The sequence below is a fragment of the Parapedobacter sp. SGR-10 genome (assembly GCF_011030405.1).
Taxonomy (GTDB): Bacteria; Bacteroidota; Bacteroidia; order Sphingobacteriales; family Sphingobacteriaceae; genus Sphingobacterium.
In genome coordinates, this window is record NZ_JAAJTJ010000008.1 from 57672 (window position 1) to 115342 (window position 57671).

Annotated in this window: 54 protein-coding genes and 2 tRNA genes (2 of these 56 cut by a window edge); 17 read left to right on the plus strand and 39 right to left on the minus strand. The window is 45.4% G+C overall.

What is annotated here, in order from left to right:
- The 6 genes from G5B00_RS08120 to G5B00_RS08145 form a co-directional block, all read right to left on the minus strand.
- On the minus strand, positions 1–1649 hold the 5' portion of the coding sequence (locus G5B00_RS08120; protein WP_163873252.1) for an acyl-CoA dehydrogenase family protein. 130 nt of this gene lie to the left of the window's left edge; the window shows 1649 of its 1779 coding nt (coding positions 1–1649); its start codon is at positions 1647–1649; the stop codon falls past the left edge of the window.
- A 147-nt stretch (positions 1650–1796) separates the two neighbouring features.
- Positions 1797–2204, minus strand: coding sequence for a four helix bundle protein (locus G5B00_RS08125; RefSeq protein WP_205966359.1), 408 nt, complete (start codon positions 2202–2204; stop codon positions 1797–1799).
- Positions 2205–2295: 91 nt separating this feature from the next.
- A complete protein-coding gene (locus G5B00_RS08130; protein WP_163873254.1) occupies positions 2296–3468 on the minus strand; it encodes an acetyl-CoA C-acyltransferase in 1173 nt (390 codons plus the stop codon).
- Between the two features lie 130 nt (positions 3469–3598).
- Positions 3599–3883 (minus strand): four helix bundle protein, encoded by a 285-nt coding sequence (locus tag G5B00_RS08135; RefSeq protein ID WP_205966360.1) that lies wholly within the window; start codon positions 3881–3883, stop codon positions 3599–3601.
- A 161-nt stretch (positions 3884–4044) separates the two neighbouring features.
- Positions 4045–6471, minus strand: coding sequence for a 3-hydroxyacyl-CoA dehydrogenase/enoyl-CoA hydratase family protein (locus tag G5B00_RS08140; RefSeq protein WP_163873258.1), 2427 nt, complete (start codon positions 6469–6471; stop codon positions 4045–4047).
- A gap of 244 nt (positions 6472–6715) precedes the next feature.
- Positions 6716–7168: a MarR family winged helix-turn-helix transcriptional regulator gene (locus G5B00_RS08145; RefSeq protein ID WP_163873260.1), complete on the minus strand. Its 453-nt coding sequence runs from the start codon at positions 7166–7168 to the stop codon at positions 6716–6718.
- 1042 nt (positions 7169–8210) lie between these two features.
- Here G5B00_RS08145 and G5B00_RS08150 point away from each other — a divergent pair.
- Positions 8211–9092 (plus strand): AraC family transcriptional regulator, encoded by an 882-nt coding sequence (locus tag G5B00_RS08150; RefSeq protein WP_163873263.1) that lies wholly within the window; start codon positions 8211–8213, stop codon positions 9090–9092.
- Positions 9093–9197: 105 nt separating this feature from the next.
- Here the strand turns inward: G5B00_RS08150 and G5B00_RS08155 are convergent, their stop codons facing one another.
- The 7 genes from G5B00_RS08155 to G5B00_RS08185 form a co-directional block, all read right to left on the minus strand.
- Entirely contained in the window at positions 9198–10292 is a 1095-nt protein-coding gene (locus tag G5B00_RS08155; RefSeq protein ID WP_163873267.1) for a D-TA family PLP-dependent enzyme, read from the minus strand.
- A gap of 36 nt (positions 10293–10328) precedes the next feature.
- Positions 10329–11405, minus strand: a complete 1077-nt coding sequence (locus G5B00_RS08160; protein ID WP_163873270.1) for a dipeptidase — start codon at positions 11403–11405, stop codon at positions 10329–10331.
- Positions 11386–12300 carry a 3-hydroxyacyl-CoA dehydrogenase NAD-binding domain-containing protein gene (locus G5B00_RS08165; RefSeq protein ID WP_163873273.1) on the minus strand — a complete coding sequence of 305 codons (915 nt, stop codon included), beginning with the start codon at positions 12298–12300 and terminating at the stop codon, positions 11386–11388. The genes G5B00_RS08160 and G5B00_RS08165 overlap by 20 nt, the downstream gene beginning before the upstream one ends.
- Positions 12301–13641 (minus strand): aspartate aminotransferase family protein, encoded by a 1341-nt coding sequence (locus tag G5B00_RS08170; protein WP_240894426.1) that lies wholly within the window; start codon positions 13639–13641, stop codon positions 12301–12303.
- A complete protein-coding gene (locus G5B00_RS08175; RefSeq protein ID WP_205966361.1) occupies positions 13583–14593 on the minus strand; it encodes a 3-hydroxyacyl-CoA dehydrogenase family protein in 1011 nt (336 codons plus the stop codon). Before G5B00_RS08175 ends, G5B00_RS08170 begins: the two co-directional genes overlap by 59 nt.
- Before the next feature lie 13 nt (positions 14594–14606).
- Positions 14607–15008 (minus strand): RidA family protein, encoded by a 402-nt coding sequence (locus tag G5B00_RS08180; RefSeq protein WP_163873280.1) that lies wholly within the window; start codon positions 15006–15008, stop codon positions 14607–14609.
- A 217-nt stretch (positions 15009–15225) separates the two neighbouring features.
- Entirely contained in the window at positions 15226–15579 is a 354-nt protein-coding gene (locus G5B00_RS08185) for an MmcQ/YjbR family DNA-binding protein (RefSeq protein ID WP_163873283.1), read from the minus strand.
- A gap of 158 nt (positions 15580–15737) precedes the next feature.
- Between G5B00_RS08185 and G5B00_RS08190 the strand changes: the two genes are divergently transcribed.
- Positions 15738–17042 carry an acetylxylan esterase gene (locus G5B00_RS08190; protein ID WP_163873286.1) on the plus strand — a complete coding sequence of 435 codons (1305 nt, stop codon included), beginning with the start codon at positions 15738–15740 and terminating at the stop codon, positions 17040–17042.
- A gap of 160 nt (positions 17043–17202) precedes the next feature.
- On the opposite strand, the gene G5B00_RS08195 is transcribed toward G5B00_RS08190, so the two are convergent.
- Positions 17203–17751, minus strand: a complete 549-nt coding sequence (locus G5B00_RS08195) for a thioredoxin family protein (RefSeq protein WP_163873289.1) — start codon at positions 17749–17751, stop codon at positions 17203–17205.
- A 129-nt stretch (positions 17752–17880) separates the two neighbouring features.
- On the opposite strand from G5B00_RS08195, the gene G5B00_RS08200 reads away from it, so the two are divergent.
- From G5B00_RS08200 to dnaK, 3 genes are all read left to right on the plus strand, one after another.
- Entirely contained in the window at positions 17881–20571 is a 2691-nt protein-coding gene (locus G5B00_RS08200) for an outer membrane beta-barrel protein (protein WP_163873292.1), read from the plus strand.
- Positions 20564–21454: a GLPGLI family protein gene (locus G5B00_RS08205; protein ID WP_163873295.1), complete on the plus strand. Its 891-nt coding sequence runs from the start codon at positions 20564–20566 to the stop codon at positions 21452–21454. Before G5B00_RS08200 ends, G5B00_RS08205 begins: the two co-directional genes overlap by 8 nt.
- Positions 21455–21737: 283 nt before the next feature.
- Positions 21738–23651 carry a molecular chaperone DnaK gene (dnaK, locus tag G5B00_RS08210; RefSeq protein WP_163873298.1) on the plus strand — a complete coding sequence of 638 codons (1914 nt, stop codon included), beginning with the start codon at positions 21738–21740 and terminating at the stop codon, positions 23649–23651.
- A gap of 309 nt (positions 23652–23960) precedes the next feature.
- Here dnaK and G5B00_RS08215 read toward each other — a convergent pair whose 3' ends face one another.
- The 4 genes from G5B00_RS08215 to G5B00_RS08230 form a co-directional block, all read right to left on the minus strand.
- Positions 23961–24407 (minus strand): hypothetical protein, encoded by a 447-nt coding sequence (locus G5B00_RS08215; RefSeq protein WP_163873303.1) that lies wholly within the window; start codon positions 24405–24407, stop codon positions 23961–23963.
- A gap of 62 nt (positions 24408–24469) precedes the next feature.
- Positions 24470–24712: a hypothetical protein gene (locus G5B00_RS08220; protein ID WP_163873306.1), complete on the minus strand. Its 243-nt coding sequence runs from the start codon at positions 24710–24712 to the stop codon at positions 24470–24472.
- A 127-nt stretch (positions 24713–24839) separates the two neighbouring features.
- Entirely contained in the window at positions 24840–25754 is a 915-nt protein-coding gene (locus tag G5B00_RS08225; RefSeq protein ID WP_163873309.1) for a sugar phosphate nucleotidyltransferase, read from the minus strand.
- A gap of 111 nt (positions 25755–25865) precedes the next feature.
- Positions 25866–27425, minus strand: a complete 1560-nt coding sequence (locus tag G5B00_RS08230) for a helicase HerA-like domain-containing protein (protein WP_205966362.1) — start codon at positions 27423–27425, stop codon at positions 25866–25868.
- Between the two features lie 560 nt (positions 27426–27985).
- Between G5B00_RS08230 and G5B00_RS08235 the strand changes: the two genes are divergently transcribed.
- The 4 genes from G5B00_RS08235 (at position 27986) to G5B00_RS08250 (ending at position 31888) form a co-directional block, all read left to right on the plus strand.
- Positions 27986–28330: a hypothetical protein gene (locus G5B00_RS08235; RefSeq protein ID WP_205967153.1), complete on the plus strand. Its 345-nt coding sequence runs from the start codon at positions 27986–27988 to the stop codon at positions 28328–28330.
- A gap of 198 nt (positions 28331–28528) precedes the next feature.
- Positions 28529–30067, plus strand: coding sequence for a SulP family inorganic anion transporter (locus G5B00_RS08240; RefSeq protein ID WP_163873312.1), 1539 nt, complete (start codon positions 28529–28531; stop codon positions 30065–30067).
- Between the two features lie 201 nt (positions 30068–30268).
- Positions 30269–30916 (plus strand): carbonic anhydrase, encoded by a 648-nt coding sequence (locus tag G5B00_RS08245; protein WP_163873315.1) that lies wholly within the window; start codon positions 30269–30271, stop codon positions 30914–30916.
- A 237-nt stretch (positions 30917–31153) separates the two neighbouring features.
- A complete protein-coding gene (locus G5B00_RS08250) occupies positions 31154–31888 on the plus strand; it encodes a lysophospholipid acyltransferase family protein (RefSeq protein ID WP_163873318.1) in 735 nt (244 codons plus the stop codon).
- 259 nt (positions 31889–32147) lie between these two features.
- On the opposite strand, the gene G5B00_RS08255 is transcribed toward G5B00_RS08250, so the two are convergent.
- Both G5B00_RS08255 and G5B00_RS08260 read right to left on the minus strand, forming a co-directional pair.
- Positions 32148–33278: a glycosyltransferase family 2 protein gene (locus tag G5B00_RS08255; RefSeq protein WP_317168839.1), complete on the minus strand. Its 1131-nt coding sequence runs from the start codon at positions 33276–33278 to the stop codon at positions 32148–32150.
- A complete protein-coding gene (locus G5B00_RS08260) occupies positions 33262–34254 on the minus strand; it encodes a lysylphosphatidylglycerol synthase domain-containing protein (RefSeq protein ID WP_317168840.1) in 993 nt (330 codons plus the stop codon). The genes G5B00_RS08255 and G5B00_RS08260 overlap by 17 nt, the downstream gene beginning before the upstream one ends.
- A gap of 77 nt (positions 34255–34331) precedes the next feature.
- Between G5B00_RS08260 and ruvC the strand changes: the two genes are divergently transcribed.
- On the plus strand, positions 34332–34895 hold the full coding sequence (gene ruvC, locus G5B00_RS08265) for a crossover junction endodeoxyribonuclease RuvC (RefSeq protein WP_163873321.1): 564 nt from the start codon (positions 34332–34334) through the stop codon (positions 34893–34895).
- A gap of 214 nt (positions 34896–35109) precedes the next feature.
- Here ruvC and G5B00_RS08270 read toward each other — a convergent pair whose 3' ends face one another.
- A complete protein-coding gene (locus G5B00_RS08270) occupies positions 35110–36153 on the minus strand; it encodes a hypothetical protein (protein WP_163873324.1) in 1044 nt (347 codons plus the stop codon).
- Between the two features lie 201 nt (positions 36154–36354).
- Between G5B00_RS08270 and G5B00_RS08275 the strand changes: the two genes are divergently transcribed.
- From G5B00_RS08275 to G5B00_RS18390, 3 genes are all read left to right on the plus strand, one after another.
- Positions 36355–36432 (plus strand) — tRNA-Val (locus G5B00_RS08275).
- Positions 36433–36441: 9 nt separating this feature from the next.
- Positions 36442–36516, plus strand: a tRNA-Val gene (locus G5B00_RS08280).
- A gap of 33 nt (positions 36517–36549) precedes the next feature.
- Positions 36550–36996: a GIY-YIG nuclease family protein gene (locus tag G5B00_RS18390; RefSeq protein ID WP_410510766.1), complete on the plus strand. Its 447-nt coding sequence runs from the start codon at positions 36550–36552 to the stop codon at positions 36994–36996.
- Between the two features lie 203 nt (positions 36997–37199).
- Here the strand turns inward: G5B00_RS18390 and G5B00_RS08290 are convergent, their stop codons facing one another.
- From G5B00_RS08290 to G5B00_RS08360, 15 genes are all read right to left on the minus strand, one after another.
- Positions 37200–38339 carry a DegT/DnrJ/EryC1/StrS family aminotransferase gene (locus G5B00_RS08290; RefSeq protein WP_163873328.1) on the minus strand — a complete coding sequence of 380 codons (1140 nt, stop codon included), beginning with the start codon at positions 38337–38339 and terminating at the stop codon, positions 37200–37202.
- A 67-nt stretch (positions 38340–38406) separates the two neighbouring features.
- Positions 38407–38991, minus strand: a complete 585-nt coding sequence (locus tag G5B00_RS08295; protein ID WP_163873331.1) for an acetyltransferase — start codon at positions 38989–38991, stop codon at positions 38407–38409.
- Between the two features lies 1 nt (position 38992).
- On the minus strand, positions 38993–39595 hold the full coding sequence (locus G5B00_RS08300) for a sugar transferase (protein WP_163873334.1): 603 nt from the start codon (positions 39593–39595) through the stop codon (positions 38993–38995).
- An 8-nt stretch (positions 39596–39603) separates the two neighbouring features.
- Entirely contained in the window at positions 39604–40914 is a 1311-nt protein-coding gene (locus tag G5B00_RS08305; RefSeq protein WP_163873338.1) for an ATP-binding protein, read from the minus strand.
- Between the two features lie 205 nt (positions 40915–41119).
- A complete protein-coding gene (locus tag G5B00_RS08310; protein WP_205966364.1) occupies positions 41120–42331 on the minus strand; it encodes a glycosyltransferase family 4 protein in 1212 nt (403 codons plus the stop codon).
- Positions 42332–42649: 318 nt separating this feature from the next.
- On the minus strand, positions 42650–45037 hold the full coding sequence (locus G5B00_RS08315; RefSeq protein ID WP_163873340.1) for a GumC family protein: 2388 nt from the start codon (positions 45035–45037) through the stop codon (positions 42650–42652).
- A 1-nt stretch (position 45038) separates the two neighbouring features.
- A complete protein-coding gene (locus G5B00_RS08320) occupies positions 45039–45803 on the minus strand; it encodes a polysaccharide biosynthesis/export family protein (protein WP_163873342.1) in 765 nt (254 codons plus the stop codon).
- A gap of 346 nt (positions 45804–46149) precedes the next feature.
- Positions 46150–46587, minus strand: a complete 438-nt coding sequence (locus tag G5B00_RS08325; protein ID WP_163873345.1) for a hypothetical protein — start codon at positions 46585–46587, stop codon at positions 46150–46152.
- Between the two features lie 94 nt (positions 46588–46681).
- Entirely contained in the window at positions 46682–47302 is a 621-nt protein-coding gene (locus G5B00_RS08330) for a CHAP domain-containing protein (RefSeq protein ID WP_205966365.1), read from the minus strand.
- Positions 47221–47661 carry a hypothetical protein gene (locus tag G5B00_RS08335; protein ID WP_163873348.1) on the minus strand — a complete coding sequence of 147 codons (441 nt, stop codon included), beginning with the start codon at positions 47659–47661 and terminating at the stop codon, positions 47221–47223. Before G5B00_RS08335 ends, G5B00_RS08330 begins: the two co-directional genes overlap by 82 nt.
- Before the next feature lie 100 nt (positions 47662–47761).
- Positions 47762–48403 carry a DUF6266 family protein gene (locus tag G5B00_RS08340; RefSeq protein WP_163873350.1) on the minus strand — a complete coding sequence of 214 codons (642 nt, stop codon included), beginning with the start codon at positions 48401–48403 and terminating at the stop codon, positions 47762–47764.
- An 87-nt stretch (positions 48404–48490) separates the two neighbouring features.
- Complete coding sequence (locus G5B00_RS08345) at positions 48491–48832, minus strand: hypothetical protein (RefSeq protein WP_163873353.1); 342 nt, start codon at positions 48830–48832, stop codon at positions 48491–48493.
- On the minus strand, positions 48829–49134 hold the full coding sequence (locus tag G5B00_RS08350) for a helix-turn-helix domain-containing protein (protein WP_163873356.1): 306 nt from the start codon (positions 49132–49134) through the stop codon (positions 48829–48831). The genes G5B00_RS08345 and G5B00_RS08350 overlap by 4 nt, the downstream gene beginning before the upstream one ends.
- Before the next feature lie 90 nt (positions 49135–49224).
- The gene (locus G5B00_RS08355; protein WP_163873358.1) at positions 49225–50181 is read right to left on the minus strand and encodes a hypothetical protein; all 957 of its coding nucleotides are present in this window, start codon (positions 50179–50181) and stop codon (positions 49225–49227) included.
- 231 nt (positions 50182–50412) lie between these two features.
- On the minus strand, positions 50413–50577 hold the full coding sequence (locus tag G5B00_RS08360; protein ID WP_163873360.1) for a hypothetical protein: 165 nt from the start codon (positions 50575–50577) through the stop codon (positions 50413–50415).
- Positions 50578–51350: 773 nt separating this feature from the next.
- Between G5B00_RS08360 and G5B00_RS08365 the strand changes: the two genes are divergently transcribed.
- The 4 genes from G5B00_RS08365 to G5B00_RS08380 all read left to right on the plus strand — a co-directional run bounded on the left by G5B00_RS08365 (position 51351) and on the right by G5B00_RS08380 (position 53401).
- Entirely contained in the window at positions 51351–51743 is a 393-nt protein-coding gene (locus tag G5B00_RS08365; RefSeq protein ID WP_163873363.1) for a hypothetical protein, read from the plus strand.
- Between the two features lie 42 nt (positions 51744–51785).
- A complete protein-coding gene (locus G5B00_RS08370) occupies positions 51786–52430 on the plus strand; it encodes a Crp/Fnr family transcriptional regulator (RefSeq protein ID WP_163873366.1) in 645 nt (214 codons plus the stop codon).
- A 102-nt stretch (positions 52431–52532) separates the two neighbouring features.
- On the plus strand, positions 52533–53063 hold the full coding sequence (locus G5B00_RS08375; RefSeq protein WP_163873369.1) for a MauE/DoxX family redox-associated membrane protein: 531 nt from the start codon (positions 52533–52535) through the stop codon (positions 53061–53063).
- 44 nt (positions 53064–53107) lie between these two features.
- Positions 53108–53401, plus strand: coding sequence for a hypothetical protein (locus G5B00_RS08380; protein WP_163873373.1), 294 nt, complete (start codon positions 53108–53110; stop codon positions 53399–53401).
- A gap of 46 nt (positions 53402–53447) precedes the next feature.
- Here G5B00_RS08380 and G5B00_RS08385 read toward each other — a convergent pair whose 3' ends face one another.
- The 3 genes in view from G5B00_RS08385 to G5B00_RS08395 are tightly spaced (at most 11 nt apart) and all read right to left on the minus strand, a layout consistent with a single transcriptional unit that may run on beyond the window.
- Positions 53448–54767 (minus strand): TlpA family protein disulfide reductase, encoded by a 1320-nt coding sequence (locus G5B00_RS08385; protein ID WP_163873376.1) that lies wholly within the window; start codon positions 54765–54767, stop codon positions 53448–53450.
- Entirely contained in the window at positions 54751–56121 is a 1371-nt protein-coding gene (locus G5B00_RS08390) for a RagB/SusD family nutrient uptake outer membrane protein (RefSeq protein WP_163873380.1), read from the minus strand. The genes G5B00_RS08385 and G5B00_RS08390 overlap by 17 nt, the downstream gene beginning before the upstream one ends.
- An 11-nt stretch (positions 56122–56132) precedes the next feature.
- A protein-coding gene (locus G5B00_RS08395; RefSeq protein WP_163873384.1) for a SusC/RagA family TonB-linked outer membrane protein crosses the window boundary here: on the minus strand, positions 56133–57671 show its final stretch. The gene runs 1581 nt beyond the window's last position; only the last 1539 of its 3120 coding nucleotides appear in the window; its start codon lies off the right edge, out of view; its stop codon occupies positions 56133–56135.

Below are 57671 nucleotides of genomic sequence, written 5' to 3' on the forward strand. Positions count from 1 at the left end.
GCGAAAGAGTACAAAGCCTCTTTACCAGCTACAGCCACTTTGTCAATAGCCGAATACAGATACACCTTCGCCATATCCATAGCATATGCTGCTTGTGCCTCACCCCGCGTATAGTACAGTTTTTCGGCACGCAGCAAGACTGATTCAGCAACATACACATAACCGATAATGTCAGCGATATTCATCAATATCTCCTGCTCTTTTGACAGTGACATCATCAGTTTCTGCACCGCCGCACCTGCAATCATCAGTCCCGTTTTCTTGAGGTTGGCCAGGATTTTCTTTTCTGCCGCAAAAGGTGCGTCATCCCCTCCCCCAAAATCCGGAATAGCCATCAACTCTCCTGCCACAGCCTGAGCAGGCCCCATAAGATCCAACTCCCCTTTCATTGCTCTCTTCAACAACATATCAATCATCAAAAGACGATTGACCTCATTGGTACCTTCAAAAATACGGTTGATACGTGAATCCCGATAGGCCCGCTCCATCGGAGCCTCGGCCGAATACCCCATACCACCGTATATCTGCACCCCCTCGTCCACTACATAATCGAGCATCTCCGAACACCAGACTTTGATGATCGCACACTCTATCGCAAACTGCTCCACGGATTTCAGCTTAGCCTGAGCCTCGTCCACACCTCCGGTCATCAAAGTATCAAAAGCATCGTCAATATTTTGTCCGGCACGGTACGTAGCCGATTCGACCGCAAACAGACGAGTGGCCATCTCGGCCAATTTGTAACGGATAGCTCCAAATTTGGAAATCTGCAAGTTGAACTGTACCCGTTCATTCGCATAGTTTACCGCCTGCGAAATGACCGCTCGGGCCGAGCCAATGGTCGCTGCACCGAGCTTGATACGTCCGATATTCAGGATATTGACCGCTATCTTAAAACCATTCTCCCTGTCGGAAAGCATATTTTCGACAGGAACAGGACAATCGTTAAAGAATATCTGGCGCGTTGACGATCCTTTGATACCAAGCTTATGCTCTTCGGGATTCATTGTAATACCTCCAAAATCCCTTTCCACGATAAAGGCTGTCAAATTCTTATCATCATCTATCCGGGCAAAAACAATAAAAATATCGGCAAAACCACCATTAGTAATCCACATTTTCTGCCCATTGATCAGATAGTGTGTACCCTCTGCATTCAATTTTGCTGAAGTACGTCCCGAATTGGCATCCGATCCTGCATTAGGCTCCGTCAGACAGTAGGATGCCTTCCACTCCCCCGTAGCCAGTTTGGGAATATATTTTGCTTTCTGTTCGGCATTGCCATAATACAAGATGGGCAACGTACCGATCCCTGTATGCGCAGACAGTGCTACCGCAAAAGAATAGCCACTACCGACAGCATCGGCAACCAGCATAGACGTATTGAAATTCTTGCCAAAACCTCCGTATTCCTCTGGAATGGAAACACCCAACATCCCCAATTCCCCCGCCTTGTCCAACAAAGCAGGCATCAAGCCTTCTTCCTGCGCATCTATCCGTTCTAGGATATTTAATACTTCCGCCTCCAAAAAGTCCAGACAGGTTTGGCGTATCATCTGCGCCTCTTCGTCAAATTCCTCCGGAATAAAAATGTCTGTATACGGTGTTTCCTTAATGACAAACTCTCCACCTTTGATTGCTTCTTTCATGTTTTTTTAGATTAAGGATAAAAAGATTAAGGAATAAAGACTTCCTATACAGTTCCTTTTTATGATTAAAGATGAAAGAACAAGGAGTAAGGATTTTCTATATGGTTTCTCTTTATCTTTGTTCTTTTGTCCTTATTCCAAGAATCTTCATCCCAATGTTCCCATAAATTTTGTTATACGTTTTTGTTGAATAATGATTTTCTCAACAATATCTGCATATTCTGCCTCTGTAATGTACCCAAAGTCTTGCGACAATATAATCTGGGTTTCCATCTCAAAACAAGACCCTAAAGCGATTTCTAAAAAATGATAAAAAGCTTTGGTAGAGGAACGGGATGTCCCTTCAGCAATATTGGAAGGAACAGAAATCGAACATCTACGCAATTGACTTATCATACCAAAGCGTTCACTTTCTGGGAATTTTTTCAAAAGTAAATGAATCTCCTTGGCTAATAATCTTGCTTCTAACCAAATCTGTAACTTTCTAAAATTATGCATTCCTTTATTTAGTCTTTGTCCCTTATTCCAATAGTCCTTGTTCTTTACTCCTTTCATCCTTGTTCCAATAGCCCTTGTTCCTTACTCCTTTCATCCTTATTCCAATAGTCCTTGCTCTTTACTCCTTTCATCCTTGCTCCGAAATGCTTTACAGCATTTCAAACACTCCTGCCGCTCCCTGCCCGGTACCGACACACATGGTGACCATACCATATCGCTGTCCCCTACGTTTCAGCTCGTTCAAGATCTGCACGGTCAACTTGGCTCCTGTACATCCCAACGGATGCCCTAATGCTATGGCACCGCCATTGACATTGACCTTTTCCTCATCTAATCCTAACTCCCGTATCACAGCCAAAGACTGCGAAGCAAAAGCCTCATTCAACTCAAACAAATCAATGTCTTCCTTTTTCAAACCGGCCATGTCCAATGCCTTGGGAATAGCGGCCACCGGACCGATACCCATAATACGTGGTGGTACACCCGCTACTGCATAAGAAACCAAACGGGCAATGGGTTTCAACCCTAGTTCTTTCATTTTCCTTTCAGACATGACCAACACAAAAGCGGCACCATCGGAGGTTTGTGATGAATTGCCCGCCGTCACACAACCGTCCGCAGCAAATACCGGTCTCAGTTTGGCCAATGCTTCCAACGTGGTATCCGCACGTGGCCCTTCATCGGTATCCACCACATATTTACGGCTAGCGATCTTACCATCCTTTAGGTAATTTTCAGTAACCGTAATGGGGACGACACCATCTTTGAGATGACCATTCTGTATAGCAGCTATTGCTTTTTGATGGGATTTCAGTGCAAAAGCGTCTTGATCAGCGCGCGAAACCTTAAAGTCCTGTGCTACCGCTTCGGCCGTCAAGCCCATGCCCCAATACCAGTCCGGATGCTCTTTGGCAACGGTCGGATTGGGAACGATCTTCCAGCCTCCAAATGGCATGCCCGACATGACTTCAGCACCGCCCGCAATAATGACATCAGCCATACCCGTTTTGATCTTGGCCGTTGCTGTGGCAATGGTCTCCAAACCCGAAGCACAGTATCGGTTTACTGTCACTCCCGGCACTTTGTCCGTATCCAGGCCCATCAATGCGATAAACCGGGCCATATTCATACCCTGTTCCGCTTCGGGCATGGCATTCCCGACAATCACATCGTCAATATCTTCCTTATCCAAATTGGGGACGGAGGCTACCAAATGTTTGATGACACTTGCCGCCAAATCATCCGCACGCATAAAACGAAACCCTCCCCTCGGAGCTTTCCCCACCGCTGTACGGTATCCTGCTATGATGTATGCTTCCATGTTGCTTAGTAGTTAGTAATTAGATATTAGTATTTAGACATTAGACAAAAGATGTTAGCATTTCGATTTCAGTGTTTGTTGGAAAACATAATTCATTTTCAACAGTTCATTCAACATTGCTGCTATCTTATCAAAGTCTTCCTCTAATAAATATCCTAAATTTTTTGCTATAATTTAATTGTGTTTCGACTTCATATGTAGAGGCATGGGCTATCGAAAGAAAGTGAATAAACTCCTTATCCGAATTTCTTCCAGCACCCTCAGCGATATTGGACGGAATAGAGACAGCTGCTCGATTTATCTGACTAATCAAATTGAATCGCTCTTTGTCGGGAAATGTTTCAGTAACTTTATAAAGTTCAGAAACGGCCTCTATAGCCTTTTGCCACAACTTTAATTCTCTATAATTATGCATATCTTAATAAATTTTTAGATATTAGTATTAGACCTCAACTTATTCAGAAAAGCATAACGCTTTAAATATTTGAAATAGTACAGGATCTAAATACTAACTACTAAATCCTATACATCTAATTCCTCAATCTAAATACTAATTACTAAATACTTTTAATCTAATTAGTTCCGCAGCGCCTTCCCTTTCGTCAGCATATGCTGTATCCGCTCCAACGTTTTCCGTTCGGCACACAATTCCAAAAAAGCCTTCCGCTCCAGATCCAACAAGTAATGCTCGGATACCTCAGTAGGAGCAGAAAGGTTGCCACCGCACATTACCCAACCCAACTTTTCCGAAATCTTCTTGTCGTGGTCAGAGATATAATTTCCGGCACGCATAGACGATGCCCCCACATATACGATACCCAATCCCTGATTGCCCAACACCTTGATATCGTTTCGGGGAGCAGGCTGCACATAACCGGCATTAGCCAATTCGATAGCCTTTGCTTTAGCATCGGCCAGCAGTCTTGATCTGTTCATCGTAATGCCATATTTTCCGGCCTGCAAATACCCCAGTTCAAAAGCCTCTACCGCCGAAGTAGACACTTTGGCCTGACCGATGGTCAAAAAACGGTCTTTCAATGTATTCTGTACAATCTGGTCATCCCTGTACTCATCCGAAGCCCGCAGCGCAAACTCTTTGGAGCCGCCACCTCCCGGAATGACACCAACCCCAAATTCCACCAATCCCATATAGGTTTCGGCATGCAGCTGCACAAAATCCGCATGCATCGAAAATTCACAACCACCTCCTAATGTCAACTGAAACGGAGCTACCACAACTGGAATAGACGAATATCGCAAACGCATGGAGGTATCTTGAAACATACGTACGGCCATGTTCAGCTCATCATAATCCTGCTCTACGGCCATCATGAAAATCATTCCGATATTGGCTCCTGCCGAAAAATTCTTTCCATCATTGCTGATGACCAAACCACGATATTCCTTTTCAGCCAGATCAACAGCCTTGTTGATCCCTTGTATCACGTCGCCACCAATAGTGTTCATCTTTGTATGAAATTCACAATTGATGATACCATCTCCCAGATCAATGATCGAAACACCCGAATTTTTCCATATTGTTTTCGTATCCCGGATATGATCCAGTACGATCAGATCTTCCGAACCTGGGATGGGTTTGTAGGACTTGGAAGCGATATCGTAATAATGCCGTACACCATTTTCTACCTTATAAAAACTTTCGCATCCTGCCGACAACATATCATGCACCCACTGTGCCACTTCACCTTGTTGCCCAGGCAAACGTTTGGGTTCCGCTTTGATCTTTTCCAACGTTTCACGTACACCGAGCGCATCCCATACTTCAAAAGGCCCGATCTCCCATCCAAAACCTGCACGCATGGCATCGTCGATACGGAAAAAATCGTCCGTGATTTCAGGCACACGCTTCGATACGTACTCAAAGAGCGGATAGTGCATGGCCCGAAACAATTCAGCCGCCTTATCCGTTCCTTGCTCGTAGACCTTCATCCGCTTACGGATATCCTCTACAGCCTTGGTCGCCTCCAGTGTGGTAGATTTCACTTTTTGTTGGGAGCCATATTCAAATGTCTTGAGGTCGAGAGAAAGAATCTCCGACTGTCCATCCTTGCCTTTGACCTTCTCGTAAAAACCTTTCTTGGTCTTCTCTCCCAACCACTTGTTCTCCACCATCTTGGTGATAAAATCTGGCAACTGGAATACGTCTTTCGCCTCATCATCCGGCACATTTTGCACCAAGCCGTTGGCCACATTGACCAAGGTATCCAACCCTACCACATCTGCTGTTCGGAAAGTAGCGGACTTGGGATGACCCATGGCAGGTCCTGTATATTTATCCACTTCCTCTACCGTCAATCCCATCTGATCGACCAAGTGTGTCAGTGCCAACATAGAATATACACCGATTCGATTACCGATGAAAGCAGGAGTATCCTTGCACAAAACCACGGTCTTGCCCAGCATTTTATCACCATAATGTATCAGAAAGTCAACGACATCCTTTTTAGTAGACGTAGTAGGAATGATTTCCAATAATTCCAGATAGCGTGGGGGATTAAAAAAATGCGTTCCGCAGAAGTGTTGTTTGAAATCTTCCGAGCGTCCCTCTGTCATCAAATGTATAGGAATACCCGATGTATTGGAAGTAATCAATGTCCCCGGTGTACGGTACTGTTCTACACGCTCAAAAACTGATTTTTTGATGTCCAAGCGTTCGACGACCACCTCGATGACCCAATCTGCCTGGCTGATTTTGGCCATATCATCTTCAAAATTGCCCGTCGCGATGCGTTTGACAAAAGATTTGCTAAACAAAGGTGCCGGATTAGACTTGACAGCTGTATCCAACGAAAAATTCACGATACGGTTGCGCACGATAGGGCTTTCTAAGGTCAAGCCCTTAGCCTCTTCCGCAGGCAACAGCTCATTGGGAACAATGTCCAATAACAATACCTCTACACCAATATTAGCAAAATGGCACGCAATACGCGAACCCATTACACCTGATCCCAAAACGGCAACTTTCTTTATGCTTCTGTTCATTTTTTATAGTATTAAGTATCGAGTACTTAGTATTTAGACTCTTGTCTTTCATCCTTGCACCTAGTATCTCCACCAATCCCCCACTCTCAATTGTCCGCTGTCAACTATCCACTTTCAACTATCCACTTTCAACTGTCCTCTATCCCATAAACCAACATCTCGTATCTCTCCCAGTCTCCCCCTCTCCAAGTCTCCTACACTGTCCTCTATCCCCTCTCAATTGTCCACTATCAACTATCCACTGTCAACTGTCCACTGTCAACACCTCTTCCGGCTCATAGGTATTTGCCAGGTCATTGACCTTGGCCAACATTCGAATCAATTCTTCTTTCTCCTTCGGAGAAAATTGTGATTCTAAATACTCATTGAAACCGCGAACCACATCCTTGGCAAGTTTTCTTTTTTCGACACCCAATGGAGTGAGGTACACCTTTACCGAGCGCTTGTCTTTGTCACTTGTCTCCCTATAGATAAACCCCAAAGCCTCCAGATTGTTCAACACTCTCGACAAAGAAGTCGTCTTCACTCCTGTAAAATTAGCAATGTGAGAAACTGGAGTACCTTCTTTGTGTATATTGATCAAAATATATCCGGCAGCTTGTGTAAAGCCATGTTGCGAAGCAATATTGTTATATTTGTTGGCTACAGTCTGCCACGCAGATTTTAAAAAATAATCAATTGTGTTCTTTTGGTTCATAGTCGATTTTTCATGAATAGAATGTTCACACCTTTATTATGCAAGCATAACAAAATTAACAGATTTAATTGAATAGCCCAAATATTTTTTTTCAAAAGTAGAGATATAAGGCTGAGCAAGACAAACGTATCTTATTTTTGTTTATAAAATTAATCGGAGGAATTACTTAGACAAGTTTTCTTTTGTCCTCATGCCGGACGGGCAGGTACTTTTTTTCCGCTAAAAAGTACCCAAAAAACTCGCCGCTTCGGACATTTGACACAATGGTAGTGCATCGCACTGCTATTGTCAAATATCCGGAGGCGGCATTTTTCGTAGCTGTAAGGATATTGCTTTCAGCATAATCTCTTGTTTAACGGCATTGTCCCCAAAACGACCTTGTTTAGCATGGAAAGCAAGCCCGTGGAGCTGCGGTCTTGATGACTTACAGCTAGCACAATGCAAGCCTTTCCAGTCTTTGTAGGGGGATGGAGGGGTGGAGACCTTGCGAAAGGCGCTTCCGTAGTGTAGCGTGGCGGCTTGAACAGGCTAAACAGAGTCTTGACTTTTTTGCTTCGTTTTTGTGTTAAGACAAAAATGAAGGGCCTGTCCGGCCAGAGGACAAAAACTGTATAACAAAAACCTCCGTTTATTTTTATCAATAAATAAGCGACTGCCCTATTCTCATACTAAAGTCTGGAAGAAGTTTTAAACTTAGTTCGATCTAATCTAGGAGGCGATTGCAATGGATAGTTGAAGGCTACACTATTAAGATAAGCTGCAATTTCAAGGCGTTCTTTCCAATTTTTTCTTTGGTAATAAACACAGCATGATTTGCAGCTTCTTCGGCACTTTGCGCCTTAAAGGCATTCCGATCTAATCTGAATAGTGACATATACAATAATAAACAATTAAACGATAAATTCCAATTAAGGATAAATATTTCCCCCATTGGTAGGATATTTTACAATCATGATCTTATTTTTCAAAAACACAAGAAATTTCTTGTATACCACACATCTAACCCGTAAATTAGTATCAGAAACCCTATAAATCGAGTATTATGAAAGCTGTAGAATACAGGTTGCCCAAGGAGTTTGACAAATCTTTTATTGTTTTCAAAGAGCAAGGACTGTTTTTTCCCTGCCCTTGGCATTACCACCCTGAATACGAATTCGTTTTGGTCAATAAGAGCAGTGGCAGACGTATGGTCGGCGATCATATCGGGACATTCTCGGAGGGAGATCTCGTCTTGATGGGGCCCGCACTGCCACATGTCTGGGTTAACGATCAGAAATATTTTGATAAGGGCAATACCGAAAAGGCCGATGCTGTCGTCCTGCATTTTTTGGAGGACTTCTTAGGTCACAATTTTCTACATCTCCCCGAGACCGAATCCTTAAAGAAAGTGCTCCATCTTTCTAAAAGAGGATTGGTCATCCTCGGCCACACGCGGGCTCAAATCGCAAAAATCATGTGTGAAATGCCCAATCAAAACGGTTTAAAGCGTCTGGTATCTCTTTTTGAAATATTCGACATATTGTCCCATAGTACAGAGTACGAACCGCTCGCTAGCCCTTCCTATATGGAAAACACGCGAGATATGTATTCCGATAGATTCAGCAAGATAACAGAATATGTCCTACGCAATTTTCATCGGGATATCTCCCTAAAAGAGGTGGCAAACGAGGCAAATATGGCCACCACAACCTTCTGCAATTTCTTTAAGGAACACTTTAGAATGACCTTCGTGGAGTATCTCAACACGATACGTATCGGACATGTCTGCAAACTGTTGACAGACAGGGACAGAACCATTATTGAAATAGCATACGAATGTGGTTTTAATAATCTGGCAAATTTCAATCGACAATTCAAAAGGCTTAAAGAAATGACACCCAAAGAGTATAGAAAGGTACTGGAAGCAGAGCCAATGACCGCTTAGTAGAAGCAAGCATAGATTAAAAATGCTCTATTTTTCTCAATGGACAATAATGATGAAACAAGACCGGATAAAGTACAAAATGTTCTGTACCTTATCATTAATGTCTTACCTTTTCCTTGCTACTACTTCCCATTCATCTACAACAACCCCATTCTCCACGACCAAAAGTTTGTCGTACAACGCTACCGTAGGGCAAATATGTATAGGCAATGCATATAGCACATCACCCACCTTAAACCGATGATCCGCTCCTGCTTCCAATACCATATGTTCTTCACTATGGCCTATAGGTTTTAGGGAGGGAGCATTCAGGAAGTACACCCTGTTTTCCAATGAGTTTTCGGAAGCAATGGCTTTGTAACCCAGATCTACACAAATCGTAGTAGCCGAAGGCAATGAAACCACACGTGTCATCAGCACTGCAGCCGGAAGAAAATTCTGTTCGGGCAAAGTATCTGCATACCCTTTGTCCCACAGGACGAAAGTCCCAGGGCTGCATTCCACTTCGGGATATTGGGCATAGATCGGAAAAGACGGCGATCCACCTATAATAATCCGAGGTTTAGGAAACCCTTCACCAACCAACTGTACTACCAACGCATCAACAGGTGCAAAATTCCGTTGACAAACAACCCTACGCTGTTCTAGGTCTATCTCACGCACATGCCCGTCATACGCATGAAAACCCTGTATCGCTAGTCCGTCCAACTCTCCACACAGACGATACAGTTCCAAAGCAGACTCACCCGGTAGGATACCCGTGCGTCCCATACCAACATTGAGATCGACGAATACATCCATACATAGACCATGCTCTTCGGCCTTGTCTGATAGCGCACGTGCTGCATCCGCATTGTCCACCAAAGCAGCATATTTCGTCTGTTTGTACCGTTCGACCAATGTCATAAATCGATCCAACTTAGGGCCATATAGTGGGTAAGCCAGAAGCACATCCGGTGCACCACATTCCCCTAGCATTTCCGCTTCGGCGATGGTGGCACACTTGAACTTACGGATACCTGCATCCAACTGCATACGCAGAATTTCCCTGCTCTTGTGCGTTTTGACATGGGGCCGCAACCTATCGGGATCGTCGATCATACTTTTGAGCACCTCGATATTCTTGCGGATACGATCGGGATAAACCAATAATGCGGGAGTATCCACTGTATTTTCTGTATGTAGTATATACCAGTACATTTTATTTAAAATAATATTGTGACACAAAGACTCATATCACAATGCATTCCTCAAAAACCGTAACCAATTCCCATGAAAAATATGATCAATATCTTCGTCTTTATACCCTCTCTTGGACAAAAGGTACTCAAATTTTTGCAGGTCTGCGATAGAATCCATATCCCAGGGCGATTGCTCCGTACCAAATATGCCGTCCAGATCGCTTCCTATACCGATATGTAAGCAATTTCCGGCTATCTGACAGATATGGTCCCAGTGGTCGATCAGCATCTCCAGACGGATATCCAATTGCCAGGGATCCGAAACCGTGTCGATAAACCGGATATCCATCGCCCAACAATCCAACATCCCCCCGATCACGGCATCGCGCTCGACCAACCGCTTGATCTGCTCATCACTCAATTGCCTTTGGTTCGGCACGATCTTCCGGGCATTGTGATGACTGGCCCAAACCGGCCCTTCATACAGCTCCATAGCTTGGTCAAAGCCTTCGTCCGTCAGATGGGTCACATCCAATATCATGTTCAGTTCGCCCATGATCTTCATCAATTCCAATCCTTTGGAATGGATACGTCCCGCTGTTTTTGTTCCATCGGCATACCTACCCGGCCCAAAATGAGAAAGCCCCAAAGCGCGTAGACCATAGCCATGTGCTTCGTATAGGTAATCCGGCGTGACCAATGAATCCGCACCTTCCAAACTCAGTAGAAAACCGATCGGTTTTCTATCGTCCGGTATGCTCGTATCGTTCCACAAGCTGATATGGGTATCCAACCCTTTGCTGTCCACGATCTGCACCATCTCCCCTTGCTTTTCCATTTCTCTGTACCAGGCCAGCTGTGCCTGCGTCATTGCCCAAGCCTGTGCCGGAGAATTCCAACCTGTCAATGCACTGTTGAACGGATTGACCCGGGCCAACTGGGTGGCTACGACAAAACCGATCCTTCCTTTCCTCAACTCGGGCAGACAAACCGTACCGTTTCCACGGTCAGGCTTATCTTTCATATTCATTTCCTTCAAACGGATCTGTTCCAAAGACATGGACAGGTCGCGGTTCCACTCGATGGCATTCATCGCCAGATCCAAATGGGCATCAATAATCAGACGGCTCATGGGGGTATTTGCTTATCAATTGTTGTATCTCCCGGCTGAATCCATCAAAGACAGCCTGCCAATAGGCCTTTTCTTCGGTAGAATAGCTATAAAAACCTTTTCCAGCATCCATCCCCACCTCTCCGTTACGTTGCTTTTCCTGCAAGATCCCCGGTAAAGTATCCATATTGGACAATTCCTTGTTCAGATCCTTCATGACCATGCCGTAAGCATAGGTTCCCATCAGATCCATGTATCTGAAATTCCCCGTGAAAGGCAGATAGTAACCGGCATCGTTGCAGCAAGCCCGATCTACGCTTTCGATAGAAGCAAAATCATTTTCTACCAGATACAGCCCTTCACGCAACATCGCTGCCATCAGTCTCGCTCGGATACTGAATCCTGTTTTTGCCAAGGAAGGATCCTTTTTCCAATACGTTTTTAACCATTGCGTCAGCTGATCCAAAGCCTGGGGGTCTGTATGGTCATTGCAGATGATCTCTGCAAAAAAGTTCCGATAAACGGGATAGGTCCAGTTCAGCCCCAACAACCTCGTTTTATGCTGCATCTGTTTCTGTAGTTGATCCAGACCCACACTCTCCAGATTGACCGCAATGATCGTATGTGCTGCACACCGTCCTTCCACTTGCCCGATGAGTTCTCTTTTTACTTCTGCTTCATCGGTCGTCACGAGCACGACCAATGTACTTTGTATCTTCTCCGGCCATTCGGTAAGGATACACAGGTTTTTGCACGGTACTTCACTGTTGTATATAGCCTCTTCTGCCCCTTGCTGATCAGTCGTCAACAAAAGTGCCGCATGTCCTCCCATCAGTAGATCGGATACGATGCTGTACGCTAGCTTATCCTGCCCTATTACCATGATCGGGCATGCTCTTCCATTCGTCGCCTTCATTTAATCTATTTCTTTTAATACCTCTGCCGCAACTTTGATCGCTTGTTCAATATCATCTTCTGTATGCACCGCAGAGATATACCAAAGTCCCCTTCCGATGACACGAATCCCACGATCGTGCAGTCCGGCGATAAACTGTTTGAGTTTGGCCTTATCGGTCTGAAGTGTGTCCCTGTAATTCCGGATATCGGGCAATGCGGTAAAGGATGTATTAAACATGGGCCCTGTACCTTGGACAAACAGGTTTTGACCTGCCGTTTGTGCGGCGGTACGAAGTCCGTCCATCAGCCTCCTACCCAATCGAAACATCCGATCGTATGTATCCGGGTCACGTTCCAAGACATCTATCGTTGCCAATGCTGCCGCAACGGTCGGGGTACTTGTATTCATGGTGCCCGCATGGATGACCCTTGCCGAGACAATCTCTTCCATCCATTCCCGTTTGCCCACAATGGCACTGATCGGATACCCACTGGCGATGGCTTTCGCAAAAATGGACAGATCGGGCAGGATGTTGTAATACCGCTGTGCTCCGCCCAGTCCCAGCCGAAACCCCGTAATCACTTCATCGAAGATCAAGGCGATACCATAACGGTCACATACAGTTCGCAGGCCCTGTAAAAAGCCTTCATTCGGCACTATACAGCCATTATTGCACATGACCGGCTCGGTGATGATAGCTGCCAATTCATTATGCCTCTCGGCTACAACACGTTCGACCAGATCCAGGTCATTCCACGATAATGTGATAAAATCTTCCCGGCTATTGGAAGACAACCCTGCCGACCAGGGAAAGACCTTGGGGTTTTCTTCATCGCCCAAAGCCTCCACAGACGGCGTGCTGATACCCCAGGCCACATTGTCCAGCCACCCGTGGTAATGCCCTTCGAAACGTAAGAATTTGTTTTTTCCGGTCTTCGAACGAGCGACACGAAAAGCTGTTTGAACAGCTTCGGAACCGTCCAGACAGAAACGCATCAGTTCTGCCGAAGGAATCAGCTGGTTCAGCTTCTCGGCCAGTTCGATCTCCTTGATATGCTGTCCGGCATACAATTGCCCTTGACGGGAATAGGCTTCCACCTCCGCCAACACATGGGGATGCGAATGACCTACGATCAAAGGACCTTGGCTCAATGTGAAATCAAGATAGGCATTGCCATCTACGTCATACACCCGGGTACCTTCACCATGGGTATAAAAAATAGCATGGGGATGGTTATATTTTCTAAATTCGGAAGCTACGCCTCCCGCTAAAACCTGGCTGGCCCGCGCCAGCAGAGCCTCAGATTTTTGATAATTTGTCTTCTTCAACATCATATAATTTGTCTTCTTCAACATCATAGGGTATAGCTTCTAGGAGTCGCTGCTCGCCATATTGGGTCGCCAACTCGTAAATATCTTTATTGAAATGTGCAAAGGCTTCTTCCCATGCTTTGGCTTCTTGCTCACTGTAGGGGTACAGCCCTTTACAATTGTGGATCCCCCTGGCATTTTCGGCCACCATACGCTCCATCACAAGAGGCACATCCGAACGGTTGGAAAGTTGCTTAAGGAGGCTGGCAAATGAAGGTATATAATCGGCAAACCCCACAAAATCCAGGCGCCTGAAAATACCCATCAACGTAATCCAGGAACCTACGTCGTAACGGAAGATCTTGTCGGCATCCTCCAGGGTCGTATCCCCCCGCTCGGCCAATGTCAAAGCCTCCCGGTACACGGCATACATCAATCTATTGGTAATGAAGCCGCGGATATCCTTTTTGAGCAAAGTAGGCTCTTTTCCCCAGTTTTTGCCAAGCTGAACAACATGTTCCGCCACGACCATATCCGTCTGCTCACCACAGGTTACTTCCAAAAAACGTGTCATATACGCTGGCTCGGCCCAATGCACACCGATGAAACGGCTCGGCATAGGCACGAATTGCTGCAACTCACTGATCGGTATGGCCGACGTGTTAGACGCAATGACAGTATCTTCCGACACATGATCAGCAATCCTTTGATAGACAATCTTCTTTATATCCTTGTCCTCTATCACACATTCCTGTACAAATTTACAGGGAGCTATGTCTTGATAGTCATCGGTCACCTTTAGCGCCTGCACACTGGCTGCCAATCCCTTGGTCAGTAGATTGGAATCATCGGCATGGCGCAGCAGTCCCACGATATGTTTGATGGCAATCTCTTTCTCTCCGGGCAGCGGAGCCAATGCCACGACTTGATGCCCCGAAGCCAATAGCGAAACCACAATACTGCTCCCCATCAGCCCTAATCCTACAACAGCGATTTGCATATGTGAGTTAGTATTAATTCCCATTGGTATGCGGAAGCTTTACAATACAATCGATCTCTACACAGATCCCCTCCGCAAGCACCGACTGTACGGTAGTCCTTGCAGGCTTGACCTGTCCGAAGAAACTCGCATATACGGCATTGAACCGATCAAAATCTTCGATATTGGACAAATGCACTGTGCTCTTGACCACATCATCCATCGTAGCTCCTGCCGCTTTGATAATGGATTTTATATTTTCCATCGTACGGGCTGTCTCTTCTTCTATGCTTCCCAGGATAAAAGTCGAGGTCTTGAAGTCTACCGAAGCCTGTCCACTGATAAAAAGGAACCCGCCCGCAACGATTCCATCAGAATACGCTCCCGTAACGAAAGCTGCATCTCTATCGGGATGTACAATTTTTTGCTTACTCATCTACAATGTATTTGGTTTATCTATATACAGTATAGCAAAAGTACATGTACAGTCAGGCGCTATCTATTACATTTATTCCTAATTATAGTACTATTTTTCAAAGTAGGGATTTCTTAAATTGTAGAGGTTAGTAGAGACGTAAGATCTTACGTATCTACAACATCGCAGTGCGTCTCACATGTGTGCTAGAACACAGCAATTAGATAGAATTATCTTTTTAGATGCTATCCCTTATCGCTTTAGGTAGCGACTGGACAACCAATGTATAGCTATGATCGATCAAATCTTTTAATCGTCTATCGTCAAGTTGTCTATTACAGTACACCGTATTCCAGTGCTTTTTGTTCATGTGATATCCCGGAATCACTGTACGCTCATACTCTTCTCGCAGTTCCACTGCATATTCAGGGTCACATTTTACATTGAAGGACAAATCATTCATCTGATCCAGTCCAACCAAGAGAAAAACCTTTCCTCCGACCTTAAATACCAACGTATCCGGACCAAAGGGCATATCTTCGGTAGCCCCCGCTTTCAATAAACAATATTCCCTTAATTTTTCAATATGCATAGCTAATTTTTTATTTGAATGTTTAACCGGTTAATCGATTAATCGGTTAAACCCTAAACCCACAAAAAAAATCTCCTTTCGAAAATAGGCAAAAATATGTAATTTTAGAACCGTAATAATATCCCTAAACTCCATATATCCTCAAATTTAGAAGTAACATGAAAAGATTATCTTTTATTTTAGGGTTGGCGTATACACTGTTCCTATGGAATACGGTATCGGCCCAAACCCGTTCCAACGAACTCATCCAGGTATTGGTCACGCCCAACAAGGCAGATTGGACGTACCAATTGGGTGAAGAAGCTAGTTTTACCGTTACCGTACTCGAACATCAGGTTCCCTTAAAAAATGTAGAAATACAATACAGCATCGGACTGGAAAAAATGGATCCTTCACAAAAAGGAACATTCACAGCAAAAGCTCCGTACACCCCTATCGGCAAGGCTGCCACACTGAAAGAACCTGGTTTCTTACGTTGTGAAGCACGTGTCAAAGTCAACGGCAAGGAATACCGTGGCATTGCCACCGCAGCCTTTGCCCCTGAGCGTATACAGCCCACACAAAAACTACCGGAAGATTTCTGGGACTTCTGGAACAATGCAAAAGAAGCAGCCTCCAAAGTACCCATGGACGCCAAAATCACCCTCCTGCCCGAACGCTGTACCGAAAAAGTGGATGTCTACCAAGTCAATATACAGCATTTTGAAACAGGAGCCCGGCTTTACGGCATATTGGCTACACCCAAGGAAGCCGGCAAATACCCCGCTGTACTACAGGTTCCCGGTGCGGGAGTGCGTCCATATTACGGCTCAATCGAGCTTGCTGAAAAGGGGATAATTACTTTACAGATAGGTATCCACGGCATACCTGTCACCTACAGCACCGAACTCTATGACAACCTGAGAGCATCCGCATTGAAAGGCTATCCATTTGCCAACCTGGATGATAGAGATAGATACTATTACAAAAGAGTGTACCTCGGCTGTGTCCGGGCGGTAGATTATCTATTTTCCTTACCTCAATTTGACGGCGAAAACCTGGCTGTCTGGGGAGGTAGCCAAGGTGGAGCCTTAGCCATTACGACCGCTGCACTAGACAGTCGTATAAAATACCTCGTGTCTATATATCCGGCATTAAGCGACCTGACAGGCTATCTCCATGGTCGTGCAGGCGGTTGGCCACATATGTTCAACAAAGGAAATGCGCCTTTCATGGCCAAAGAAGATAAGATCAAGGTCTCGGCTTATTATGATGTCGTGAATTTTGCACGATTCGTCCAGGTTCCCGGCTTCTATACATGGGGATACAACGACGATACCTGTCCCCCAACTTCCTACTATGCCGCATACAATCAGATCAAAGCACCCAAAGAATGTTATGTGGTACAGGAAACCGGACATTGGACCTTTCCACAGCAACAAACGAAAATACAGGAATGGCTATTGCAAAAGCTAAAGCCTTAATTAGAGGCTGTCTCAAAATTAAGAAAAACGCGTCATTGCGAGGAAGTATGACGAAGCAATCTGCGTTTTGCTTCGCAGAGCACTTCGTGGTTTTGACATCACCAGATTGCTTCGTGACCTCGCAATTACGATGATGTTTTGTTTATGAGACAGCCTCTTTTTACAAATTCTCCAAAAACTCTTTCTGTATCTCTCGCCCCTTGTCTTCGTTATACCACCTCTGCAGAGCCTCCTTCATATCCTCAAACGTACGTTGCTCCGCCTTCATCCGGTCAAAAATATGCTGCAACTGCTGCGGACGTGGCCCCCATATCCATAAATCCTCCCCCACCTCATTACGGACAATCAATTTGGGGATCGATCTGCCGCCGTTGGTCAGGTAATCATTGATAAGGTAAGGCTCCGTATCCCGCAATTGGATGTCCAGCTCGATAAGGGGATTGAGCGCTGCCATCCGAACGATCTGAGGCACCGAATGTGCAGCATCGCCACACCAAGGTTCTGTAATCAATAGCCATTGTTGTGGCTCAGCGACAGCTACAATGCGGCTTTTTAGGTCTTCATTGACTTCAAATCTCTTCAGCCACCGGTTCATCCGAGACCAGTTCAATTTTGCGTAGTTCAAGTATTCAACGTTCGAATAAGGAGGATATTTTTCCGGATCGGCCAAAATAGCTTCAAAGTAAGCTAGGTATTCTTCAAACTTCATCTCTTTCTGATTTGCCTGCAAAAATAGGCATTCTAAATAAAGAAAACAGTCATCAAAATGTTGCAATTCATTTAACATTTATTAATACTTCTTCTGCTACCTTTGAGCCACGTATTGCCAATAATATACATGAAAAAACAGCTTTTATTTATTCTTTTCCTGCTCATCACAGGTCTCGGCTACGGACAGTCCGGTATTTCGGGCAAGGTGGTCGACAAGTCCGATAAAAAACCATTGGTCAATGCGTCCATTGTGCTATTAAACCAAGATTCTATATTGCAACACTTTGCCCGTGCAAATGAGAACGGGCGATTTGAGATAAAAAACATCGACAAAGGAGATTACCTCATGCTGGTGACCTACCCAAAATTCGAGATCATCTCCAAACCGTTAAAAGTGGAGGACAAAGACCTCAAACTGGAGGATATCGAGGTAAACTCGCAAATGAACCTTATCGAAGAGGTCGTCGTCACACAGCGAATCCCCATCCGTATCAAAGGCGATACGATCGAATACGATGCCGCGAGTTTCGAAACCGAAAAGAACGCCAAGCTTGAAGACCTATTGCGACGGCTCCCCGGGCTGACCGTATCGGCCGACGGACAGATCACCGCACACGGCAAATCCGTATCCAAAGTCTTGATCGATGGCGAGGAATTCTTTGGTTATGACCCCAAAATAGCCATACGCAACGTCCGCGCCGATGCCGTCGACAAAGTGCAGGTGTACGAACGCAAATCCGAAGAGGCCGAACTAACGGGAATAGATGACGGTGTACGGATGCAAACCGTCAATGTCGTCTTAAAAGAGGAAGCCCGAAAAGGGATATTCGGCAATGCGGAAGCCAACTATGGAACTGAAAATCTCTATGCCGGAAGCCTTTTTGCCGCCAAGTTCAATCGCACCGAACGCATCGGTATCACAGCCAACACCTCCAATATGGGATCATCAGGTAGAGAAGGCAACCTACGGATGAACAATCAGATCATAGGGAATCCGAAAAATAGTGATATAGGCGGAAATTATGAAAATCAATTCCTGAAAAAACGCTTGAACATGAATGCCAGCTATGGTTACAATGATAATAGCAACGACAATGAGCGGCAAAGCTACAACAAAGAGATCATCCCCAACGGAGGCATACAAGAGACAAATTCCTCTTCCAAAACAGAAAACAGCGGCGACAGGCACAACTTCAGGTCTAGGTTTCGCTTTAGAATAGATTCCACGCAAAACATGGACGTACAGTTCAATGCCGGTTTGACCAAAAACAGCAGCAGCAGCGAGTCTTCCAACAGCGTCAGCAACGAAAATGGCGAAATACTTCGGGACTTCAAGGGCAACAATGACAATACAAACAGTTCCAATTCCAACAGCGTTCGTCTGAACTATCGTAAACGATTAAAGAAAAGGGGGCAGTCCATCAACCTGCATTTGAACAACGCCTACAGACAGTCCAAATCGGACAATCAGGTGTATCAGAAGACCAATTTCTATACCGAGGGGCGTGAACGAACCATCCATCAAAACCGTATCGGAGATGATTTCAACAACAATTTTTCCGGTCAGCTGGGCTTCAACAACCGCATCAACGAAAAGCTGAACTTTTCCATAGGCTACCTGTTCAACAGTTCCAACGGACAGAACCGAACCGATGCCTATAACAGTAATGGAAACACACTGTCCAATGTCATAGATTCGGTCTTTTCGCAAAATCAAATGGACAAATCTGTCAACCAAGGCGTGAATGCCCAATTTGGGATGAACTTTGAGAAAGTAATGATCAATATCTCCAATAGAACATCCTACAAAAACCAATCCCTCATCGACACTTACAGAGATATTGATCTGGCTCGGGATTTTTGGGACAATGACATTAACCTGTCCGTAAACTATAGGCTATCGAACCGTAAAAGCCTCAATGCCTCTTACCAGAACAACTACAACATTCCTACATTCGGTCAATTACAACCCTTACAACCACAGACAGATTCCCTATACATACAATTGGGCAACCCCGATCTGAAAAGAGCCATGCGCAATAACTTCAGACTAAATTACAACACGATAAGTCTACTACGAGGTACAAACTTCAATATCAACGGCGATATCAGTCTAGTCTCCAATCCCATTGTCAACAAAAGATCGATAGAGTCCAATACAGTCGTAAAAAGCACCTATGTCAACGTAGATGGCAAAACAAACTGGACAGCAGGATTGAATGCCAATTTCAACAAACCCGTCTTCAACCAACAGGTACAGTTTAACATCTTTTCCGGATTGACATTCGACAATGGCTTCAGTTATATCCGATATGGAGAAGTAGGCGACTACGTCCTCAACAATTCTCAAAACACCAATGGTAACGTAGGTATTAGTTTCAACGAACAAAATTCATCGGGATTGGATTTTGACATCAACGCCAGAGTAGGCCTGAACAATCAAAACAATAGTATCAATAGCGAACTCAATTACACAAATTTTACAAGTGGAGCAAGTGGAATGCTAAGGTATTTTTTGCCAAAAAAATTCCAGATCAGCTCTTCTATGCACTATTCGTATGCAGGACCAACAAAATTGTTTAGAGAACCGATCACCCAATTCTATACAAATATCGAACTGAGCAAAAAATTACTTAAAAGCGAGAGCCTGGTGTTGAGTCTGAAAGGGTTTGACCTATTCAATACCTACAATAATATAAACAGATCCGTCTCGGAGACCAACTATTCTGAAACACAACAACAAATGTTGACAAGATACTTCTTGGTCGGACTGAAATGGGATTTTAACAAAAACTTAGGAAAGAAAAAAGATGAATAGATATATTTTACTGTTGATTGCCCTGGTGAGCGTAGAATTATCTTTCGCCCAACATGCCTATTTTGGCACTAGAGGCAAGATATCCTTTGACCGGATCACGTATACCCGTGCCCGTATGCGTGAAATGATGTCCAACATGGACAATACCAATCGGGGAGGCGGAGGTGGCCGAGGTATGCAAATGCGTATAGGAGGTGGAGACATCAATAACATCCCCGAAACCCAGACCCAAAAGATGGATCTGTATTTTGACGAGAACCATACATTGATGCTCCATGCAGACCCCGAAGCGGCAGCCAATCCGCAGGCAATGCGGGTAGGTAGACAAGGCCGGGGAAATATGTCCGGCGGAAGAGGACAAGGCAGTGGCAGAAGTGCCGGAGCTAGCACACCAAGACCAAACATGCGAAATTTAAATGCACAAAAAGCTATCTATCAAGACCTCAAAAAGTCTGAGTCACAGATCCAGATGACCATCGATGAAAAGTATATTCTCTCGGACTCCCTGTCCCCCATCACCTGGCGGTTTACGGACGAATACCGCAATATTGCCGGTTTTGAATGTAGACGCGTCAACGGAGCGACCAAAGACTCCCTCTATCTGATCGCTTACTATACAGATCAAATCCCTGTTTCGGCAGGACCTGCACTCAGCCATGGTTTGCCAGGTATGATATTGGGCATGGTCATTCCAGAGATGCATATCCACTATTGGGCGACCGAGGTAACCTATACCAATGATCCGGTACCCAACACTTGGCGAGACAAAAAGTCCAAGACGATGACGTTGGATGATTTTTCGAATGCTTTTGGCCGTTATTTCCAACGCGGCAATATACGGGACAATTTGAGGCGAAGGATACTCGAACAGTTGATTTATTAGACAGGGCTCCGCTAGTAGAGACGCAATGCATTGCGTCTCCACATAGCTGGCACGCACGCTGGCGCACGAATCCTTTCGTGTGCCTCGATAAACAAGCACACGAAAGGATTCGTGCGCTAACATTCGATTTATTGGCAAAAAATGACACTTTGTCACCAAAGCGTGTCATATTTCAGCCAATATGATACCCTTTTCTCATTTAATCATCCAAACGATTTATTGGCACAAGGGTTGTTAATAAGATGATATACTATAAAAACTAAAAAAGAAATAATTAAGAGATATGTCAAAAATTATAGGAATCGACTTAGGGACTACCAACTCATGTGTAGCCGTAATGGAAGGTAATGAGCCGGTAGTCATTACCAACAATGAAGGAAAACGTACCACTCCCTCTGTGGTAGCTTTTGTAGATGGCGGAGAGCGAAAAGTAGGCGACCCGGCCAAGCGTCAAGCTATCACCAACCCTCATAAAACGATCTATTCTATCAAACGTTTCATGGGTGTTACTTTTGATGAAGCGCAAAAAGAGATTGCTCATGTACCTTACAAGGTCGTCAAAGGAGACAACAACACCCCTCGTGTAGAGATCGACGATCGCAAATATACACCACAGGAGATTTCGGCCATGATCCTTCAAAAAATGAAGAAAACTGCCGAAGATTTTCTCGGACAGGAAGTGTCCCGGGCCGTCATTACTGTACCTGCTTACTTTAACGATGCACAACGCCAGGCAACGAAAGAAGCCGGGGAGATCGCAGGACTTAAAGTAGAACGTATCATCAACGAACCGACTGCCGCAGCTTTGGCATACGGTCTTGACAAGGCCAACAAGGACATGAAGATCGTCGTGTTCGACTGTGGTGGTGGTACACATGATGTTTCTGTACTTGAGCTAGGAGATGGTGTATTCGAAGTAAAATCTACCGATGGAGATACACACTTAGGTGGTGATGACTTTGATAATGCCATCATCAACTGGTTGGCCGAAGAATTTGCCAATGAAAACAACGGATTTGACTTGAAAAAAGATGCTATGGCATTGCAACGGCTAAAAGAAGCGGCCGAAAAAGCAAAAATCGAATTATCAAGTACCACATCTACCGAGATCAATTTGCCGTACATCACTGCCGATGCCACTGGTCCTAAACACTTGGTGCGCACATTGTCACGTGCCAAATTCGAAAGCTTGGTAGCAGACTTGGTAAAACGTACGATCGAACCATGCCGTACAGCCTTGAAAAATGCAGGCTACAGCACTTCCGATATCGATGAGATCATCTTGGTGGGCGGCTCGACACGTATTCCGGCCATCGTGGATGCAGTGAAAGATTTCTTTGGCAAAGAACCTTCAAAAGGGGTAAACCCAGACGAGGTCGTTGCTCTAGGTGCCGCTATCCAAGGCGGTGTATTGACCGGAGAAGTAAAAGATGTCTTATTGTTGGATGTGACTCCACTTTCATTGGGTATCGAAACTATGGGTGGCGTAATGACCAAATTGATCGAAGCCAATACTACGATCCCAACCAAAAAATCGGAAGTGTTCTCTACTGCCGCCGACAATCAACCTTCTGTAGAGATCCACGTATTGCAAGGAGAACGTCCTATGGCAGCACAAAACCGTACATTGGGCCGCTTTCAGTTGACCGACATTCCGCCAGCACCCCGTGGTGTGCCACAGATCGAAGTTGTCTTTGACATCGATGCCAACGGTATCATCAAAGTATCGGCAAAAGACAAAGCGACTGGAAAAGAGCAGAATATACGTATAGAGGCATCTTCCGGATTGTCCGATGAGGAAATCCAAAAGATGAAACAGGAAGCCGAAGCGAATGCCGAGGCCGACAAAAAGATCAAAGAGGAAGCCGACAAGCTCAATACTGCTGATGCCTTGATATTCTCTACAGAAAAACAACTGAAAGAATATGGTGACAAGATCTCTGCCGACAAGAAAACTCCGATTGAAGCCGGTCTAGAAAAGTTGAAAACAGCACATGCTGCCAAAAACTTTGCCGATATCGATACAGCTTCTGCCGAGCTGCAAAATGCTTGGAATGCCGCATCCGAAGAGATGTACGCAGCCTCACAACAAGGCGGAGCACAACAGCCGCAAGGCGATGCCTCACAAGCAGACGATGCAGGAAGCCAATCCGGTGCAGATGATGTACAAGACGTAGACTTCGAAGAAGTGAAATAATACATCGCTTCGTTTAATAAAAAAGGGCTGTGAAAAAATTTTCACAGCCCTTTTTATCTATATGTATAAAGGAGTCCGAGACCCCATCTCCATTGCCCAACCCTTAGCGACCGCTCCCGATAAATCGCATTGGCGTCAACTTAAGCGTTTTTTGTCATCCTGACGATAGGAAGGATCTAAAAACTATACAGTTAGAAGATCCTTCGGCAAGTCTCAGGATGACATAAAAGAACGGTTATATCCTTAACTTGACGCGTATGCGATAAATCTGGACAAGTTACGCTAGACCCTAAGGACAGTGAAATTTCTTTACAGGATTTCAGCTATTTTATATTTCTGCTCATTAAAGACGACTTCATCTCCGGCTTTTGCACCGCGCAAAACTTCGTATATAGGAGCATCCGTATTCAAGCCTATATAGCTTTTTCCTTCATGTTCAAATGCTGCGGACGCTATACCGACAAAAAAATTCAACGAGTCCGTCAGCACCAAAGCTCCCGCTTCCACACTGGATTTCGGACCAAAGTCCAACTGTAAAAAAGCATCCAATAGATTTTGTGCACGATTGATGCGTCCTTGCAGGCTTCTGGCCGATTCGCGGCTTTCGTCCTGCTTAGCAAAATCTTCATGGCCCAGTGAAGACTCCTCATCCAGATCAGTCGCGCCTGCGTGGACCGCATACATTTCCTTCAAGGACTTCAAATCGGCCGTTTCGTTCTCGACAATCCGATTCTTAATGATTTCTTTTAATGCCATGATGTTTTCGTTTTATACGAATATAATGAATATTACGCAGAAATACGAATAAATATCCCTAACTATATCCTCCACAAAAACCGCATTAGAATCGACGAAGAATCTGTTTTTACATAATCTATAATAGCTTCCAACCGTAGATTAGCATCTACATATTCAATTGCCAAACGAGGATTGACCCGGGATAGAAAACTATCCAATACCCCACCACACAACTCTTTGTCAATAGCAAAAGCTATGCTGCAGACCACTACAAACGCTAGCATGTAGCGAAGTGCCCGAATAAAATAGGTATAACAACTCATGATGATATGATTTATTCCTAAACCAAAGATAATAAGCTTTTTCTAAAAAAAAAGACCTGACAGGTTCTCGAAGTCTGCCAGGTCTTTATAATATGCTAAGGCCGGTCCAAAAACCGGCTTTTTTATTTCAAAAAAGCTTCTGTGGGTACACGCCCTCTACCAATAATCTCGAAATACTCTCCTGTACAATAGGCTTATCCTCCGGATAGGTCACCCCAAACCACTTCGAAGAGGTGGGGATAACTTTAAAATCCGCTATCCCATGCTTGACCATATAATCCGGTACGGAAGGAATAAAGAATTCAGCCTTGGGATTATCACCATTTTCTTCTACAAATTTCGGAAACATCTCCAGAGCTATCTCAAAGACCTTAGGTGTAAAACCCCAAAAATTCATCGACACCCTCGCATCGGCAGGAAGATCGTGTTGTACACCATTCTCCTCATATACGATCTTTCGATTTCCCGAATCATCAGTCACATAGTAGATATTCGTACGTTCCGTGACGGATGTCATATTGCCCTCTGCGCTCACTTCACAGACTCCTCTGGATACATATCCATAGTCCGACATCGTATTGCCCACTTGAAAGCCCATTAAAGCCATGTGGTCATCCCTAACCTCATTCTGCAAAAAACTGGCCATTTTCACAAAGGAATCTGTACCGTAAAAATCATCCGCATTGATCACACAGAAAGGTTCATGTATCAAGTCCTTGGCGCTCATGACCGCGTGGGCCGTACCCCAGGGTTTAGTACGTTCTATCTCACGGTCAACACCGAATTTTTTCAGATCAAAATCCTGAAAAGCGTAATCCACTTCAATCTTGCCGGCCAGCTTTGCGTCAAACTTCTCACGCATCACATCCTCAAATTCCTTTCGTATAATAAAGACAACCTTACCGAAACCTGCCTGAATAGCATCGTAAATAGAATAATCCACAATCGTCTCTCCATGAGGGCCAAAACTGTCGACTTGTTTTAGTGACCCATAACGACTCGCCATACCTGCAGCAAGAATTAATAAAGTAGGTTTTCCCATAGATAATTAAATCTGTTAAATTTTTAACGAATTATTGACAAAGATAAGATTTTATATTTAGTGCACCGACAAAATTTGTAGCCCAACGTAGAGACGCAAGATCTTGCGTCTCTACTTTTTTTTAAAGAACGAGTTCAAAATCCCATTCGCTATCTTGCCCAGTATCTTCACCCCTTCACGGGCAAGCGTTCTACTCGCTTGCGTCTGTGCGGCTTCCAAGGGAGTTTGCCTTCTCGATCGGGAAGCTGTGCTCGTCTTGGATTGTTTTTCTGCTTGCTTTTGTGCTTCTTGTTTCGCCTTCTCGGCGGCTTGTTGTTGTTCCATCTGAACACGTCGTTCCTCCAATATCTCGGAAGCCGTCCGACGTTCTATCCGCTCTTGATATTTGGTGTAAAAATCAGAGCGGTTCACGATATCTTTATACATCCCCGGATCACAAGGGCCCATGACAGCCCGGGCCGGCACCAAGTGTGTCGCCACCACTTCGGTAGGTATACCCTTGTCATTCAATACGGTCACCAGTGCCTGTCCTGTACCCAAAGACGTCAGCACTTTATCGATTGCATAAAAGACCGATGTCGGATAGGTCTTCACAGTCTTGCGTAGATTTTCCGCATCATTCGGTGTAAAGGCACGAAGCGCATGCTGCACCCGATTACCCAACTGTCCCAATACACTTTCGGGGATATCCGTAGCTGCTTGCGTACAGAAGAAAACACCCACACCCTTCGAACGGATAAGACGGACAATCTGCTCGATCTGTGCCAAAAAAGCTTTTGATGCACCATTGAACAAAAGATGTGCTTCATCAAAGAAAAATACCAGTTTAGGTTTGTCCAAATCACCTACTTCCGGTAATTTCTTGAACAGTTGTGCCAAAAGGCTCAATAAAAAGGTAGAGAACAACAGAGGTTGGTCTTGTATGTCCGAAATATTTAACAAGGTAATCACACCCTTGCCGTCTACCTTGCCAAACAAATCCTGAATATCGAACTCCTTCTCACCAAAAATATGGGCAAGCCCTTGCTGTTCAATAGCAACGATCTTCCGTAATATCGCTCCCGAACTGGCCGAACTGATCTTGCCATAGTCATTTTTGATCTCCTCTGCACCTGGTCCTTCCGATAGATAAAACAATAGCTTCTTGAGGTCATCCAGATCCACGATGGGCAGTTGGGTATCATCGGCATATTTGAACAAGGCGCTCAACACGCCAGTCTGCGTATCGTTGAGATCCAGAATACGGGACAAGAGTATAGGGCCAAAATCCGATACCGTGATACGCATAGGTATACCTATGTTTCCACTTAGAGAAAACAGCTCGATCGGAAAGCCCGAAGGCACAAAAGGGATACCTACTGCATTACCACGCTCCAAGAGGGCATCATTGGTAGTGCCAGGCTCGGCCAATCCCGAAAGGTCGCCCTTTACATCCAACATAAATACAGGAACACCATTGTCGGACAATTGTTCGGCGATCAATTGCAGCGTCCGCGTCTTACCCGTACCCGTCGCTCCCGCGATCAGCCCATGACGGTTCATCATTTTCAAAGCCAGTTTTACTTTCGCATCGGTGATGATTTCGCCATCCAATATCCCCGAGCCCAATTGGATAAAAGCTCCTTTAGGATTGTAAGAGGTCGTTATTTTATCGATGAAATCTTGTTTCATAGTAATCTTTTGGAATGTTTACCGAATTTAGAAATAAATATGAACAAATGAAAATTATGAATTAGCGTCTTTGTCATCCAGAATAACGTGAATCGCGTAGCAATCATTTTATAGGTAGCACGCATGCATATCCCCCTCTTTGAGGGGGGTGCGATGGAAATGAGGGGCGGGAGGGGGAGGCTGGAATATACAGGTAGCTTATTATTAACTACTTGCTTATTTTCCTCCCCCTTCCCCCTCCAAAGGGGGACAGTATTCTACAAAGGAAGTATCGAGAGAAATGTAGTGCAAATAATAGATTTACCTACATGAATTTGACCTGTAAATAACTGTTAATAAATACGCTAAAAAGATGTGTATATAGCATAGCTACCGGAGGGCAATCAAGACCAAACAGCAGAGGTGTTTGCCCTGCACAACCAAGCAATGAATGTTATGAAATTGTTAATTTTCACATATTTTTGTCTGTTTTTATAAAATTTTCATAATAAAATTTCCCAAAACATTGTTTTTTTGATCTTAAATTCTATTTTTGTAGAGAAGTTAGTAAAAAAGAGTATATGTTCAATAAAGCACAAAGAATAATTTCTGCCAAGATTTGTTTTTTGGTCTTCGTCTCGAAGATGCTCATCTCTGCTACTCCTATGTTTGTAAATGTATTGGACAAAGGTACGATTTTGCAAGTCGTGATGCAGTTGGAAATCGAACTGACCTCCAATAACAACACGACGAACAACGAAGACCTTCACGAGCATGGTGTAAAGATTTTCAAACCAGATGCCATCGACTATCTTGGCTTCAACCCTACCGTTGAAAATAATGCCAAGACACGCAACTACCTCAAGAACGAGAAAAGCATTTGTAGCTTCCACCCTTCTGTACCTACCCCCCCTCCTAACTGCTAATACCGACATATCATGCAGACGTATCATTTAACACAGTTATCTTGTTAAATGCGTCATCTTTAGGATTCAAAGGACCTGTTTAAATTTCATGTAAATACATGTACCTCTTTAGTCCAGAGTTTAGACTGTGGCTTAAAAGAAGAGCGATGATTTTAAACAGCTTCTAAGTTAGTATTACATTTTTCAACGTAAATTTATATGTTAGGAACACGTATGTCTGCTTTTTTGAAGTTATCAAAAAGAGACTTAAAATATGATTTCCCGGCGAGTATCGTAGTATTCTTGGTCGCTCTACCCCTGTGTCTAGGGATAGCTATGGCTTCCGGAGCTCCCTTGTTTGCCGGATTATTGACAGGCATCATCGGAGGAATCGTCGTCGCCTCTATTTCAGGATCTCCACTCAGTGTCAGTGGACCTGCGGCAGGATTGACAGTCATTGTATTGGGCGCTATTCAACAACTCGGTGCTTATGAAACATTTTTGCTGGCCGTCGTCATTGCAGGTGTTATCCAGCTTGTCCTGGGTATAGTCAAAGCCGGTATGATAGGCAATTATTTCCCTTCGTCTGTTATTTTGGGGATGTTGGCAGCCATCGGTATTACCATTATCCTCAAACAATTACCCCTAGCAGTGGGTATGACCGATGACCAAGCTGACGGAAACAATATCTTCTCGGCAATCAATTGGGGGGCAGCCATCATCTGTTTGCTTTCTCTTGCCGTATTGATTTTTTGGCCATCTTTTAGAAAACTGAATAAAGTGCCTGCGCCATTGGTCGTCGTATTGCTTGGTGTAGGATTGGGGTATTTCTTCCAGGGCACCTCACTTGCCTTGTTTCCCGCACATTTTGTATCGATCCCTGCGGTATCTTCATTCGCTGAATTCACAGGACTGTTCGTCTTTCCTGATTTTAGCCAAATTGTGAACAAAGAAGTATGGATCGTGGCTTTTACGATAGCCATCATCGCCAGTTTGGAAACATTGCTCAGCATCGAAGCCGTCGATAAGATAGACCCTTTCAAAAGAAACTCGCCAACCAACAGGGAATTGGTTGCACAAGGCGTCGGCAACATGACAAGCGGTTTTTTGGGCGGACTTCCAATGACATCGGTCATTGTCCGTTCGTCTGCTAATGCCAATGCCGGAGGACGTACACGTCAATCCGCTATGCTACACGGTATATGGTTGTTGGTTGCTTTGTTGGCCATCCCTACATTGATCAATATGATCCCTCTGGCCTGTTTGGCAGCAATCCTATTGCATACAGGTTACAAATTGGCCAAACCGGCATTATTCAAACAGATGTATGGTAAAGGGCTAGATCAGTTCATTCCTTTTACGATCACTGTGGCGGCAGTTGTTTTCACAGACTTGCTTACAGGTGTAGGTATCGGTATCTTAGTAGCAACGTTCTACATCCTAAGAGCCAATATGCAAAATGCGTATAAGTTCAATATCATCGGCGAAAACAACAACAAAGCCGTACTCATATTGGCCGAAGAAGTGTCATTCCTAAACAAAGTGCCCATTCAGCAGAAACTCTATAACTTGCCTAGATCGGTGGAGTCTGTACTTATTGACGGACAACACAGCAAGTTTATCGACAAGGATGTCATCGAAGTCATTAAGGATTTCGAACAAAACGCACTCAGTAAAGGCCTAAACATAGAGCTTCAGGATGTGACGTATAAAAAAAAGACATTCCGTAAGAAACAAAAATTACAAAAAGTAGTTTAATTAATACGATTTTAATCATAAATACTGTAAATTGGCATTGTCTAAGGAGGCTCAAAATCCAATTCTGACGCACGCACCATACGTGTACCTGTACTTTTATACGCATACGCAACACGCCAGACTACCGTCAGGCCAGGTACACCTGCGCGAGTTTTGAAACCAGCTTGACACCTTAAACATGCTCTTAGCCTTTAAAAAAACATGGGAAACAAAGAACTAGAATTAGGATTTCAAAAAATATTAGACGGAAACAACAACTGGGTAGAGTTCGTAAAGAACGACAGATCCGGCAGGTTTGAACAATTGGCAAAAGGACAGAATCCCGAAATACTGTGGATTGGCTGTGCAGATAGTCGCGTACCTGCCAACGAAATAACAGGCACAAAACCTGGTGAAGTGTTTGTGCATCGTAATATTGCCAATATGTGTGTACATTCGGACATGAACATGCTATCCGTATTGGACTATGCGGTGAACGTACTTAAAGTAAAACACGTCATCGTAGCCGGCCACTACGGCTGCGGTGGGGTTGCAGCCTCATTGAGCCGCAATCAATATGGAATCATTGACAACTGGCTTTGTCACATCAAAGATGTTTATCGTCTTCATGCCAAAGAGATTGACGCGCTAGAAGGCCAAGAAGCAAAGACCAATCGTCTGGTAGAATTGAACGTCAAAGAGCAAGTATTCAATTTATGTACGACCTCCATTGTACAAAACGCCTGGAAAGATCGAGATGATCTGGCTATTCATGGTATGGTCATCGACATTGCTACAGGCCAATTGATCAATTTGGATTACACATTTACCGCCAACGATGAGCTCGGTGATGTGTTTGCGTATAAATAACAAGAGGCTGAATCAAAAAAATAGAATATCTTATCACCAGTAGAGACGCAAGATTTTGCGTCTCTACCTTTGTTGGCGCGAACCATGTTAGTGTTCATGAATCATTGTTTTTTTATACATAAAGCTTTAGTACATGACGTTTTTTTATACTTAACACCCTTTTTACACTCCCTCTTACACCCGTGCATATTGCATATAAACCCAAATTTCTCTAAGTTTGCACCATTAAAGTACAACATGAGAAAACTAATCGGATATATCCTTACCCCTCTATTTTACAGTTGTTTTTCGATCGTATTATTGATTTTTCATCCGATACAATGGCTCTCCTTGAAACTAGGTGGTTATGCAGCTCATAAAAAAAGTGTAGATATACTCAATTTCTTCCTTACCGCCTGCAACTATACCCTGTTCAACAGTGTAAAATTCATTGACAATAAAAAACTTCCCCTTGGCAGATCAATTATTTTTGTCGCCAACCACCAAAGTACCTTCGATATCCCGCCTTTGATTTATTTTTTACGCCGTTTTCACGGCAAGTTCATTTCCAAGATCGAGCTGGCCAAAGCCAATATTCCCAGTATATCGTACAATCTCGTACATGGTGGAGCGGCCAACATCGACCGTAAGGATCCTAAACAATCCATTAGCGAGATCTTGAAATTGGCCAATAACATGAAAACCAAACATTGGTCCGCCTTTATCTTTCCCGAAGGAACACGTACCAAAGATGGGAGGATGAAGAGTTTCCAAGTGGGGGGAATAGCGACACTGCTCAAGAAAAATCCAGATGCACTCGTGGTACCCATCGCCATCAACCGATCTTACGAAATGGTCGAATACGGTATGTTTCCGCTCAAACCTTTTGTACCCATGTCTTGGGAGGTATTGGATCCTGTCGATACGACCGACAAAAATCCGGAAGAAATCGTCAAGGCCGCCGAAGATGCCATTCGGGTAAAATTGAGATAATCCAGTTTCTTTGACTCTTAACTGTCCTTAGAGTTCCGAAGGGTCTCTAAGGACTTTCAAAATGGTTTGGAGTCTCAGACTCCAGTTTATAGCCAATCCGTAGTGACCGCTTCGCTCAACACTACGGATAGTAGGGGCAAAATTGAAGTAATTGTCTAACTGTTTAATCGTTTAATTGATTAACTGTTTATGCTGTTACCGCCAATCCTCCTAACCAATTAAACAATTAATCTTTAACCCCGAACCTCGCACCCCTCCCTCACCTGACCTGTCGGCCTTTCCAGTCGTATTTGCCGATATTGCCAAGGACACCTATATACACCAAATAAAGGACATGCAGACCTGTCAATAAAGGCAGGTACCGCAGCAACTCCTTCCGCTGTGCAAAAGCAGCCATAGGTTGCATAAAGTAATATTCCACCCAAAACTTCACCAACAAAGAAAGAGCAAACAATTTCAGATAATCCACGGAAACCAACACCCCCGCGACAAAACACCCTAAAAGAGCTAGGTTGTACAACCAAATGAGCACTCCTAATACGACCACAGCCTTACTCTTGTACCGGGTACTCTTTGATGCCCAACGCTTCCGCTGACTGATAAATGCCCACAAGTCAGGCTTTGCATCGGTATATACAATAGCTTCTCTGGATTTGCAAAAGCCTATACGATCTGCATATTTTTCGGCTACTTTATGCAAAAGCAGTTCATCATCACCCGATGCCAGATTGTCGATACCATTAAATCCTCCCAATTCCAAAAAGACATCTTTTCGATAGGCCAGATTTGCCCCATTACACGTGGTAGGCTTTCCATTGCCAATTCCTGCCGCACCCAAGCCGATCAGATACAGAAATTCCAACGTCTGCAAGCGTTCAAAAAAACTCTTCTCTTCCGAGTAGACAACCGGCGAAGACAGCATATACAGATCCTGCTGTTCAAAATAACCCACGATAGTTTTTAGCCATTGTGTTCCCATGCGGCAATCCGCATCCGTGGTCACAATGAGCTCTCCCCGGCAGCTTTCTATTGCCTTTGCTATGGCTTTCTTCTTATAGGAATTGAGTTTATCCGATTCATTCAAACGGATAAGCAATACCCCACGGGTTGCATAAGCAAGAACTAGATCAGACGTTCGGTCATCCGAATGGTCATCCACGATGATAATCTCCAGCAAATCTTTGGGGAAATCCTGTTGCAACAGGCATTCAATCGTTCGGCCGATATTTTCTTCTTCGTTTCGCGCGGCAATAATGACCGATACCCGTTTTGTCGGTGGAGGCAAAGAGGCTGGTAGGGCAATGAACTTCCATCCCTTGCGCATGTAAATGACCAACAGCACATAGACCAAAGTCAGAAACAATACGATTATATTAAGATTTAGAATCACCGAAGAAATTAATTTTAAACACAAAAACAGCCCCAAAGATAGCAGGCAAAATGAGATTGACAAACCAGATACACGAAACGATCGCCATCACCGCAATCTCTTGCGTCGTAATATAGCTGTACAGATTGCTCGCCACAAAACTACGCACACTGAAATCGAAGATATCCAATGTCGGCAAGGCCGATTGTACAAAGAAAAGAATGAAGATCATAAATACCGTCGACATAAAAGGCAGTTCAGGCAGCATAGCCTCCATCAAGATGATATATTGCGATGTGAATATCACAAACCGTGCAAAAGAATTGAACAGCACCACGGCGAGTTCTTTGATCGTATAGTCTTCCAAGACGGCAAAGAAAGGTTTTACCCGCCTTAACCAGCGTATTTTTCCCACCAATACATCTACCCAACGTACATTGAAAAAAAGCACCAAAAAACCCGTGGCATACAATACAGCCAACACCCACACCCCAAACTGTACCGATAAGGGGGGATCCAGAAATGTACAGACAAACCAAGCAATACTTAACGAACCGGCGATACTGGTCAGTACCAACTGCGCAAACAGGCCCACCCCCATCGCCACAGCACCTTTGGCCCGGTTTTCAGGTTTTAAAAACAACACCCTACCGCCGTATTCGCCGAGCCTATTGGGTGTAAAAATTGCCCAAGTCAGTCCGCAAAAGACCGATTGAAAGGCTTTCCAAAAGGAAATTTTCTCGATTCGCCGCACCAGATACTGCCATTTGACCACTTCCATCAGCCAATTGACAAGCATCAACAAGACCACGATAGAGAGTGTCCATACCACCGAGCTCTGTTCCAGGCCATTTAGTAAGGCTTGAAACTTGTCCAAACTCGTCTTGTCCGTCACTTTGCGTACGATATACCACGCAGCCAGACCAAACACAAGCAGTTTGATAGCCAGTCCAACATATTTTTTCTGTGCTTTTGTCAACCGTAGGGATTTGGGCACAATGTTACTAAATTTTATGCAAAAAATAGTAGAGACGTGACTAATCACGTCTCTACAGATTTTCGTAATATTGTATCATGCAGAAGGAAAAAGCAAAAGAGCGCATTATTTTGGGCATTGATCCCGGCACGGTTGTTTTGGGTTACGGCATCGTCAAAGAACAAGGCAACAAGGTTTCGCTGATCGGCCTTGGAGTCATCAAGATGGGGCATCTGGACGACCACGGTCTCAAGCTACAGCGTATCTTCAAAAAAGTTTCTGCATTGGTAGAAGAATACAAACCGGACTGTGTGGCATTGGAAGCTCCTTTCTATGGCAAGAATATACAGGTGATGCTGAAACTGGGACGAGCTCAAGGAGTGGCCATGGCAGCAGCCTTGAACAGGGACATTCCCATATTCGAGTATTCGCCGCGAAAGATCAAGCAGTCCGTCACTGGGAGCGGAAACGCGAGCAAAGAACAGGTCGCTGCTATGTTGCAAAACCTCTTGCAGTTCAAAGAGACCCCTGAATTCCTCGATGCTACTGACGGATTGGCCGTAGCGGTTTGCCATGCTTTCCAAAAACAAAGTGCTACGGGCTCCAAAAATTATTCCGGATGGTCTGCCTTTGTCAAGGATAACCAAGGCCGTATACGGTAGGCATGTATCTTTAGCCTCCCCCTCCCTACACTCTTACCAACCGCCCCCCCCCTCAATGAGGGGGATAACATCCCACAAAGGAAATGCTAAATACGCAGCAGATCCACCCATTACCTGCACCACATCTCTCCCATAGCCGTGCCATTGTCAATCACTGTCCCCCTTTGGAGGGACGGGGCGTGTCCGCCTACTGGCGGATAAGGGGGAGGAAAAATCAAATCTGCACTTGTCGGATCACGTTCTTCACGTTCAGCTCTACAATGTCTGTCATGGATTTACAGCGATAATACGCCTCATTTTGGTAGTATTCGGCATACCCCTCCCGAAGCTGTTGGATATTCTCTATCGAAGACAACTGTTGTGTCTGCGAGGCATCCCTTAGATCCTTGATCCGGTGACGCTCGCTACGGACACGATGCACGATGGACGAACGCTCTTCCTGTTGATATTGCAACACCGTCTTTTCGTTGAGGTGCTCCATGCACAATTTGACATATGAGTAGTTTTCTTTAAAAAACTGCGGCATATACACCTTGGGATTACCCTCATAAAACTGTTGGTCGAAGTCGATGGCACGGATACGGAATTGGAAATCATCAAAGTCCGGAGTAATCTGCATGACAAAATTATAGGCTCGCATATCACCTAACAGGGAAATAATACAACGCTCGTTGAACTTGACGAACTCCTTGGCGATCCGGGTCTGGTTGTAATCAGGGGTAAACATCCGGACCTGGCTGAAAACGTCTCCCGGAATACCGACGATATGTTCCTCCACCAACGTATCGTTGTCGTAAATATAGTTTACTTGGTTCGGGGATAGTATCTCCTCGAGTTCCAGTCCATAGATACGCGAAGCATCTGCTTGCTTGATGTAAAAATAATCGTAAACATCATTTAGGCGATTGATGATACGTATCCTAAACGGCCGTGTATTGCCAAAAGCGCAATATTCGATACGGTCGATTATTTTATGTTCTACGATACGCGTATTGCCCGACGCCTTCAGCTTGGCATAGATCACTTTCAATCCCTCGTACAACTGATCTTGAAGATAAGGCGGATACAACGGTGTTTCCCAAAAAGTATCGTTGCCAAATTTGTCGATGACGGGAATGGTCTCCTGAAAATTCAACAGGTCAAAATAGGTAATGGGCAACTTGGCATCACGTTGGTACAGCTTCAGGTACTTAGACAGCCCTGCACCAACCGGAAATATCGGCTTTTTACGGGATATTTTGACGTCATTGATTTCCATACAACAGGTGTATTTGTTCTATGCTATAAAAATAGAAATAATATGTTTGTTTTTTTAGACTTTTCGCTTCAGATCAAAGCCAAGACTTAAATGTATGCTACTTAAAAAATCTCATATTTTTTTTTGAAACTCGAAATTAAGCGATATATTTGCACACGCAATTGCCAAAGGGTTTATTGCGTTAGTTCTAAGAATATCTAAGGAGAATTAGCTCAGCTGGTTCAGAGCACCTGCCTTACAAGCAGGGGGTCACTGGTTCGAACCCAGTATTCTCCACCAAATAACAAAGGAGGCTTAGCTCAGCTGGTTCAGAGCACCTGCCTTACAAGCAGGGGGTCACTGGTTCGAACCCAGTAGCCTCCACAGAAAGCACCTCTTTAGGTGCTTTTTTTATAACTGACCAATAAAAATGTATACCGTATATATCCTCATAGATTGGATACCTATTATATTGGGGTAACTACAGATGTACAAGGGAGACTGCGCCGTCACCTATCCAGTAGAAAAGGCTTTACATCCAGAGCAAAAGATTGGATCGTAATGTACACGGAAACCTACAGGGAGAAAAATCAGGCCTATGCACGCGAAAAAGAAATCAAAAGACACTGCACCTTATTTTATATATGTTTTTCGCCACAGGCCTCCGTTTTGTACATATACATGTACACGGACGCCATGTACATTGAACCGGATACAACATACATGTACTACATGTACATTGACTGTGCGTCCATGTATACATACATGCGCTACAAGTATATATACATTTTGGCATTGTACATGAACATATACACAGACTTCCATGACCTGTGCGCATTGTCCTCTTACATGGTTCACATGTAACCATACATGTGAACCATGTACAAGTACATGTTAGACTTGTACATCTACATTGTGAACATCTACACACACATCGCCAACATGTACCTGTACTACGCGTTGATGTAAGGATACATATTCGTCATGTACCTGTCCCTCCGCTGCATGTATGTATACAACAGGCAGATGTATGTCTCTTTTTACACCTATCTCTTGCAAATAATGTATTAGTAAGAACTGAAAGTTTTCTTAATCACGGTCGCGATCCTATCCCTTTCCGCGTCCATCAGGTTGGATCCCGAAGGGAGGCACAACCCATTGTCGAAGAGCCTTTCGGCGACTCTCCCTCCATAATAAGGGGCATCGGCAAATACAGGCTGTAGGTGCATAGGCTTCCAAAGCGGGCGCGACTCGATATTGTCTTCCAAGAAAGCCAGGCGCAACTCTTCCCTTGTTTTTCCGGCGACCTCCGGGTCTATGGTGATCGCTGCCAGCCAATGGTTCGAATAGTAATCCGCCGAAGGTTCTGTAAGTACGGCCACGCCTTCGATATCGTTAAATAATGCGACATAAAAATCGGTCATACGGCGGCGTGCTTCTACCCTGTCTTTCAACACTTCCATCTGACCACGGCCTATTCCCGCACAGATATTGGACATACGGTAGTTGTACCCTATGTGCGAATGCTGGTAATGCGGCGCATCGTCACGGGCCTGCGTCGACAGGAATACGGCTTTGTCCTTGTCTGCCTGCGAATGGCAGACCAACGCCCCTCCTCCCGAAGTCGTGATGATCTTGTTGCCATTGAAACTCAGCACACCGAAGCGTCCAAATGTACCGCAGGCCTGTCCTTTATAGCTCGACCCCAAAGCCTCGGCGGCATCTTCGATCACAGGAATATCAAACTCTTTTGCGACTGCCAGAATCTCGTCCATTTTGGCCGGCATACCGTAGAGATGTACCACGATGATGGCTTTGGGCTTCTTGCCTTTGGAGAAACGATCGCGTATAGCCTCCCGAAGCTGTACGGGACACATATTCCATGTATCAGGTTCAGAGTCTACGAAAACAGGGATCGCTCCTTGGTAGGCAATGGGATTGGCCGATGCCGAGAAGGTCATGGACTGGCAGATCACTTCATCGCCATAGCCCACACCACATTCGATCAGTGCCAAATGGAGTGCTGCTGTGCCTGCTGACAGGGCGGCCACTTTCACATCAACACATAGAAATTTTTCCAGATCTTCCTCAAAACCATTCACATTGGGTCCCAAAGGTGCTACCCAATTGGCATCAAATGCTTCGTGGATATAGTTTAATTCATTACCTCCCATGTGTGGAGAGGAAAGCCATATTTTGTCGTTCATAGTATGAATTAAAAAGTCAAAATTAAAAATTTAAAACGCAAAAATGCCCTCTACTTTTGAATATCCGCTATTTTATAATCCTTCCAGGATTGCCGACTACAGTGGCTCCATCGGAAACATCTTTGATGATAACAGCTCCTGCTCCGATAGTACACCATTTTCCGATTTTAATTCCTTGAATAACACAAGCTCCGATACCAATATGCGTACCTTCTCCGACAGTCACATTACCGGCCAATGCTGCATTGGGCGAGATGTGGACATAATCCCCGATGATACAGTCGTGATCTACGGAAGCATTGGTATTAATGATGCAGTGTCTGCCTATAGTCGCACAACTATTGATGGATACCCCAGCCATGATGACCGTGCCTTCAGCTATGACAGCTCTTTGAGAAATGTAAGTTTTTGGATGAATTAAGGTCTGGTACGAGACTCCCTTCGTCTTTCCCACTATTTTTTTGCGGATAGTGTTATTGCCAATAGAAACTATCAATTCAACAGGTTGCTTAGGAAATTCATGGATAACATTATAGCCTAAAAGCATTTTTTTGGATTTATCTTCATCAATAAAACCTTCTATTGTAGAATCGTTAGCCTCTGCAATTTCAGCAATAACTTTTCCATGTCCGCTTGCGCCTAATAAATACATACTAATTTCCTTTAAAGACTTCCATAGTCGCTTGACCTTGTTGGGAAATACCCTCACGGATAAATACTTTTTTTACTGTCAAAAGTAATATTTTCATATCCAATAAAAAACTAACATTATCCACATACCACACATCGTAGTCAAATTTTTGTTGCCACGAAATCGCATTTCGTCCGTTTACCTGTGCCCAGCCTGTAATGCCGGGACGGACTTCATGTCGTCTTCGCTGAATAGCATTGTACAAAGGCAGGTATTGGATCAGAAGCGGTCTTGGCCCGATCAGCGACATATCCCCTTTCAGCACATTGATCAGTTGTGGAATTTCATCCAACGAGGTTTTCCTGACAAAGGACCCTATTTTGGTGAGTCGCTCGGCATCAGGCAAGAGATCTCCGTTCGCATCTTTCCTGTCATTCATGGTCTTGAACTTGACGATCCTAAAGATACGCCCTCCTCTGCCGGGTCGCTGCTGGAAGAAGAAGGGTTTGCCATCGTTGGCAAAGTACAGCCATACCGTCACTACGATCAGCACAGGGCTTAGCAACAGCAGGCCGAACAAGGCGGCAAAGAAATCGACCAGGCGTTTGAGGAAATTGTTGTACATATATATATCTACATTTCTTTTAAAGAGAGGCTTTGATAATCCGCTTTGAAACCTTCAAATCTACGCAGCAGGCCTTCTGATTTTTCTTTTAATTTTTCGATGTTTATCTTGTCCTTATTTCTTTTGACTTCGGCAAACAGAACTGTCTTTTTTAGGTCGTTGACCGCCACAATATCTATTTCGTTTTGATTACCCCGTTCCCAGTAGGCACCTATCTGATTATATTGTTTTTGATCGATGAGTTTTTGTGTAAAATATTTCTCCAGAATTTTTCCACTATAAGCGGTATAATCCCTTGTGATGATTTCTATAAGATAATCCAGATTTCCTATTTCGACAGCACTGCGGTATCTGTATATAAAGCGGAACCAAAATTTCAGAAAATTATCTTCTATACTATACTTTACACTTCTGCTATTGGGTTTTGCCAATATTGGCCGCACTTTTCGGATCAGCCCGTATTCATTCTCCAATCGATCCAAAAAACCGCCGGTCTGCATTTCCATGATCGACTCTATTTCTGTCCTCGAAGTCTTCCCGGAGGCGATCAGCGTAAGTATCGAGAAATAATTGCCATAATCTTTGCCAAACTCATCTATCAGTACATTTTTTCCTTCTTCCAGAAACATAGAGTTTTCTGCAACGATCTCGTGTAGCATGGCTTCATATGAAAAAGCATTGGCCTGCACCAACAGCTCTACATATTTGGCCACACCGCCCGTAAACAGATAAAGTGCCAATAAATCTTCACTGGAATAATCCGGTGCATAGTCTGTAAGGATTTCCTTTAGTGTAGCTATATCAAACGCCTTGAGATGGATCCTTTGTGTGGCCCTGCCAAAAAGCGGTTCTTTAGAATTCTCAAAGATCCTGGTCATCATCGAGTACACTGAGCCGCAGAGGATCAGATTTAATGTACTCTGCTCCTTATTGCTGTCCCAAATATTCTGCATATCCGAATATACAGACGGATTGACTGAGTTAAATTCCTGAAACTCGTCAATGATCAGCGTGAAATGCCGGGTCTTGGACAGTTCGATGATCATACCAAACAAATCCCTGAATGTTTTTATCTCACCAAAAATCGGGACATTCAACTTTTGTCTGATCTCCTCCGTAAATTCTGCACATAACAGGATCTCACTTTTTTTGGCGACAAACAAGTAAATACAATCCGTATTTTCAGTGGCTCTGATCAACAGGCTTGTTTTGCCAATACGCCTTCTACCCACCACGAAAGTCATTTGCGCAGCATGTGTGGACAGTTTCTGGATTTTGTCCAACAATACCAACTCATTTTGCCTGTTATAGAATTTCATTTTTTATCGTAATATAGATTACCGTAACACAGATTGCGATAACAAAATTACTAAAATTAGCATACTATTCAAACGTAAAAATGTGCCACTTGTGATTGTACAGGGCACAAGTCAAAAACTTTGCGCAAGCGGGGGCGGCAAAGAAATCAGTGAGTCGTTTGAAAAAGTGTGCGTACATCCGTTTGTAGGTTAACCGTTTAATGGATTAATTATTTAATCGATGTGAGCTTTGCGTGTGTGGTATCAGGCCTTTCTGCTCCAACAGGCTGTTATATTCTGCCAATAGTGCTTCCCAAACGACCCGCTGTTCGTATCTTGTCTCGATCATCTTTCGGGCATTACGCTGAAGTTGCTCGTAATAAGCTTTATCATGACTGATCTTACGCATGGCCTCCATTAGTTTTTCTACATTTTTGGACGGCACGATAGTTCCGTTTTGCCCCTCTATAACGATCTCGTTGCAACCGTTGATGTCGGAGACAATGCTCGGCAACCCCATCGCACCGGCCTGCATAACGACATTCGGAAACCCCTCTCTATAACTCGGAAAAGCTAACGCATCGGATATAGCAAAGTACGGACGGACGTCTTTCTGAAATCCAACGGAGATAATATTCGGATTGGTCTCTATTTCTTTTAGGGTTTCAGGCTTTAACGGGTCGAGTTTTGTTTCCAGCGAACCAACAAGCAGCAGCTTCACGTTACGTTCCGGCACCCCGCACGCCGTACCCCGAAAAGCCTCAACCAACTCATTTATCCCCTTGTCCCCTACCAAGCGACCGACAAAGACGAAAACAAAATCCATTCCGGATATGCCCAAATCCTGCCTCAATTGCCCAACCTGTTCCCTGGTAAAATGGCTTGACGAAAAGAAACCTGTATCGATACCATTGGAAGACCCATTGGAAACGATCTTTAATTTGTCTTCTCGGGTATACTTGTTTTCTAAGATAAAATCATACAAACCTAAGGAATTGGGGTAGACCTTTGTCGCACAGCTATAGGTCAATTTTTCGACAAAATCAAGCACTTTTCTTGTTAGTCCTTTTGCTTCCATCAATGGCAGACCGGCTACTGTATGCAGGCGTATGGGAACACCTGCCAACTTGGCCCCCAACATTCCAACTATACCAGCTTTGGGCGTGTGGGAGTGAACTATTGTCGGCTTTTCCTTTTTACAGAGCTTATAAAATTGCCATAAAGACTTTATATCTTTTAGAGGAGAGATCGTCCGGGTCATTTCCAAGGGAATAACAGGAATCCCTTCGCTCTGCATTATTTGATGGAGATCCTCTCCATCAGAAGAGATTCCCTTTACTGCAAATCCGTTTTCGGACATAAATCTGTGCTGTCCTTTGAGCAGGACGCGTAGAGAAATGGGGACAGTGGTGATGCGGACGAGTTTGAACTTATTCATTTTTATTTCCGTGGCAGATGTCATGGACCATTATTGCAGTTCACAAACCTAAATAAAATGCTTTGTATTCACGAATGCCGATCGCAAAAATATGGATAAGGGATGCTATCTAAGGTTTAAAGTTCGATCATTCAACTGTTGGACCGTCAATCTAAAAAACCCTAATTCATAATCCGCCTCTCTCCAGTCCCCAAGTCCCCCGTCTCCCTTTCCCCCAGTCTCCCCTCCTCGAACCCCGCAACACGTACCTCGCACCCCTTCATTATCAACAGTCCCCTCGTCTCCCCTTCCCCCAGTCTCCGCACCTCGCAACCCACACTACTCCACTTTCTTCGGCTTAAACCATCCTGCCACCCGTTGCTTTAACCGCTCCCGTAGCGACCTGCTGTGCTGATCACCATAGCCGTATCCGTAACCATATCCATAGCCGTACCCTCTCGCAAAGTCAACATCATTCAACACGACAGCCATATTCTTGAGTTTACCCTCTTCGTACAATTCCTTGGGTATATTCAGCAGACGTTTATCGAGGAAGTTTGCCCGGGTGACATATATCGTCAGGTCAGCATTATGCGCGATGAGCAAGGTGTCCGTCACCAGACCCACCGGTGCCGTATCCACCAATACATAGTCGTAGTGCTCACGTCCAAAGGCGATGATATCATCAAAATGCCCGTTCATCAGCAGCTCGGCCGGATTTGGGGCCACATAGCCCGAATATATGATGTCAAAGTTATAGCCTTCCGGCTTTCGGATGATGATATTGTGTATATCCATATCCGGATTGACCAGGTACTGCGTGATACCTACATTGGTATGCTGCAGATAGGACAGCCCCAGATAATCCAGCACCTTCGGACTGCGGATATCCGCACCGATCAATAGTACGCGTTTGCCCGACATGGACAGGATGCGCGAGAGATTGGTCGCAACGAAGGACTTGCCTTCTCCGGAAGTAGTAGAGGTCACAAAGATCACGGCAGTATCCTTTTTTACGCCCAACATAAAGCTAATATTGGTCCGCAGGATACGGAACGCCTCGGCCAGCGAGCTTCGGTCGTTTTCCTTGACAATGGGTTCTTCCGAGGTCGGCAACTCACCTAATACAGGTGCAGAGAATCTGTCTTCAATATCTTTGCGGCTGTGGATCTTGTTGTCCAGCATGAACTTGACAAACAATATGCCGATCGGCAGGACGATACCTACGACCAATCCGATCAGGTAATAATTGCGCGCCACAGGGGCGATAGGGCCATATCCTTTGGCCGGTTCGATGATCTTGATATTCTCGGGTTTGGCCGAAGCGGCGATCTCCATTTCTTCCCTCTTCTGCAACAGAAACAGGTACATGGCTTCCACAATCTGCTGCTGCCGTGCGATGCTTTTGAAATCATTCTCGTTGCGCGGCACGGAACCGAGATCCGAACGCAGGCTGCGCAACCTATTCTCCACATTGCGCACACCCAGCGTATTGACTTCCAAAGCATTTTCTATAGACGCCTGAAGGTTGTGATACAGCAGACCGATCTGTTCGTTCAATCTGACGACCACGGGGTTTTCCTCCGTAGCAGACTTGAGCAGGCTTTCCCGCTCGAGCAGCAGCCTGTTGAGATTGGCAACGGCAGTCGTGACCTCTGCAGATTGTATACCCAGATTCTCCGGCAGGATCTTCATGCTCTTCTTTTGCACTTCGGCACGGATATAGCGGATCAGCTGCTGTTGGAACTGCAGATCGAACAATTGCTTTTCAAAAGTAGTCAACTCCCCTTGTGCGATACCTGCACTGGTCTCCACATCGACTATCTTATTGCTCGTCTTGAAATCTTCCACCCGCTTATCGACACGCTGCAGATCCTCGGTAATCAGGTTTACCCGTTCGTTGATAAAGCTCGTGGAGGCTGCCGTCACCTTGTTTTTGTCGTTGCTCAGATCCCGGTCATACGCCTGGATCAGATCCCGAAGGATTATTTCGGCCTTTTCTTGCGAGAAAGATGTATAACCAAAATTCAGTATGGTATTGCTTTTCTCCGCTCTACCTACTGTCAATGTACCTTTCAGCTCATTGGCCGTGCTCACTAGCGGCCGTATAGTCACCAAGAAATGTCGGCCGGCTGTAGGTTTGCCATCCATGGGAGAGACCAGTAGCTTTACACCGTCCACGGCAAACGGCTTTCCAACAACTGCTGTTATACCGTTATTACCCTGATTGACCGTCAGATCACTATCCTTGCCAAAGCTGAGCTTGATATCCAATGTCAGTTCCTCCTGCTGCGCTTCTGTTTTGTCCAAGATCTCTAGCGAGAAGGGAAGAGCATCGGCCAAAAGCTCCTTATGGTTGATCCGCCCCATCTCATGGTAGGTGATGTAAAACTTATTTTTCCGTACGACTTCCTGCATCAGCTTACTGGAACGTATGATTTGTATCTGGTCATCCAATGCCGTATTTGAATTGAGCGGTGCCAAGGTTCCCAAGGCCATCAGTTCCGAGGGTGCATTTTCTTTGTCCAGAACCATGACCTTGGCCGAAGCCGCGTATGTACGCTCCGTATAGCGCAGGTATAGATGCGCGATGCACAGGGCCAGTACCACCGCCGCCACGACCCATTTCCAATAATAGCCGTACTGCTCGACAAGCTGGCGGATATCGATCGATTCATCGGCATCCTCCCTGTGGCTGTAGCCCCTATTTTGCTGCGTATCTTGCATATTACTTCAGATTAAAGAGGTTGTAAATGGTCAATCCTGCCCCTATCACCGTCATACCCAAAGATAGGTACCACGGACGTCGGTTGCCCTGTATACCCGTCGTGTTCGGTTCCACATAGATGATATCATTCTGGGTGAGGTAATAAGCAGGTGAATTCAGTATACCGGCGTCCCGGATATCCAGCCGGTATGAACGGCGTTGGGCTCCTTCCTCCCGGATGACGAGGATATCGTTGCGCCTGGCCGTGATCTTCAGATCACCGGACATCGCTATCGCATCCAGTATCGTCGGTCGGTCGTTGTCGCTGAGATCAATCACCTGCGCACCGATATCTCCCAGAATTGTCACACGGAAATTCTCGATCTGCACATCGATTATGGGATCGTTGACATAACGTTTCAGCGCTTCGCGAATAGACTCCACCGTCTGCAGGCGGGTCTTGCCCGCTACATGAACAGCTCCCAGATACGGCAATACCACATTGCCCCCATGATCGACAGTGTACAGGATCTGGTTTGTGGCCCCACCTCCGCCACCTTGTGTCGTATTGACCCGAAAAGGGGCAATGGCCGCTTCATCCGGGCCCGACACATTGATACGCAGCCGGTCCATAGGCTTGATCCTGACGTAATCGACCGAAAAAGCTGAATCCAGCACAGATTGGTTTTGCTGGAAATAGATCACATCCTTTCGGGATGCACAGGAACTGACCAGCAGTAATGCTGAGACAAATGCAACGCATATAGGTAATAGATAATTCCTCATTTGGAGATTGTATTTTTGTTATTCATTGCTTTCGCTTAATCGCTTAACTACTAATCGTCAATCTGAAATCGTAATTCGTAAATCCTCCCCCCCCTCAACTGTACCCTGTCCTCTTTCAACTGTCCTCTAACCTCGTATCCCGCACCTCGCACCCCACAAATATACATTTATTGCTCCAACTGTCCATCAAGCTCAGGAATTTTTTGATAGTCCGACCCAGCCCCGCCTCCCTGTTCGAGGTTTAAAGCTTAACCGTAAATTGTCAATCTTAATTCATAATTTACCCCAAGTCTCCCTCTCTCCCAATCTCCCTCTCCCCAAGTCTCCCAGTCTCCCATCCCCTCTCTCAAAACCAACGCCTTACACTCCGTGCCCATACCACGAGGATAAAAAACAGCAGCCCGCCCCAAACCACAAAACCGACATGCCATCTACTCGTTTTTTTGATCATACCCATCCACGTGGATTCTGCTGCCTGAGATTGCATATAGACGCTATCTGCGGTTTGCATGCACGAAAAGTCCCGTTTCCGGCCTCCTGCTACCCGGAGTGATCCCGACCAACCATACAGCCCACTATCCGGATGAAAATAAAAAAGGCTATCGGTCCTAAAATGCCAGGAATGGGAGGCACTATCCTGTTGCCGAAACAATAGGGTATGATGCTGTTCTTCCCGCCGGTACTGCCGATCGGCTGCCGAATAGCCTGTGATACGGCTTTCCCTAAATGACCGGCAAGCACCAAAAATCAAGATAATCATACTGAAGCACGTGATCCGTTTCATTGTTTTGCTGTTTAAAAACATGATATCCAACATTAATTCTATAATTTATAATCGTAATCCATAATCCCGCATCCCGTAACTGTCCACTCTTCTCTCAGTTATCCCCTATCCAATCCGCCAAAGCATATATTGTAGAAAGATGTCTCCGCCGGGATTCTACCTTATCGCTGCTGTTACCTTCAATCGTGATCAGGTATTGCTCCTGCACACCTTTGACCAAGCCAACATGGTTGATACGTCTGGCGGTGGGGCTGTAGATGCCGAAAATGTCGGCGTAGTGTATGTTATTTTGTAGAGACGCAACATCCCCGAAAATTCGGGACAAGCTTTGCGTCTCTACGATGGTCGCTGATGTAGATCGCATTGCGCCATACGTCCTCGCCTTAGGGAACAGTGCCGGGCTCCAGGGGTTGCGGGGTTGGGATAGCCCGGCCTGTCCGTAGCACCAGGATACAAAGGCAGCGCACCACTGATGGCCTTTGCCCAGATGGGTGTACCGCAGGTATTCTTCTACCCTTTTGCCATCGTTATGGCCTGTGGCCTCGCGTACGCCGATTTCGTTTTGGGCGATGTGGAGGATTCTATCTCGTAGAGACGCAATCCGCCAGTAGTCGGACACAGTGCATTGCGTCTCTACATAGCGATTGCCAGTCCCCACAGCACTGCATACAGCAATAAGAAGAAGACCGAAAAATAAAGGATACACTGTTGCCATGATGATAGTTGGTTGAAATGTGAACGAAATTGTTTTCTGAATACCTTGAAAGGCTGCCAGAGCAGTTCCTGCAACCACAGGCTGCACAGGATGGCGACAAAGCCGCCAATAAGACCAAACAGTAGTACGGACAGTATACCGATGTCCAATATGCCCGCAGCAGGATCAAGCATTTGCAGGATCGGGCCGGACACGACAAAGAGGGTCAATAAACCGATCAGGAGACCAACCTGTAGGGGCAAAACATCTTTTGCCCATCTTAAGAAGCGATGTATGTCCATATAGCCCGGTAAAGGCAGTTTCATTTTCTCTGATCTGTCCCGGACAAACCATGAGGTCTGATGTTGTAGTGTATTCATTTTTTTTGATATTTGTTGGGACGTATCGTATACGCCCGATGTGAAATTGTAAATTTGTAGAGACGCAAAGCATTGCGTCTCTACGTGATGCCGATCCTGATTACGACAGGGTGATCTCGCCGAGGTAGTGACTGGCCGAGGTCTTGACCCCGTTGCGGTGGCCGGTAAATACCCACCCTACGATGCGGTCACCTGCATATACATCCGGCAGCTGGAAGTCCAGCTGGCCATCTGCCCGGGTGCCCGACTCCAGTATACTGAAGAAGGTCCTTTCGACATTGTACAGCAGCAGGATGACCGAGTCGTCGCCAAAGGCATTGAAACGGTTGGTCACCGTATCCCAGGTCATGCTGATCTCCCGCGGTGCGGTCTCCTGCCATTGCACGCCCATGAGGTTGCCCAGACTTCCCCTGGCGATGCTTACGGCCGCATAGTCCAGCTCAAAATCGGGGTAGTCGCCCACGATGCCATGCTTCAGCAGATACTGCATCGCCTTGTTGTACCCGGTGGACTTGGACTGCTGGACATCCGAATAGCCCAGATTGAGCAGGTCCATGATCGGTGACAGAAAAGCGACAGCCAGCCGAAAACGTGCCTGCTGTGCCAATTGATCTTCGGAAGCATTTCTCTTGCTTGGCCTGGCCAAACTGCGTACATAATCTACATTGCGCCAGTTGCTCCCTATCACGTTGCCCACCTTTCCCGAATAGGCTCCATGAATTCCTTTTAAAAATCTTGCCATTGTTCTTTTTTTTTAAAATGTTAAACCATTTGCCTGCATGCTAAGGCGTTGTTTTTGATATCAAGGGCTAAGGTAAAAGGCGACCGGTCACTGGTAAACTTTTGGAACAATTTGGGACAATTTAGGCCTATATAGGACAGTCTGTCTCAAAAAAAGCAGCTCGTTATCAGCTTGAAGGGCATCAGATATTCGGGTCTGCTCCGACAATACTTCGAGATTTGTTCGGGTCCTCTCCGAGACTGCTTCGGCCCATCTTCGGGTCACGTTCGGCAAGTCTTCGGCTGCGCTTCGGGTCGGAGTCGAAGCCCACCCGAAGCCATGCCGAACAACAGTCGAACGAGTCCGGAGGCAGTACCGGAGCAAGGCCAAACCTATCCCGAACGATCCACGATCCCTACCCGAAGCCAGCCCGAAGGCGCAGTGCATCATATCCTACCCCTACGCTTGCTTTCGCGGATCTGTTCCTCCAGATCTTCGAGATAGTAGTAGTGGCGATTACCAAGTATACGGGGCAATAGCCGACCCTCCTTGACAAAACGATAGTAGGTCGAGCGGGATATCCCCAGTATATCCATGACCTCGACGACACTCAACAAAGGCCTTGCCTTAGTCCCGGACACGACTTTTTCGTCCTGCCGGACAGACAAAGTAAGAGATGCATCTTTCAACAATTGGTAGATAGCTTCCAACAGGAGACAGACCCGTTGAAGCAGATGAAATAGATTAGCCATGATAAATTAGATTAAGCGATCATAGGCCGAATCCCACATTTCACTATAATCTTAGGTTTACTGATTTGTCTTTTGGCGAGATACGGGATATCAACAAGCGACCGTGCTGTCCCATCCCACCTGCACCAAAAGATGTCTATGTTCAAAATGTTGCGCTACATTCTTTCTTAGATCTTTACTGACGTTGAGCATCGACGCCGCCTCCAGGTCATCGATATCCATACCCGCCGCAAAGGAGTCCATCACTTCGGTATCCAGTTGGAGCCGGTACTTCGACCGTGCCGAATGGCCTACATGCCACATGTTGACATAGAAGCCTTTGCGTATCTGCACGAACCAGTCGCCTACCGGCCACTCGCGAAGGATGCTCCGGGTGTGTGTCCCGTAGACCTTCTCTCCGGATATAAGATAAAGTACGGATCCCTGCCTACTGAACCGTGCAAACAATATCGTATACAGCACGACCTGCGGCCTGGGATCCTTAGGTGCGGCAAATGACAGAGGGATAGGCCCGGCCGAAGCCTCGGGCGGTATGGCCTTTACCTCCTCATCCTCCTTTCGTGTATAGTGCCGCAGTACAAACCTGACTACGCCCGATACGATCCGGTCGATCAGCCGCAAAAACAGGGCATCGCCGGGACGACGGTAGACCATGGCCGCGTAGCCGCCCACGCAGGCCAGGAATATCCACAAGCCGCTTTTCAGATAGCCCGCCTGCCAAAGGGTCAGCTGCTGCTGCATGAATACGATATGCAGCATGAACAGGTGCAGCAGCACGATCGGCAGGATAGCAACCGCAAAGTAGCCAACATCGTACCATCCGTGTCTTTCATGCAGCCTTTGGTCTATACGGAATACAAAGAAAAAGTAGTAGCTCAGGGATATCCAGACGATGTATCCCCACAGCAGTGCAATGGTTACTATCCAGAAAAGCCAAAAGGAAGGTGCAGACAGGTAGTGCCCAAATCTCCAGAACTTGGTGTTGGTATTGATCAGGTAAGCGACAACGACCGATCCCACAAGTGTCTTTGCTGCCAATGCTCTCATGCTCGGTTAGAGGTTTGTTTGCGAACAATTCACAAGATAGCAAAAAACAACTTATAAAGCAATTTTATTTCCCCAATTGTAATTATTACAATTAAAAAACAACCTCTCTGCCTGAAAGGCAAACGCATCTATTTTGTCTGTATTATAATGGTAAAAACGGAGGGTTATTTTATTCAATTAAATCCTGTTTATTCCACCCCACTTCCTCTCCGTCTTCATAGCCAGACGGGCCTAGTCCTTGGAAAGCACCCAAGGACCAAGGTGCTGTGCCCATTTCAAGGCATCCTGCCGCACAATTCCGAGGCTCAATAGCCCTGCAACTGCTGCCCTTGGTTTTGTCTCCCTAGGGCCTTTGCCCTCAATCCCATAGACAAAACTGAACGGAGCTAGGGGCATCCCACCGCTCAGTCTCCCGTTGCAGGGCTATTCCTGCCGATGCTGGTGAAATGGGCGTGCGCAGTCCACAACGCTTGGCTTTACCTGCACATCAATACGTTGTCTGCAAGCCAGCGTAAGAAGCGTCATACGAGGTCTCCACTCCTCCAAACCCTACACACTGGACTTGTATGACTTGCATTGTGCAAAATGTACGGACAGAAAGACAGGAGTTCCACGGGCTTGCTGTCCAAATGAATCAAGGTCGTTTTTGAGGATAGTGCATCAACAAGAGCCTATACTAAAAGCACTGTCCGTACAAATACTTAAAATGCCGCCTCCGGATATTTGACAATAGCAGGATGATGCACTAACATTGTGTCAAATGTCCGAAGCGGCGAGTTTTTTGGGTACTTTTTAGCGGAAACCACGAAGTAGCATGAGTGCCAATGAAAACAGACACTCACGAATAAAAAGTACCTGCCCGTCCGGCATGAGGACAAAGAAAAACTGACTAAATTAACCCTCCGTTTTTAGCCTATCCCTAGACTACAATAAGATGCCATACCTGGTTTCTTTCTCCCACTTATGTAGGTATGCCTGGGTGGCATACGAATAATACCCCGTGCGCTATCGTGACGTACGACCTTACCGTGTTTTTCCACAAATCTACCGACTCGTCGGCCAAACCTACCGACTTGTCGTGATTTGCTTTGTGTACTTTTTCGGACTTGCTTTTATTTGCAGCGTGTTGCAACACATGAATTGATTATAAACTAAAAAAAACACAGAAAATGAAACACACCTTTGACAATGCAGGCGTGGCCTCCGTACAGGCTGCCCTGCTCTCGCTTCCCACGAACGAACGGGAGCTGGAACTACAGGCTATCCGCGACGACTTCCGGGCATGGATGGCTGCGCATTTTGACCTCAGTGCTTCGCAGCTCCAACAGCTGGATGACATGCCGGCCGCATTCCGCCAGCACGTGGCAGACCACATCGCCGACACGTGGGCGAGCGGGAGCCTGATCGCTTTCTTCAAAGAGCCGACGGTGTCCGCCCGACACCATGAGCCCCGTGACAAGGATTTCATCATCTTCCCCAAGAAGCGGCAGGTCTACAACATGGACACCCATGCCCTGGACGAAGAGACCGGACTCGACATCCGGATCCTGTACAGGGATTAGGACTTTTATTTTGCGCTACACCACCGCCATGTACCGAATCCCATGGCGGTTGGTTTTGTTGTACAGCCCTATTATCCCCCCGCCATGTCCACACTACGTGCCAACAATCCCGGACTGTGCTTTCTGATCAGCTATTGGTCCAGGTACTGCACGCTCGAGCCCTGGCATACGGACTGGGCAAAGCAGCATATCCGTGTCCCGGACAGCCTGCGCAAAGGTCAGGCACTATACCTCGAGGGCGAACGCCAAAAGAACGTCTACCTCGTCGCACGCGGACTGCTCGCCCGTGTGCGCTACAACGACAAGGGAAAGCGGCAGATCCTGAGCGTGGCACTGCCGGGTATGGCGCTGATGACGACAGATCACCTGTACAGCCGTACGCCGAGTAAAGGGGATATCGTGGTACTGCGATCAAACAGTATCATCATAGAAATTCCCTATCGTGCGATCAAGGATTTTAAGGAAAGAGAACCACATATCGACACCCTGATCGATGTACTGGGCAATAAGAAGCGAAAACAGCTAGCCAGACTGCGATCGGTCACACACGGCCATAAACCCTACCTGTGCTATCAACATTTTATCACGCAGATGCCCGACCTTTTCCAGACATTAAAACATGCCGAGGTAGCTGATCTATTGGGCATCTCCCTGTCGACGGTACTACGGGGATACAAAAATCTGTAAATCTACAAAACACACCCAAAAACAGTGTCACCATTGACGCCAAAAACGACCATAATGTATTTCGACCTTTGAAATGTAGATATTCAATAAAAGGCAACATTTATGAAAACTGTCGATATACATACACGATCACGAAGCCAACGATCAGGGGACTGGCTGTCTTCCCGATGGAGGACAGCCAGATCCCTGAACACAAAGCAAACCCTCATCACCTGTACCGTACTGCTTACGATACTGCTTTTTATGTACACTGCGGTGAGCAAGCTATTGGAGTATGACAAGTTCGTCTTTCAGATGCGCCGTGTACCCCTACCCTTCATGCAATCGTGGGCTCCTTTTATCGGGCGCGCAATACCATTGGTTGAACTGGTACTGGTAGGCTTACTTTTTATAGACAGAACCCGTTATTGGGGGTTGATATGTTCACTACTGCTGATGGTATCCTTCGAAATCTACATCCTTTGGATGAAGATATTGGAAATACAGACAGGTGTCCGGCTGCCCTGTTCGTGCGGTGGGATAGTCTCAAAAATGAACTGGACAGAACACCTGCTGTTTAATGCCGTCTTCGTCTGCTTGTTAGCCCTATCCGTTTACTATGAGCGGAAAAAGAGGCGATCCAAAACTGCTTAGGAATTTTTAATCCTATATTTTTTAACCCTTTAATTTTTATAGCCATGAAAAAGCTACGTTTAAAATCAAAAATCCTGCTGGGTGCCATCCTGATGGGTGGCATGGCAGCAGGTGCACATGCATTTTCTAACCTGCCAAATCCTGCCGACCCTACGTACAGATGGACGTCCTCTCCGGATGCACCTAACCATCCTTCGGAAGTTCTTGACAATGCTACGGCCGAGACAGCCAAGGGTTACTTTGAATGTGACGGAGATGGGGAGACATGTGCAACAGGAACCCTCGTTTCGGGCGATCCGGGATCACCCGCCACCGCCGAAATCAAACTGGAGGAATAGTGTGTTAACCGACATCCTCCAAAATCGCGAAACCAAGGATATGAGTCTAACTCATATCCTTTATTATTGTGATCTTATATCTATCTCTTTGCTGTCGAACATGGATGCCATGTTTTACTTCGATCAATTTCTTGATTTCCCCGTAGGTAAGTTTCCTTTGTCTAAAATCGAGATCGATACTAATCCTCATTCCTCCCGTACGGTCTATAAACGGAGGGTCTGCCGGTTTGGCTCTTATATTCTCCTTCAATTGCTCGTTAAGGTATTCCAGAAGAAACAAAACGCTGACGTTCTTTGCAACGAGTCCGTTCTCGTCTAGTTTTAAAACCGTCGAATCATTTTCGTCCTGCCTTGGCATGGACATGTCGTCCGCCGTGATGATACTGCACAGGATACTGTCCTCAACGACTTCTACCTCAAGGTCAAAAATCCTTTTCAGATCGTCCAGCATATAGGCATAAAACAGCGTATCTTTTACAGGTCTTGGCATCCTCAGCTCGTAACAGTGATTGTTCTCTGCTCTCAATTCGTCGCGAGAATTATATTTTGACCTTTTAAAGCTCATAGGTGCCATTGACGAATTAAAAAAACGTAATGAATCCCTGGTCACGATCCTCATCCTTCCATAGTGATCTTTCGATGATCTCCCTCTACCTACAGCCATCCACAACATACTGCTAAGCAAATCATTATAGTGAAATACCCGTACGATCTTTTGCTTGTCGGCATATCCTCCTGCGGGTTGAACGGTATGCCCACTGACGATTCCATCGATGCGCTTTGTCACAATAGACCGATATTCAAACTCACTGTCACTCATGTGAAAAGGTTTGAAAACATCAAAATTAGTGATATCGTTCTTGTTTTTGACCCTTAACGGTTTGCGCTCTATAAATGCAAGGATATTATCTCTGCCCATATAGTCCCCTCCGGTGATATATTGTACTGTTCCTGCCGCATCTATCCAGACATTATGTGGCAATATCCGATGGGGGAAGTATTTGATCCATGAGGTATCCATCGTGACAAACTTCAGTCGCCCTCCCTTCAGATCCTCGTTACGCCCAAGGAAAGCCTCGACTTTTTGGGCATCTTCATAAGTGACCGAGACTATATTGATCCTGTCCGTTTCCTTTAGGATAGAATCCAACAGTTTCAGTTCTTTGATACACGGCAGGCACCATGTCGCCCAAAAATTTATGATCGTAGGTTTCGACCCCTCTTTCGAATCAAGGTTCAGCTCTTGCCATAGCTGTTCTGGAATTTTATCTCCGATGCCCAGTTCATTGGTTTGAGCTGTGCAGACATTGGCCATGGACAACAAACAAAGTAAGAAAACGGCGATGATATTAGTGATAGCCTTCATTTTGTACTAGATTAGTGTTATACGTTAGTTCTGACGCAGGGATTGGCAATCTTCCGGATTCGCCATCTACCCATGTCTCCTTGTATGCTCCCATTACAGTGTTCAGCCTTCCTATCCTTTTTAGGTCGACAAACCGCTTTGCCCATTCTCCGAACAGTTCGACCCGCCTCTCTTGGTATATGGCTTCCAAACAGCTTGCCTTGTCCATATCGTCGGCAAGGTTCGTAAGTCCGGCTCTTGCTCTGACAACATTTAGATCGGCAATCGCTCCCTCTGTATCTTCCAGATGGGCTTTAGCTTCGGCACGGACCAGGTACTGCTCACTGGCCCGCAGCACGACGAGATACTCCGGCGTGGTATTGGATGCTGAGCGATTCTTGTATTTGTACGGAAACCAATAGGATTGTGTTGCCCCATTGGTGGTCACGTCATTTTTGCCAAGCCAATTACGCTGACGAAGATCATCGTTTTCAAACGCCGCATATAGCGCATCCGTGACGATAAACCTCGGTAAAGATGTCCGGGAAGAAGGAATCAACGTTGAAGCGTCACTGATGAATCCGTTCAATCTCCATAGCTGTAAAATCGTTTCCCTGCTGTTTGCCAAAAAAACATCATCAATATCGTTGACAGGTGTGTACATTCCCGAATTTAAAACAGCATCTGCTTCGTCAAATGCTTCCTGCCAACGCTGTTGGTACAGGTACACCTGCGCGAGCAATGCACATGCTGACCACCTATTTGCCCTGACTTTATCGCCGCTTGGATAATCGGCAGAAAGCCCCTTTTTGGCATCGGTCAAATCTGCTATGATCTGAGAAAATACGCCGACACTGTCCACTTGGGAAGCGGTCCTGTTTTCATCAACGTCAGTTGTCAACAACAGGGGGATGTTTTCATACAGTGTATAAAGGTGATAGTAGCAAAATGCACGGACAAACTTGACTTCATTTATCAGCATATTCTTTGTTTTTTCATTTAATACATCACTATCGCTTGCCCGCTCCAGGATATCGTTGCAGGAATATATGATTTCATAAAATGTGCTCCATATATTGGTGTTTGTACCATTATTGGCCGAAAGACGCCCATCGTAAAACTCTTCATTGAGCGCAGTATATCCATACTCATCCGTGTATAGGCTGATATATTTATTGTAGTTCGTGTTCAGGCCGTTTGCAAGGGTATAATATACATTGCCCAATGCCGAGATAGCTGACAGCGAATCTGCAAAAACCTTGTCCGTAGTAAGCTGGTTTCTGGGTGTCTCCACCTCCAATAGCTTTGAACAGCCGGACAATGCCATAAGAAAAACGGCTGAGCAAGCGATCAGTATTATCTTGTAGTTGTTCATTTTACTTTTCTTTAAAGTGATAGTTTTATTCCAAAAAATATTGACTTGATCGGCGGAACTGCTGCGGCAAAAGCACTGTTCCCACCTATTTCCGGATCCAAAACCGGGATATTGCTATCCCAGATGGTCAACAGGTTCTGTGCTTCCACCGAAACCCCGATCGATTGACAGCCCAATCTTCTGGAGACTGTACCCGGCAGGGAATAGGACAGGGAAACGTTTTTCAGCCTGAAATATGGTACGGTAAAGAAATTGCCACTTGATTCACCATAGTTGCCTGTATCGCTCCGGTAGGTTGAAGATACCTTAGGTATGGTCGTCTGATCGCCTACATTTTTCCACCTGTCCCCAAGGATGGCATATCCGTTAAATATGCGATAGCCGAATTGGTTAAACATGAGGTTGCCAAAATGGGATTGTCTCGCAAACTGCCCAAAAAGACTAAGCCGGATGTTTTTATATGAAAACTGGTTTCCGATACCCCCATAAAAATCAGGGGTTCGTTTGCCCAATGTGTGATACCTATATGGAGTTGCACCATTCGAAACCTGTCCATCTTCATCCGCAAACTGGCCAATACCTGTCTCTGCATCTACACCGACAAGGTGATAGCCGTAGACCCTTGTTATATCATAACCGATCTTATGGGTATTCGCATAGCTGCTGTTCTCGATGTTTTCAAATGAGACGAGCCTGTTCTTTGGCAATGTGATATTGGCCGTGGCCGTCCATCGAAAGTGCGGGCCTTCTAGTATGCGTGCATTCAGGTCAAACTCCCATCCCGTATTCTGAACGGTGGCCGGAAGATTGGCCTGATAACTGGCAAAACCTGTGATTCGCGGCAATGGATAATCCACAAGTTGATTGTTGCTACGGTTTTTGTAATAGTTGGCCGTCAGGAGTATCCTGTCCTTTATAAAGCCCAATTCGGTCGCTACTTCAAATTTTCTGGTCACTTCCCAATGGAACTGGCTGTTGAATATCCGGCTCGGACTCAAGATAGCTATATTCTGATAGCTGTTTGAGCCTCTCGTTCTATATGTGGACAGATACTCGTAGTCACTTATCTGGTCGTTGCCCGTCAAGCCATAACTTGCCCTTAACTTCCCAAAACTCAAAAAACCATTGTCCTGACCGAACCACTTCTCTTTTGAGAACAGCCAAGCACCTCCTATGGAATAGAAGTTGCCAAAGCGATTTCCGGGCCCGAACCGGCTGCTCCCGTCGCGTCTTGCAGTGACATTAACGATATATCTGTCCTGTAGGCTGTAGGTCGCACGGCCAAATGCAGAGACATATCTGTATTCGGTAAAAGTATTGGTCCTTGCGTCCATCGTCCCTGCCGAGGCCAGATTTTCCATTAAGGACTCGTTTGTAAAGTTCGATACATGCAAGAACAATCTATCCGTAGCGCGGGACTGATAGGTACCTCCGATCAATACCTGCAACTTGGACGTGGAAAATTCTTTTCTGTATTCAGCCTGGGGTTCGACGATATAGGAAGTCGCTGAATTTTCGCCGAAGTACGTGTAATTGGTCATCCCTGTGGT

Excerpts from the sequence above, each read along its gene's own strand:
- G5B00_RS08330 (WP_205966365.1), bottom strand. The coding sequence starts at position 47,302 with ATGGCAACAGTGTATCCTTTATTTTTCGGTCTTCTTCTTATTGCTGTA.
- G5B00_RS08135 (WP_205966360.1), bottom strand. The coding sequence starts at position 3,883 with ATGCATAATTATAGAGAATTAAAGTTGTGGCAAAAGGCTATAGAGGCC.
- G5B00_RS08320 (WP_163873342.1), bottom strand. The coding sequence starts at position 45,803 with ATGAGGAATTATCTATTACCTATATGCGTTGCATTTGTCTCAGCATTA.
- G5B00_RS08165 (WP_163873273.1), bottom strand. The coding sequence starts at position 12,300 with ATGAAGGCGACGAATGGAAGAGCATGCCCGATCATGGTAATAGGGCAG.
- ruvC (WP_163873321.1), top strand. The coding sequence starts at position 34,332 with ATGCAGAAGGAAAAAGCAAAAGAGCGCATTATTTTGGGCATTGATCCC.
- G5B00_RS08355 (WP_163873358.1), bottom strand. The coding sequence starts at position 50,181 with ATGAGAGCATTGGCAGCAAAGACACTTGTGGGATCGGTCGTTGTCGCT.
- G5B00_RS08345 (WP_163873353.1), bottom strand. The coding sequence starts at position 48,832 with ATGATGCACTGCGCCTTCGGGCTGGCTTCGGGTAGGGATCGTGGATCG.
- G5B00_RS08350 (WP_163873356.1), bottom strand. The coding sequence starts at position 49,134 with ATGGCTAATCTATTTCATCTGCTTCAACGGGTCTGTCTCCTGTTGGAA.
- dnaK (WP_163873298.1), top strand. The coding sequence starts at position 21,738 with ATGTCAAAAATTATAGGAATCGACTTAGGGACTACCAACTCATGTGTA.
- G5B00_RS08295 (WP_163873331.1), bottom strand. The coding sequence starts at position 38,991 with ATGTATTTATTAGGCGCAAGCGGACATGGAAAAGTTATTGCTGAAATT.
- G5B00_RS08215 (WP_163873303.1), bottom strand. The coding sequence starts at position 24,407 with ATGGCATTAAAAGAAATCATTAAGAATCGGATTGTCGAGAACGAAACG.
- G5B00_RS08305 (WP_163873338.1), bottom strand. The coding sequence starts at position 40,914 with ATGAAATTCTATAACAGGCAAAATGAGTTGGTATTGTTGGACAAAATC.
- G5B00_RS08335 (WP_163873348.1), bottom strand. The coding sequence starts at position 47,661 with ATGAATACACTACAACATCAGACCTCATGGTTTGTCCGGGACAGATCA.
- G5B00_RS08180 (WP_163873280.1), bottom strand. The coding sequence starts at position 15,008 with ATGAGTAAGCAAAAAATTGTACATCCCGATAGAGATGCAGCTTTCGTT.
- G5B00_RS08270 (WP_163873324.1), bottom strand. The coding sequence starts at position 36,153 with ATGGAAATCAATGACGTCAAAATATCCCGTAAAAAGCCGATATTTCCG.
- G5B00_RS08370 (WP_163873366.1), top strand. The coding sequence starts at position 51,786 with ATGGCGGTTGGTTTTGTTGTACAGCCCTATTATCCCCCCGCCATGTCC.
- G5B00_RS08205 (WP_163873295.1), top strand. The coding sequence starts at position 20,564 with ATGAATAGATATATTTTACTGTTGATTGCCCTGGTGAGCGTAGAATTA.
- G5B00_RS08220 (WP_163873306.1), bottom strand. The coding sequence starts at position 24,712 with ATGAGTTGTTATACCTATTTTATTCGGGCACTTCGCTACATGCTAGCG.
- G5B00_RS08170 (WP_240894426.1), bottom strand. The coding sequence starts at position 13,641 with ATGATGTTGAAGAAGACAAATTATATGATGTTGAAGAAGACAAATTAT.
- G5B00_RS08190 (WP_163873286.1), top strand. The coding sequence starts at position 15,738 with ATGAAAAGATTATCTTTTATTTTAGGGTTGGCGTATACACTGTTCCTA.
- G5B00_RS08310 (WP_205966364.1), bottom strand. The coding sequence starts at position 42,331 with ATGAATAAGTTCAAACTCGTCCGCATCACCACTGTCCCCATTTCTCTA.
- G5B00_RS08225 (WP_163873309.1), bottom strand. The coding sequence starts at position 25,754 with ATGGGAAAACCTACTTTATTAATTCTTGCTGCAGGTATGGCGAGTCGT.
- G5B00_RS08315 (WP_163873340.1), bottom strand. The coding sequence starts at position 45,037 with ATGCAAGATACGCAGCAAAATAGGGGCTACAGCCACAGGGAGGATGCC.
- G5B00_RS08245 (WP_163873315.1), top strand. The coding sequence starts at position 30,269 with ATGGGAAACAAAGAACTAGAATTAGGATTTCAAAAAATATTAGACGGA.
- G5B00_RS08325 (WP_163873345.1), bottom strand. The coding sequence starts at position 46,587 with ATGAAACGGATCACGTGCTTCAGTATGATTATCTTGATTTTTGGTGCT.
- G5B00_RS08130 (WP_163873254.1), bottom strand. The coding sequence starts at position 3,468 with ATGGAAGCATACATCATAGCAGGATACCGTACAGCGGTGGGGAAAGCT.
- G5B00_RS08380 (WP_163873373.1), top strand. The coding sequence starts at position 53,108 with ATGAAAAAGCTACGTTTAAAATCAAAAATCCTGCTGGGTGCCATCCTG.
- G5B00_RS08340 (WP_163873350.1), bottom strand. The coding sequence starts at position 48,403 with ATGGCAAGATTTTTAAAAGGAATTCATGGAGCCTATTCGGGAAAGGTG.
- G5B00_RS08150 (WP_163873263.1), top strand. The coding sequence starts at position 8,211 with ATGAAAGCTGTAGAATACAGGTTGCCCAAGGAGTTTGACAAATCTTTT.
- G5B00_RS08195 (WP_163873289.1), bottom strand. The coding sequence starts at position 17,751 with ATGAAGTTTGAAGAATACCTAGCTTACTTTGAAGCTATTTTGGCCGAT.
- G5B00_RS08155 (WP_163873267.1), bottom strand. The coding sequence starts at position 10,292 with ATGTACTGGTATATACTACATACAGAAAATACAGTGGATACTCCCGCA.
- G5B00_RS08185 (WP_163873283.1), bottom strand. The coding sequence starts at position 15,579 with ATGCATATTGAAAAATTAAGGGAATATTGTTTATTGAAAGCGGGGGCT.
- G5B00_RS08375 (WP_163873369.1), top strand. The coding sequence starts at position 52,533 with ATGAAAACTGTCGATATACATACACGATCACGAAGCCAACGATCAGGG.
- G5B00_RS08175 (WP_205966361.1), bottom strand. The coding sequence starts at position 14,593 with ATGCAAATCGCTGTTGTAGGATTAGGGCTGATGGGGAGCAGTATTGTG.
- G5B00_RS08250 (WP_163873318.1), top strand. The coding sequence starts at position 31,154 with ATGAGAAAACTAATCGGATATATCCTTACCCCTCTATTTTACAGTTGT.
- G5B00_RS08200 (WP_163873292.1), top strand. The coding sequence starts at position 17,881 with ATGAAAAAACAGCTTTTATTTATTCTTTTCCTGCTCATCACAGGTCTC.
- G5B00_RS08140 (WP_163873258.1), bottom strand. The coding sequence starts at position 6,471 with ATGAACAGAAGCATAAAGAAAGTTGCCGTTTTGGGATCAGGTGTAATG.
- G5B00_RS08360 (WP_163873360.1), bottom strand. The coding sequence starts at position 50,577 with ATGCCCCTAGCTCCGTTCAGTTTTGTCTATGGGATTGAGGGCAAAGGC.
- G5B00_RS08230 (WP_205966362.1), bottom strand. The coding sequence starts at position 27,425 with ATGAAACAAGATTTCATCGATAAAATAACGACCTCTTACAATCCTAAA.
- G5B00_RS08235 (WP_205967153.1), top strand. The coding sequence starts at position 27,986 with ATGTTCAATAAAGCACAAAGAATAATTTCTGCCAAGATTTGTTTTTTG.
- G5B00_RS08160 (WP_163873270.1), bottom strand. The coding sequence starts at position 11,405 with ATGAGCCGTCTGATTATTGATGCCCATTTGGATCTGGCGATGAATGCC.
- G5B00_RS08385 (WP_163873376.1), bottom strand. The coding sequence starts at position 54,767 with ATGAAGGCTATCACTAATATCATCGCCGTTTTCTTACTTTGTTTGTTG.
- G5B00_RS08240 (WP_163873312.1), top strand. The coding sequence starts at position 28,529 with ATGTTAGGAACACGTATGTCTGCTTTTTTGAAGTTATCAAAAAGAGAC.
- G5B00_RS08300 (WP_163873334.1), bottom strand. The coding sequence starts at position 39,595 with ATGTACAACAATTTCCTCAAACGCCTGGTCGATTTCTTTGCCGCCTTG.
- G5B00_RS08365 (WP_163873363.1), top strand. The coding sequence starts at position 51,351 with ATGAAACACACCTTTGACAATGCAGGCGTGGCCTCCGTACAGGCTGCC.
- G5B00_RS08390 (WP_163873380.1), bottom strand. The coding sequence starts at position 56,121 with ATGAACAACTACAAGATAATACTGATCGCTTGCTCAGCCGTTTTTCTT.
- G5B00_RS08145 (WP_163873260.1), bottom strand. The coding sequence starts at position 7,168 with ATGAACCAAAAGAACACAATTGATTATTTTTTAAAATCTGCGTGGCAG.
- G5B00_RS08125 (WP_205966359.1), bottom strand. The coding sequence starts at position 2,204 with ATGAAAGGAGTAAAGAACAAGGACTATTGGAATAAGGGACAAAGACTA.
- G5B00_RS08290 (WP_163873328.1), bottom strand. The coding sequence starts at position 38,339 with ATGAACGACAAAATATGGCTTTCCTCTCCACACATGGGAGGTAATGAA.